The following is a 52,733-nucleotide window of genomic DNA, read 5'->3' on the forward strand; positions in this document are numbered from 1 at the left end:
CAGTAATACCAAGACCAAATTCCAATATATAAAAGTGACAGCAGCTTCGTAAACCCGGTTGTAAACTAAGGGTAGTGAGGATTATTAATCAAACCTGACAAAAAGGAACATTCGCCTTGACACGGGAATTTGAGAACAATCATTTTGCTGACTCTTTTTAGCAACTGATCCGCACTACTCATTATCTTTATCTTTTCCGCTTCAGGAAATAGGCCGTTCCCAAAGCTGTCACTGCAATTCCAAGCCCCGGACCAGGGGCCTCTTTTTCTGAAGTTGAAGTATCTACGTTGGTAGCATTTTCACCTGCCTGTTCCGTTGTTCCTTCGGTTTCGTTTCCCATAATTTCCACGCCAGTTGCATTCTCCTTGCCTGCAAGGTCCTGTTCATAAGAGCTGGTATTCAGCTTACTTTCAAGGGTTTTAATTGCGGTTGGGACTTTCGGAAAAAGTGGAGACTTATCGGTTCCTCCTCCTGTTATGTTGTATGAAGAGTCACAAACTCCATTGCTGTTTTCGTCAGCGCATGTTTCGCTGTAACCCTTACCTTCAGGATCTGCCCAAAAGTTCCCCGCAATGTAAGGGCCCCGGACAATATTCTGTCTTGTTACAAGGGGACTCTGCCAGATATTTTCCGGGTTTACGACTTTTTCTTCGACATTTTCGGCATTTTTGAAGTAATTGTTGAAGACAATATTCCTGCTGCTCTCTTCAAGGGAGATTCCCTGACCGTAGTTATAGGCAACTATATTATCCTCCATGGTGTTCGAGTCTGAGCTTTCGAGCCTGATTCCTTTTTTATTAAGGGTAATGATATTGTTGCTTATGGTGTTGCTTTCGGAATTATTGAGAAGAATACCGTATTCTGCTCCCTGGGCCCTGTTGTTGTTGATATAGCAGCTTTTAACCCCGATGAGTAATATACCTGCTTTTTCCGAGCCTTCAATGCCAAACCCGCTGAATGATACTCTGTCTACTCTGATTTCAACGGTACTTTTCTTTGGGTCGGCTGCCCTGATGACTGTATTTTCAGGGTTTCTCGAGTCAGACCAGATACTTATTTCCCTGTCTATTTTTAGGTTTTCAACATACATTCCAGGGCTTACAAAAATAGTGTCTCCGGCTTTTGCAGCATCTACTGCGGCCTGTATGGAAATATAACTCCCTTCTATTGCAGAACTTACCCTTAAGTTTGCGGCAGAAACGGCAGAACATGTACAGATAACTGTCAGAACAATTGCAAATATTATAATCTTAAAAGCTCTTAAATTCTTTCCTTTTACTCTTCCCATATTTAGTTCTCCCTTTACCTTTTTAATCTCCCATGTCTTTTAATTAGGCTTCAGTTTTTTAAAAAATTTAATGCTCTCTTTTTTGAATTTTTATCTGCTTCTCATAAATAATTCTCTCAACACTTCTCCAAGAAAGCGATTTTATCGTGAAATTGATATCTCTTTGGGATTAGGAGTTCTGAATAATTATCCTTAAATAATAGTTTAATATCCTCTACGATAGAGAATATTAACTTTTAATTATTCCTTATATTAATCCGCAACTATTATTTTGCAGCTTGTCTAACTTTCATAGTCACATTATCTGGATATGATTCTCGGAACAAAGAATATGACCTATAATTTATTGTAAAAGGCTGCGTTTGTGAATCTGAAATAAAACCTTAAATACCGTAAAACCTGATATACTGCAAAAATTTAATTGTTTTGTTATTGTCTCGAATGGAGGCTTCAAAAATGGATGAGAAAATTACGCCCCACCTTGAAGAGTTAACCAGGGCGTTTGGAGACCTTGAAAAGACTGGCATCCGGGCAGAGTTTGAAAAACTTCTTGCTTTTCGTGTGCCGCCTGATGTTGCAAAAGAGAGTATCCTCCGCAAGTTTGGAGGAAAAAGGAAAGTCCTGAAGGTAAAAGACTTATCTAATAACCTGAAGAATTTCGAGATTACAGGCAGGATCCTGGACCTTGGGGAAAAATCAATTCGTCCTCAGGAAGGACCTTCTACGCTTTATACCGGGGTTCTTGCGGATGAAACAGGTTCAGTGATGTTTTCTTCCTGGAAGGAGCTACCTGGTTCGGTCGGGGATGTAATCAATATCAAAAATGCCTATACTCGCATCTGGCAGAACAGGATCAGGCTTTCTATCGGGGAACAATCTCTTGTGTCGAAAATTCTTGACTCTGTGCTTCCTCCTCTATCCGAACTTTCCGGTAGCCAGACAAAAAAGCTAATTGACATAGGAGCTGCGGATTTTTCAGTCGGGACCGTAGCGTGTGTGCTTCAGCTTTCTCACAGGGAAGTCCTTGTAAGGGGACGCCAGTCCAGAATAGTTTCCGGCGTACTTGCGGATGAAACCGGCAGGCTGTCTTTTACGGCATGGATTGAACTGGCTGGCATTGATATAGGAAGCATAATCCGGATCGAAGGGGCCCAGGTCAGAATGTTCAGGGGGATGCCTTCAGTCAATATTTTGAGCGGCACAAAAGTTTCTTCAGTCGAGCCGGAAGAGGCCGGAAAACTTGCATTTACCTTCGAATCTGCAGGAAAAGACCCGGTTCCCCTTAAAATAGAAAAAATCGATTCCAGAGACAGCATGTTCGATGTGGCTGCAGCGGGCAACGTGGTTTCAGTCAGGCCTGGTTCAGGCATTATATCTCGCTGCCCTGAATGCGGCCGTGTAGTCCAAAAAGCGAACTGCAGGGTGCACGGCAAGGTGGAAAGCGTAAGGGATATGCGGATCAAAGCCGTACTGGATGACGGGACAGGGTCCATGTCAGTGATGTTTCCAAGGGAACTTGCAGAAATAATCTATGGAAAAACCCTTGAAGAGGCTGAACAGTTAATGTTTTCTGATATCTTTAAAGATGCAGTCTACGAGGATTTAAGGCGTTTTCTCACAGGCCGCTACCTTGCTGTACGCGGAAACTCTTCAAAAGGTGAGTATGGAATTTCTTTTGTAGCTGAAAATGCCTGGGTACCTGAAGATGACCTTGCGGTCAGGGTAGTGGAACTGCTTCGCAGGCTCGGGCCTGATGAAGAAGGGTATGGACAGGACAGGGATTCCCAGGTTTCGAGTGGAGGAGTCGGTCTTGCTTAAGCGAGAAGTTGCAAAAAGGGTTTTCGCAAAGGAATTTGAGGTCTGTAGAGAGCTTGAAAAATCAGCAAGGCCTGATTCTGATACCGCGGACTTGAAAACTCCCAATCTGCTTATCAGCCCGCTTGGGCTTGTTCTCAACCGCATTTTTGTGGTGGGAGTAATCACGGAACTTGACAGCATAGGGACACAGAGCGAGATGTGGAAAGCGAGAATAGTTGATCCAACAGGCGCTTTTACGGTATACGCAGGGCAGTACCAGCCTGAAGCGTCTATTTTCTTCTCAGCGGTCCAGATTCCTGCTTTCATTGCCGTTGCAGGAAAAGCCCGGATCTACGAACCTGAACCAGGATCGGTTTTCGTCTCTATCCGGGCTGAAGAGGCAAATGTAGTGGACGGGGAAATCCGTAACAGGTGGGTTGTGGATACCGCAGAACAGACAGTTGAGAGGCTTGAAGCCTTCTCGGATGCGCTGGCTAGCGGGTATCGTGGAGAAAAGCTTCGGGAATATCTTCAGGAGAAAGGCTTTTCTTTTGAGCTTGCGGAAGGGATTTCTATTGCGCTTGAACGAGAACGCTCTCCCGGGGAGTTTGCAAAACTGCTTCGGGCTTCCGTCAGAGAAGGACTAAAAACTCTGGATTTTGATTCCGGAGATAGTAGAGGGTCCAAAGCTGACCAGAAGGAATTTGTGCTCGAATTGCTTAGGGAAATGGGTGGAAGCAGGGGAGTTGATTATGCCGCTTTTATGGATGTTGCAATTTCGAGAGGCATTCCTGAGGAGGTTGTGGAAGAAGTTATCCGATCCCTCTTTGCAGACGGGCAGTGTTACGAACCGAAGATCGGGATAATCAGGCTGGTTGGTTAATCGTGTAGTGAAGAACAACCTCCATAAATATCAGGATGGGCAATATTTGCTTTTAAATTCTTGTGATAATGCTTAAGTGTGATTAAGTTGATTGGTATTCTCTGTAAAAATTTAATGTCTCATGCTTATCATATTTATCTGGAGAAATTGACATGAAAGTATTGGTCAGCGACTCACTCTCCAACGAAGGTTTGGAGATTCTAAAAGAACACTTTACTGTTGACGTGTCCACCGGGCTGTCCGAGGACGAACTGGTGAAAATGATAAAGGATTACGATGCTCTTGTAATACGCAGCGGCACCCAGGTCACTCAGAAAATTATCGAAGCTGCCGACAACCTGAAAGTTATAGGGAGAGCAGGAGTCGGAGTTGACAATGTTGATGTGGATGCAGCTACCAGGAAAGGGATTATCGTAACTAACGCTCCCGAAGGCAACATGATTTCGGCAGCAGAGCACACCATTGCCATGATGATGGCAATGTCCCGGAATATCCCCCAGGCAAATGCTTCCCTGAAAGCCAGAGAATGGAAACGCAATAAATTCACGGGCGTTGAAGTCAAAGGCAAGACTCTGGGAATCGTAGGTCTCGGGAGAATCGGTTCCGAGGTTGCAAAAAGGGCTTCAGGGCTTGAAATGAACCTTATGGGGTATGACCCGTTCATTTCCGAAAAGCGGGCTGTTGAACTCGGAGTCAAGCTGTGTACAGTCAACGAGATCGCAAAAGGAGCTGACTACATTACAGTGCACACTCCCCTTATCAAGGAAACCAAAAATATTCTTGATGAGGAACAGTTTACACTGATGAAACCTGGCGTCAAGATTCTTAACTGTGCTCGTGGCGGCATCATTAACGAAGAAGCCCTGGCAAAAGCTCTGGCAAGCGGAAAAGTGGGCGGCGCAGCATTAGACGTTTTCGTCGAGGAGCCTCCCTTTAAAAGCCCTCTTCTGGATTTTGACAATGTCATAGTAACTCCTCATCTCGGGGCCTCCACTCAGGAAGCTCAGGTTAATGTGGCAATAGACATTGCCAAAGAAGTTGTATCCGTCCTTACTGGCGGGCTTGCAAGGAATGCAATCAATATCCCATCTGTAAAGCCGGAAGCTATGGCAGTCCTTGCTCCTTATATCAGGCTCTCTGAGATCATGGGCAAAATTGCAGGGCAGCTCGTAGACAGTAATTACGAAAAGGTAGAAATCGGGTACACTGGGGAAATTTCCGGAAAAGACACCAGGCCCCTTACAGTCTCTGCTCTCAAAGGGCTTCTTGAAATGGCTCTTGGTTCCGGAGTAAACTATGTTAACGCCCCTACCCTTGCAAAATCCAGACAGATCGCAGTTGTAGAAAGCAAATCCGAATCTTCCGAGGAATATTCTTCAACTGTCAGTATCAGGGTTATTAGCGGAGACCTGACAAAGATAGTTGCCGGAACTGTTGTCGGGGATGAGCCAAAGATTATTGCGGTTGATGAGGACAGGGTGGATATCTTCCCTGCAGGACGCATGATTTTTGCCAAACACGTCAACAAGCCTAATGTTATAGGTCCATGCTGCCTGGTTCTTGGCAAAAACAATATTAACATCTCAGGTATGCAGGTTGGCAGGGCCGAGATCGGAGGCGTGACCTTGATGGTTCTTAACGTAGACTCCCAAGTCTCTAACCCAATACTCGAAGAAGTCAGGCAGGTGCCGGGAATACTTAGTGCCAAACTCGTGACACTTTGAATTTTCCCAAGCTTCGGCATCAATTCAGAATATGAATTCCATGCCGAAGCCTTTTAACCTTTTTCTGAAACCGCATCCTTGAGGCCTATTCAGCTTTTTAAGAGGGTAATGAATGGAAGAACTTAAACATGTAGTTTCAATTCCTTTTAAAAAAAATCTTGCCGTTTCTCTTTCGGAAAAGGATTTTGAGTTTTCCCTGGCTTTTGACCTGAAGTGGTTTTCCCCGAAAACTGCCTCAAAGGTAAAGGAACGAGCCCTTGAAGTCGGCCTGCTCTCCCTTAAAGATGGTGCTCTTATACCTGGCTTTGATGTTGACAGTGTCAGGCTTCCCCATGCTTTTAAACCATTTGAGAATTTTCTCGAAAGCCAGGAAAATTCAGGAAAAAAATCCTCATCTCTCAAGGAAGAGATTTCGTTTGAGCAAATCCTGGAGTTCATTTCCGCAGACACCGGGGTAAACAGACAAAGGCTCGTTTCCGAAATCAATTCCATGCAGGACAGGCTTTCCTATCTTGTGGATATTCGGATAGTGGCACTTGTTGTGGCAAGGAAGTTCGGGTGCGATATCGAAGCAATTTTTAGCAAGGTTGCCAGGTCTGTGCTTGGCCCCTTCTTTTGATGGAGTTCCGTAGCTATTCAAATCTTTCACAAATTGTTATGAATCACCTTCATAATCGGGGGTACCGACATCTCTGGCGTAACTATCTCTACATATGCGCCTGTTTTAGTATTATCCAGCTCTGCCATGATCTTATCCAGGTCGCCACAGGTGATGGCCTTCCTTGTCATCCAGCCATCGCAGCCAAATACTTCTGGCAATTTATGATATTGCCATTGTGGAAGGTCGTTGTAATAGTAATCTAACCTTTGAGATAGCATTCTTTCTATCAGGTAGCCATGATTATTCAGCACGAAAATAATAGGCTTTAGACCATAGCGGTAAAACTGGCCAATTTCCTGGGCTGTCATCTGGTGTGATCCTTCGCCTGTTATAAGAATCACTCGCCGGTCCGGCGAAGCAAGTGCGGCGCCAAAAGAAGCCGGAGTAGCCCAACCTATCGCTCCCCAGAGCGTTTGGTTATGGAACGTAGCTCCTTTAGGTAAAAATATTGGCAGTAAACCATAAAAGGATGTACCTGAATCCACTATGATGATATCGTCGGGTTTGAAAAATTTCGCGTAGCTCGCGTATAGATAATCAGCTGTTATCGGGTCGCCAGCGTTTACCTCTGGAGCTGTGGGACTTTTAGCCACAGGTCCCATAACATCAGTACGCTTATGAAGTCTTTTGGCGAGTTCCTCCAGTACATCTGACATTTTTATATTGGTGTAATCAGCATGCCCTATATGGACATCGTAAGGCATTACATTGATGATTTGGGATTCATCCAGTTTTGCCGTGAATCTACCCATATTAGTATCAGACAGAATGGTGCCTATGGCAAGTATACAGTCGCAGGATTCGACGAACTCGCTGATTTCAGGATTCACAAGCCGTCCGCTGTATAACCCCCTATAGGAGGGATTCGTCTCGTCGAGGACTGCCTTATCCATAGCCATGGTCACATAAGGTAAGCCCGAAGCATTAACAACAGCCGTGGTCAAATCCTTAAACCCAAAGCGATCGACAAAGATGCCTGGCATAATACAGGCTTTCTTTGCCTCTAATAGCTTGTTTATAATGGCCGAGACCACTTCTTCTAGCGCCTCAGGATCGCTTTTTACAGGCACATACGCCGGTGCCTGGGAAGATGAGACATTTTCATTAACATAGTTGCCAGGTATTGCAATATAAACGGGACGGTGATTTTCCAGAGCTGCCGCAATGACGCGCTCTATTTCATGAATGCAGTTTTCCGGGGTAAGCATTGTCTTCGCGCATACGACCGGTGTAGCCATTTCCATGAATAAGCCGAATTCTCCGTTACCCAACGTGTGATGTATTATGGCATGTCTTTCCTGTACCGGCATATTCGGCATCCCAACAATATGAAATACCAGATTGTGCTCCCCGTAAGAACCTGCTATGCCACATAGCGCAGACAGTTCACCTACCCCAAAAGTAGTAGACAGCGCTGACATTCCCTTGATACGAGCATAACCGTCTGCAGCATAAGCGGCGTCCAACTCATTGCAGCAACCAATCCAACGTAGCTCATCATCATCACAGATGGCGTCGTTGATGGGAAACGCATAGTCCCCAGGCACGCCGAAAATATCCCTGATGCCCAGCTGTTTTAATCGATTCAGAAGGTATTGTATAACTGTCTCAGGCATAATATTACCACCAAGTTCATGTTTACTTGTTTCATCATTTTGGGTCAGGTCCGGTATTCGACACTTAACCAAAATATGACTTCAAGGGCCATACAAGCGGAATACCAGGACGGACGCGACTCGGGCCAATCGTGCAGCCTTCTTCGCCTTGAGGCTCTACCAATCCACTTCACATTAGTTACTTCACATTAATTTAGACATCTCAACGAAATCCAATGTTTATTCGGTGCCTGCTCGCAGATCGGACTTAACTTGATAAGATATTGAGCACTCTTCAGATATGGATGGTTCCTCAGGTGATATAGTCTCTTCAGTATTATAAATAGGACTTACGCGGTTGAACTCAGAAAGCAATAGCATTAAACCCTTAACTGTATAAAACACTAAACCAGTCACAACGTCGAATATTCTTGGTTTTGTGCTTCAAGTGCGTAAGTCCTAATAAAAATAGAACTTCGCTTGCTCAAGAGGACTAAATTCCAAAGTTACATGTTTCCCGTCTCGAATTGTGTCTTGAAAGCTTTCTAAGATAATGTCTTTACCTAAAAAAGAGAATACTAAGGTTTTCTAGACTTCTGTTTCTCTGGTTATATGAGGTTTTTCCCATTTGATCAGGACTGTGGAATCCCCTTTGAGGGCTTATGTTAATCGTTCTTCTGTTGCTGCAGGTGGTTGATGTATGATATTATTGTGGCGAGCGGTATTCCTATAGCTGCTGCGATTGTTGTTCTTGTGTTTATTTCCCATTTTGGGTATTCTAGTGCGAGGATGAGCAGGATTAGACTAAATGTGAAGAGCAGGCTTATGCTAAATGTCGTGAACTATGCTGGTACTATTGTGTTTGTTTTTACCATGTTAGGCTGTTAGCCGAATAACTTATTAATAATTATTTTATAGTTGGGGTTTTTCGGTTTGCCCTCAAGCAGGCTTCCTGCGTCGTCAAGTGTATTCCGAAGGAATAATGCTGCAAGTATGCCGTCAATCTGGCACTCCACATGTCGTCCTGATCCTGGAATACTCGAGTTAAACTTTCGTTTGGAGCACCGTAACATCTATGTGTAGCAAGAGAAGAACTAAACTGTTTTTTCTATTGGAATTATAGCAAATCAAAACTATTGATGCACATAATCTTTATGTACTAGAAATGTTATTCAGATCATACCAATTCCGACTAATCGCTTGATCTTTAATTTGCAATTTCCGGGCTTAATGTTCCGGATAGGCAATTATAGCGATGTTCGAACGCGATCGGGAATTTTTTTTCCGCGTGAGTGAGATTTATACTAATCTTGCGGAGGAACATACATTGGGTAAAAAATCACTAGTAAAACTGATACGAAAAACAAATCCAAGAATCGTTTCCCTGATTCTTACCCTGAAAGAAAGGGCCAACGGAGATGCCGCCCCAATCTGGAAGGATATAGCGAAACGTCTTGAGATGCCGGCCAGAAACTATGCGGCTGTGAACATAAGTAAGATCAACAGGCACACCGCAGAAAATGATGTCCTGCTTATTCCGGGAAAAGTTCTGGGCGCAGGGCTCCTTGATCATCCTGTAACTGTTGCGGCTGTAACCTTCAGTGGATCTGCAGTTGAAAAGATCACTGAAGCCGGTGGCAAGTGCCTGAGTCTCGAAGAGATAATGGAAGCAAATCCTAAAGGGTCCGGTATCCGGATTTTCCGCTGAGGTGTCGAAGATGACGGTTATCGATGCAAATGGGCTTATTCTGGGGCGTCTTGCAAGTAAAGTTGCAAAACAGTTGCTTTCAGGAGACGAAAAGATCTTTATCGTAAATGCCGAAAAAGCCATAATTTCTGGTTCAAAGGCAGCCACCCTCAGAGAATACCGGGAAACCCGGGAAAGGGGTGCTACGGAATTCGGACCTTATTTCCCGAAACGTCCGGACCGTATCCTGAAGAGGACTATCCGTGGCATGCTGCCTTATAAGAAATCAAGAGGCAAGGACGCAATGTCCAGGCTCAAAGTCTATGTAGGTGTCCCCTACGAACTCAAGGGCGCTGAAGTGATCACCATCGCAGATGCCGATATGAGGCTTCTGAGCTCCAATAAGTACATTGAGCTTGGTGAAGTGAGCCAGAAAATGGGTTCAAAGTTCTAAAGGGTGAGTCCTCATGGTCAAAGTAGTTAATTCATCTGGTAAGCATAAGACTGCAACTGCACGTGCAACAGTCACAAAAGGAACCGGTAAGGTCAGGATCAACAAAATTCCGCTCGAGATATACTCTCCAGAGCTTGCAATGATGAAGATCTCCGAACCTCTGCTAATCGCAGGAAATGAAGTGGTCTCCGGGCTTGACATCAATGTCGATGTTCGGGGCGGCGGGATTGTCGGACAGGCTAATGCGGTAAGAACCGCTGTTGCCCGTGGTATTGTGGAATGGACCAATGACACAATCCTCAGAGACAACTTAGCAAGCTATGACCGCAGTTTACTTGTAAGCGATTCCAGGCAGAAAGAATCAAAGAACTTTGGTGGACCTGGAGCAAGGGCTAAATACCAGAAATCTTACAGGTAAGACTATGATCCCAGTCCGATGTTTCTCATGTGGAAAAGTAATCTCAAACTATTGGGATGAGTACAAAAGACGCGTTAATGATGGCGAAGACGGTGCCGCAGTGCTGGATGATCTTGGGATCACCCGCTACTGCTGTCGCAGAATGATTCTAAGCCATGTTGAACTCGTTGATGTGCTTTCGCCTTACCAGTAAGGGACCGTAGGGTAGCTTGGTCCATCCTTCGGCGTTCGGGACGCCGGAACCTGAGTTCGAATCTCAGCGGTCCCATTACCCTATTTCCAGGGTGCTGGTTTTCAGGCATGTATTGTACTAAATATTAAATTTATCATGATTCTCAATTTATCGGAATTCATCGGAGCGTTTTTAAGTTTCAGGGTGATCAGTTGGTCAAGGAAAAGTATACCCGGTTCGAACGTGCACGGATTATAGGTGCAAGATCATTGCAAATTGCAATGGGAGCTCCTGTCCTTGTTGAAGATGACGGGCGGCTGGATCCTCTCGATGTTGCTATTGAAGAGTTGAAGGCCGGAGTTATTCCTATCACGGTCAAACGTAAAATCAATTGAAAACGTAGCGGGATACAGTTTAAGATATTGAATGTGTTTTATTGTTGATTCTATATTATGAGGTGACTTTATGGATAATATTGAGCAGACCGGGCAGGAGGAAACCGAAGCACAGCCTTTGCCTGAAGAAAATGTCGTGGCTGAAGCAAAATCTGCACCTGAAAAGGAAGCTGCAGCAAAAACCAGATCTGTGCCTGTAGAAACAGAGGATGAAGCAGCCTCTCCTAAAGAAGGTTCCACATCCCTTGTTTCTATTGACGAATACCTGGCAGCAGGCGTTCACATAGGTACCCAGCAGAAGACCCAGGATATGATGCGTTTCGTATATAGGGTTAGAACTGACGGACTATATGTGCTTGACATCCAGTCAACAGACGAAAGAATAAGAGTTGCATCAAAATTACTGTCTCACTATGATCCTGCAAGGATCCTTGTGGTTTCTTCAAGGCAGTATGGACAGCACCCTGCAAGGATGTTTTCCAGATCACTTGGCACAAGAGCAATGCTCGGAAGGTTCATTCCAGGCTCTCTTACAAACCCTCAAATCTACGGTTTCTTTGAGCCTGATGTTGTAATTGTAACCGACCCTGCAGGCGATGCCCAGGTTCTGAAGGAAACTTCAAGCATCGGAGTACCTGTTATAGCACTCTGTGATACCAACAACCTGATTTCAAATGTGGACCTTGTAATTCCCACAAACAACAAAGGTAGAAAAGCTCTTTCCCTCGTCTACTGGTTACTTGCAAGGGAAGTTTCACGGCTTAATGGTACTCCATTCAATTACGAATTGACTGAATTCGAAACACCTCTTTGATCCCGAAAGACAGTCCTGCATACTGCAAAGATATATAAAAATTACCCCTATCTTAGTTATATGGGTGATCATAAATGAGGCAGCCAGCAGTTGCAGGGCAGTTCTATCCCCTGCATCCTGAATATCTGGAGAAAGAACTTAAGCGATGTTTTGAAGGTATGGAGATCCGGGAACGAAATATCCTCGGGGCTGTTTGCCCGCATGCAGGATATGTTTATTCCGGGAAAGTTGCTGCAAATGTCTATGCAGCTCTCCCCAAAGCCGATACCTATGTCCTTTTCGGCCCCAACCATACGGGATACGGCTCACCTATATCAGTATCCAGAGACACATGGAAGACTCCCCTGGGAACTGTAGATGTTGATCTCGAACTTGCCGATGGATTTTTAGGAAGCATCGTTGATGAGGACGAGCTTGGACACAGGTACGAACATTCAATCGAAGTTCAGCTCCCTTTCCTTCAATACCGTTTTGATCAGGATTTCCGGATACTTCCTATCTGTATGGGTATGCAGGATGAGGAAACCGCGATTGATGTAGGAGAGCTTGTTGCCAACCTCGTTTCCAAAAGCGGGAAAAAAGCAGTCTTCATCGCATCCAGTGATTTTACACATTATCAGCCTGCAGAGCTTGCAGGGGAAATGGACAATGAAATCATAGAGGCTATCCTTAACCTGGATGTTTCGGAGATATATGAACGGCTCTACAGAAGAAATGCATCCGTGTGCGGATACGGACCTATCGCTGCGATGCTAACAGCCTCAAAAAAGCTCGGCGCAAACCGGGCTGAACTGCTTAACTATTCAAACAGCGGGGATGTTTCCGGAGATATGAATGCAGTTGTGGGATATGCGGCGATTATCGTAGAGTAAGAGGAATTCTGCGGAAAAAATGGAGCATACTCATTTTTGATTAAAGGATACGGGATAGTAACTTACACCCGAATAAATTTTTTACGAATTTTCACCATTATCTACTTATCATAGTTTATAACACAGGTTAAACATCCAAAAATAAGTATTTTAGCATTAGGGAACAAATTGACAGTGCATTCATAAATAAATTAACTGCGCACTCAAAAACAAATTAGCGTTTATCTTCAAATATAAATTCATTGCCTACCTACTTCAATCAAATTTGTAACTTTCAGAGGAGTAATATGATTTCGTGTTCTGCCCCCGGGAAAATTTATCTTTTCGGAGAACATGCGGTTGTCTACGGAGAACCCGCAATAGGATGTGCAATTGAATTAAGGACCCGTGTGCGGGCGGAGTTAAGTGACTCTATAATAATTCAGTCGGAGATCGGCCGAACAGGGATTGATTTTGAAAAACATCCTTATATTTCCGCAACCATTGAGAAAATGAGGGAAATAGTACCAATAGATGGTGTTCATCTGAAAGTTGATTCTGAGATTCCTGTGGGCTCGGGACTCAGTTCATCTGCCGCTGTTACGATTGCAAGTATAGGTGCGCTCAATAAAATGTTTTGCTGTGGCCTCTCTCTCGAAGAAATCGCTAAAATAGGGCATGAAATCGAAATTCAGGTGCAAGGGGCCGCAAGTCCTACTGACACTTATGTTTCTACATTCGGAGGGGTTGTGACCATTCCCGATAGGGGGAAGCTGAAGACGCCTGATTGCGGGATTGTTATCGGGGATACAGGAGTTTTCGCTTCTACAAAAGAGCTTGTAACAAGTGTGAGAAAACTCCGCGAAAGTTATCCACATCTTATAGGGCCTCTAATGGTTGTTATTGGAAGAATTTCCAAGACCGCAGAACCCTTTTTCCAGACAGGAGATTACTCTTCAATTGGCAAACTTATGAATGTGAACCAGGGCCTTCTGGACGCACTTGGAGTAAATACTTTTGAACTCTCTAAATTAATATACTCCTCTAGGGGAGCTGGAGCTTTCGGAGCAAAGAGTACAGGAGGTGGAGGTGGGGGGTGTATGGTTGCCCTTACAGCACCTGACAAATGTATACAGGTTGCTGAAGCTATTGCAGGTGCAGGGGGTAAAGCAATCATAACAAAACCCACGGAACAGGGCTTAAGGTTAGATTGAGCAACTCAAACCCTTATCTCGTTTAGCTTTGTTTCATTATTTCGCGGTTGTCCATAAAGGAAGCTGGAAGTTATTTATTAAGGTATCAAGTGATATGGTATGATCTCAACTGAACCTGTTATCCTGAAACTTGGAGGCAGCGTCATTACTGACAAAGGCGCAGATGAAGGGATTGTAAGAGAGGCTGATCTCCTGAGGATTGCGAAGGAAGTTTCCGAATTCCGGGGAAAAATGATTATTGTGCACGGTGCAGGATCCTTTGGGCATACCCACGCCAAAAATTACGGGCTTGACAGGAAGTTTGATCCGGAAGGGGTAATTATAACTCACGAATCCGTCAAGAAGCTTGCTTCCACGGTGGTAGGTGCCCTGAATCATTTCGGAGTCCGGGCTGTGGCTGTACATCCGATATGCTGTACGGTTTGCAGAAATGGGCGGATAGAGAGCATGTATCTTGACAACATAAAGCTCATGCTCGAGAAAGGCTTTGTCCCTGTGTTGCATGGAGATGTTGTTATGGATCTCGAACTCGGAGCGTGTGTTCTCTCAGGAGACCAGATAGTCCCCTACCTTGCAAAAGAACTAGGGATAACCAGACTCGGACTGGGATCGGCCGAGGATGGAGTGCTTGATAAAGATGGAAAATCCGTACCTGAAATTACCCCTGAAAAATTTGAAAATTTCAAGCATTATATAAGAGGTTCAGGAAGTACCGATGTTACGGGCGGCATGCTTGGGAAGGTACAGGAACTTCTTGAACTTAGCAAAACGTCTTCTATTACTTCATATATATTCAATGCGGGAAAAGAGGATAATGTGTATCGGTTCTTAAATGGAGAATCCATAGGGACTAGGATTAGTCCGGATAAAAGGGTATGAAGTATGATCAACACTACCTCAAGGCGAAAGATCGAACACCTGAAACTGTGTGCTGAAAGCCCGGTTGAATCCCGAAACGTCAGTGCGGGCTTTGAGGATGTGACTCTGATCCACAGGGCGCTTCCTGAACTCAATATGGATAAACTTGATCTGTCTGTGGATCTTCTAGGAAAGCGCCTGAAAGCTCCTTTTTTGATCGCCTCGATTACAGGAGGGCATCCTGATACTATTTCGGTAAACTCTGCCCTTGCCGCTGCGGCTGAAGAGCTGGGGGTGGGAATAGGCGTTGGCAGCCAGAGGGCTGCAATTGATGACCCTGCCCAGGAGGAATCTTTCAAGGTTGTCAGGGAAAAAGCTCCGAATGCCTTTGTTTATGGAAATGTGGGCGCTGCTCAGATCCGCGAGTACGGGATTGATGGAGTTGAAAAACTTGTCGAAATGATCGACGCCGATGCCCTTGCCATCCACCTGAACTTTTTACAGGAAGCCATCCAGCCAGAAGGAGATAGGGATGCTACTGGCTGTCTTGACATGATTAGAGAAATCTGCTCCGTGCTGGGCACACCAGTAATCATTAAAGAAACAGGAGCTGGCATCTCAAGGGAAGATGCCATCCTCCTTCAGAAGGCAGGAGTGTCTGCAATTGATGTAGGAGGTGCGGGAGGCACGAGCTGGGCAGGAGTTGAGGTCTACAGGGCCAGGGAAAGTGGAGATTCTGCCTCTGAAAACCTTGGGGAACTTTTCTGGGACTTTGGAATTCCTACAGTTGCCAGCATTATAGAATCAAGGGTTTCCCTCCCGATTATCGCAACAGGTGGGGTAAGGACAGGGCTTGATATAGCTAAGTCCATTGCTCTCGGAGCCAATGCGGCAAGTGCAGCTCTTCCTTTCGTGGGTCCTGCCCTTGAAGGAAAAAAATCGGTTGTTAGTGTCCTTTCCAGCATGCTGGATGAGTTCAGAGTTGCGATGTTTCTATGTGGCTGTGCAAACATACACGACCTGCGCAATGCGCCCTTGGTCGTTACCGGCTGGACTCTTGAATACCTGCGGCAACGAGGCTTTAACTTAAAGGACTATGCCGTCTCAGGAGACACTTTTTAAGGTACGTCATCCATATTTGACTACTTTTGCTTGTAATCTGTATTAAAATTTATATTATACCGGTAAGGTCTAATAACAGGTGCGTTCAATAAAAGGTTCGTTCCATAACAATATTTATACATAATATGAAAGTAATGTTCGAGAAGAAATCATTAATATATGAATAATGGTTTATGTTCCCAGATAAGGGAATAATCTACTAAGCATAATATTCATGTTCCGGGATTAAGGGAAAACCTACTCGGATAAGAAATCAATATCCTCAAATCAGGGAAAATCCAATGTGAGCATTTTAATTTCCTGAATCAAGGAAAAATTAATTAGCTTATTATCTTTTAGGATACTTGGCGAGTAGAAAAGAATTAGTTGTCAGAACATTCGGATAATAACTAAGTCCGATCTGAATTATCTGGAAGGCAGGTACTCAATTGAATTGGGATCTGCTTCAATATAACCACAATTTTCAGGGTCATCATTTATTTGAAGTCGGTTAAATTGAGGAATTAATCTCACCGTTACTCAGGCTAAAATAATTTAATACAGAGTTATTTCATTATTGGAGCAAGAATAATTTACAAAAGCCATTAAATCAGGAACCACCTGCTGAGAGTCATCATGGCAAGGGTAATTTAAGTAAGATGGGCCAAGAATCAACAGGGATAAAAAATCAATAAAAATAAAGAATCAATTACAAAGAGTAGGTTACTAAGCAAATTCACGAAGAATCGGCTTGAATAGAAGACGATGCGTTTTCAAAACACTTTAAGGGCAGAAATCTTACCTTATATAATAGGTTGATAATCAGGTCCGTAGGGCTTGTTATGAAATAACTTAGGTAACACATAATTATTTTGGAACAAAATCGATGGAGCTGCTTATGAAAATAATTAAGTACAGTATCAAAATGTGCCTAAGTTATTTAGCTGTGGGTTCTTAAGAATTAATATTCAGCAAGGGTATGCAAAAGTTTCCTGTTAATAGAATTCGCAGCCAGAATTTATCTGATCCGACAGGGAAAATCCTTTGAAAGAACGCATCGAAAGAAACCACTACTTGAGATAGCCTCCTGAGTTGCTAGCAGGCATCATAATATTTGTATACTGAAACAAATATATATCTAAAGTGGTATTCTTCTGCACGAGACTGTAGCCTGATTCATTTCATCCGGGAGTGAATTTCTTCCTAAGAGAATGATTTGAATAGTGACTGCTCTAAGGCTGATTCTTTATTAGATTCTATGTTATGCGCTTATACTGTTCACATCAAGGTTATTACTTTAGATTATTACCTACCTGATCCTTTTTCAGAGGATTCGGTTTCACAAGGACAAAAAAATAAAATAAGAGGTTAAAAATATGACTGAAATAGGAATTGTTGCAGTTGGCGGCTATAATGAAATGGGCCGCAATATGACTGCGGTTATCATAGGTGAAGATATTGTTATTCTGGACATGGGGCTTCGGCTCGATCGGGTTCAGATCCATGAAGATGTTGAAATTGACAAAATGCATTCTCTCGAACTTATCGAGATGGGGGCAATTCCCGATGATACTATTATGAAAGAAATCAACGGGACTGTAAGGGCAATTGTCTGTACTCACGGCCACCTTGACCATGTAGGTGCGATTCCGAAACTTGCACACAGGTACAATGCGCCGATCCTTGCTACCCCATATACGGCAGCTATCATCAAACAGCAAATAGAATCCGAGCGTAAGTTCGAGGTCTGTAACAGGCTGATCCCTCTCAATGCAGGCGGCACTTACCAGGTTACAGAAGACATTTCCATCGAATTTATTCGAGTCCAACACAGCATCATTGACTGCGTTGTCGCAGCTGTTCACACTCCGATTGGAGCGGTCCTTTATGCCTGCGATTTTAAGTTGGATCGGACTCCCACAATGGGGGAAGCGCCTGACTTCGAACGTCTCAAAGCCCTCGGAAAGGAAGGGGTTATTGCAATGATTACAGAGAGCACGAATGCCGGACGCTCGGGAAAGACTCCTTCGGAACAGATTGCAAAAGATATGGTGAGGGATGTACTGCTCGGAACTGAAGAGGCCGATGTAGGGATGATTATCACTACCTTTGCTTCTCACATTGCGAGGCTTAAAGCAATTATCGAAGCTGCTGAAGAAATGGGCAGAATTCCGGTGCTGATGGGTCGTTCCATGGAACGCTACGTGAGGGCCGCCAAGGATGTAGGTTACCTTGATCTACCTTCCAATGTCGAGATTTACGGTGTCAGGAAAGATATTGACCGTGCTTTCAAACGCATCATGCAGGAAGGCAAGAACAAGTACCTTCCAATCGTTACCGGGCACCAGGGGGAACCAGGTTCCATCCTTGTGCGCGTTGCGAATGGGGAAACTCCCTACACAGTTGAGCCCGGGGACAGGGTCATTTTCTCTGCAAACGTAATTCCAAGCCCCCTTACACAGGCCAACCGCTATGCCCTTGAGACCAAACTCAGAATGAGGGGCGCCAGGATCTATGACGATGTGCACGTGTCAGGGCACGCATATAGGGAAGACCACTGGGAACTCCTGCGCATGGTGAATCCCGAACATGTAATTCCTGCCCACGGGAATCTGGAAATGCACGGGCACTACATCGAGATGGCGGAAGATGCCGGGTACGTACTCGGAGATACCGTTCACCTTCTCAGAAACGGTGAAGTGTTATATATAGAGGAATAATTTATAGAAAACATATTCCGTATCTCGTGATTTTTATGATGCTGATTGATGAGATCAAAAAAAGAAGTGTCCATGTTGATGCCGCAATTGATGAGCTACTTCCTATAACCAGTCCCGAGGAGCTTTACAAAGCTTCTCGCTACTTGGTGGATGCCGGAGGAAAACGCCTCCGTCCGGCAGTCCTAATTCTGGTGGCTGAAGCTGTCGGCTCAGATCTCAAATCCGTTTTGCCTGCAGCAGTGGCCGTGGAACTTGTACATAATTTCACTTTGATCCATGATGATATTATGGACAAAGATGATATCCGCAGGGGAAGGCCTGCAGTGCATATGATATGGGGTGAAGCCGGAGCGATTCTTGCAGGTGACACTCTTTATTCCAAAGCTTTTGAGATCCTTTCAAAAGTCGAAAATGAGCCTGTAAGGATTTTAAAATGTATGGATGTCCTCTCAAAAACCTGTACCGAGATCTGTGAAGGCCAGTGGCTCGATATGGATTTTGAAACAAGGGATAAGGTTACCGAATCCGAATACATCGAAATGGTGGAAAAAAAGACCTCAGTCCTTTACGCAGCCGCAGCCAGGATCGGAGCCCTTCTTGGAGGAGCTTCTGACGAGACCGCATACGCTCTATTTGAGTACGGGCGCCTCATCGGGATTGGCTTTCAGATGTATGATGACGTTCTGGACATGGTCACCCCACAGGAAGTGCTCGGAAAAGTAAGAGGTAGCGACCTTATGGAAGGGAAGCATACCCTTATTGTAATTGACGCTTTCGGAAAAGGTGTGAAACCGGCTATTTTCGGTAAAGGAGAAGCTACTCCGAAGGAAACCGACGAAGCCGTCCGGATTCTGACAGAATGCGGATCAATTGATTATGTAAAGAACCTTGCAATTTCATATATCAATGAAGGCAAAGCAAAGCTGGACGTCCTGCCTGACGGTCCGGAAAAGGAACTTCTCCTTCAGATTGCCGATTATATGATTTCAAGGGAATACTGAAATCGGTTTTATAGTTTAAATTTAAGTGCAGTTGCTGGAATTGCGCAAGCCGATAAATTCTTCGGCATACGGAAAAATTTATAATTTTTCCTTTTAGTTGCCATACTCACAACAGTGCGCAGTTCTTTCATCGCGCTCAAGACGGCCTCTTTTAGAGCTAAAATTATTTTCGGATTTTATTCTGGGCTAGCTGGATTTGGATACTGGTTTATCCGCCAAGCTCCACATAATGGCCTTCAAAAAAGAGCAGGCAGGATATTGTCCTGCCAAAATTTTAAATTTAAGGATTTTATTTTGCTTTTCTGGATTCAATTGTGCTCTGTGCAGCTACGAGCCTTGCTATCGGAACTCTGTAAGGAGAGCAGCTCACATAGTTGAGACCTATTTCATGGGCGAAGTGGATGGACTTCGGCTCTCCTCCGTGTTCTCCGCAGATTCCCATCTTGAGGTCGGGTTTGACGGAGCGGCCTTTTTCAATTCCGATCTTCATCAGCTCGCCAACACCTTCCTGGTCAAGGACTGCAAAGGGGTCGTGTTCAAGGATGCCTGCCTTCTGGTATATAGGCACGAATTTGGACACGTCATCACGGCTGAATCCGAAGGTCGTCTGGGTCAGGTCGTTTGTCCCGAAGGAAAAAAAGTCAGCTTCCTTTGCGATCTTGTCTGCAATGATTGCAGCTCTTGGAAGTTCGATCATTGTTCCGACGTGGTAATCGATCTTTATAGCTTTCTCGGCCATGACCGTATCTGCCATCTTGCAGACCTCTTCCCTGGTAAGGGAAAGTTCTTTTACAAGGCCCACGAGCGGAATCATGATTTCAGGAACAATCTGCATTCCCTCAGCTGAAAGTTCACAGGCTGCCTCCATGATTGCACGTACCTGCATGTTATAGATTTCAGGGTAGGTGATTCCAAGCCTGCATCCTCTGTGCCCGAGCATAGGATTCAGTTCTTTAAGGGAAACAACACGCCGGATAATCTTCTTGACTTCGTCAATCTTCCCGCAATCTCCTGAGGCTTCAAGTTCCCTGAGCTTTGCGTCCAGTTCTTCTTTGTCCGGAAGGAACTCGTGGAGAGGTGGATCAAGCAGTCTGATAGTTACTGGCAGACCTTCCATGCTGCGGAAGATACCAAGGAAGTCTTTTTTCTGCATAGGGAGCAATTTCTTGAGGGCTTTTTTCCTGGACTTTTCATCTTCGGCCATGATCATTTCCCTTACTGCGGGAATCCTGTCTTCTCCGAAGAACATATGTTCAGTTCTGCAAAGTCCGATCCCTTCTGCACCAAGGTCTCGGGCCAGGGCTGCATCTGCCGGGTTATCAGCATTTGTTCTTACTCCGAGAGTTCTGATTTCATCAGCCCACACGAGAAGACGCTTCAGATCGTTATTTATTTCGGCATCAATCAGCTCTACTCTCCCAATTATGACACTGCCTGCGCTTCCGTCAATGGTAATATATTCATGTTCTTTGATAGTATGGCCGTTTACCATGAAAAGGCCGCTCTTCATGTCGATTGAGATTTCTCCGCAGCCCACTACGCAGGGTTTGCCCATGCCTCTTCCAACGACTGCTGCGTGAGAAGTCATCCCTCCGCGCACGGTAAGGACACCCTGAGCAGCTGCCATTCCTCCTATGTCTTCAGGAGATGTTTCGGTCCGGACGAGAATAGTTTTTTCTCCTCTTTCGGCCATTTCCTCGGCTGCTTCGGCAGTAAATACGACTTTTCCTACAGCGGCTCCGGGAGATGCAGGTAGTCCCTTTGCGATTACCTCAAGTTTTGCTTTGGGGTCAATCCTCGGGTGCAGGAGAAGGTCGATGTGTTCGGCTTTAACTCTGGTGACTGCTGTTTCCTTATCTATCAACCCTTCTGCTACCATGTCAGTTGCGACCTTCACGGCTGCGGCAGCTGTGCGTTTCCCTGTCCTGGTCTGCAGCATGTAGAGCCTTCCTTCCTGGATAGTAAACTCTATATCCTGCATGTCCTTGAAGTGAGCTTCAAGTTTCTGACAGATATAAACAAGCTGTTTATAGGCTTCAGGAATTTTGCTCCCAAGAGTATCAATAAAGTCCGGAGTCCGGATGCCGGCAACCACATCTTCGCCCTGGGCGTTGATAAGATATTCTCCAAAGAATTTCTTCTCTCCTGTGGATGGGTTTCTTGTGAAAGCAACCCCTGTTCCGGAGGTGTTTCCTCGGTTCCCGTAGACCATTGTCTGTACGTTGACGGCTGTGCCCCAGCTGTCATCAATTTCGTTAAGCTTTCTGTATGTGATGGCTCTAGGATTATTCCAAGAATCAAAAACAGCATCAATTGCCATCTGAAGCTGAACCTTCGGATCCTGAGGGAACTCAAACCCTTTTTCAAGTTTGATTACTTCCTTGAACCTTTCAGCCAGCTCTTTTAATGTTTTTTCCTCGAGGTCGGTATCGGACTTGACTCCCAGTTTCTTCTTCTCATCCTCGATCAAGGAATCGAAGTTTCTAAAGTCAATTCCCAGCACCACGTTCCCAAACATGGCGATAAATCGTCGGTAGCAATCGTAAGCGAATCTTCCATCATTGACCTTATTTGCGAGACCCAATACGGATTTGTCCGTAAGCCCGAGGTTAAGGACAGTATCCATCATTCCCGGCATGGACACCCTGGCCCCGGACCTTACAGAAACAAGCAGTGGGTCATCTGGATCTCCCAGTTTTTTGTTGTTTAAGGCCTCGAGCTTATCGATTGCTTCATCTACCTGTTTGAGTACTTCTTCAGAATATTTTTTACCCTTTAAGTAAAGTACGCAAACTTCGGTTGTTATTGTAAAGCCAGGTGGTACGGGGACTCCGAGATTTGCCATCTCGGCAAGGTTTGCACCCTTACCTCCAAGCAGGTCTTTCATACTACTTTTGCCATCAGTTGCATCCTTTCCAAAAAAATATACGAACTTGGACAATGAGTCTCCTCCCTGGAACGAGATCATTAATCGGAGTTAGTGATCAAATATGACCAGATATGCGGTCTGTTAATCGGAGTTAGTGACTGAATATGACCATATATATGGTCTGATTGTTGCCAACAATGTCCATTTAATATATAAGCTTGTGGTTGCCCTCTCCTGTATCTTATACTTTACTATCTTAATTTAGTTAAGACTACCGTATAATATAGGTCTTGCGATATCTTTATATATAATAAACATAGACTACATATGCTTTTCAGTCTACAATATATATTCTTATTTAAGGCTGACAGAATAACATGCTCAAAGCCAGGATATTTTCGCCCTGAGCTGGAGAAATAGCTATTAATTATTTGTGGCTGATATGAAACGACTCGGTACAGTGCTGCACAGATCAGGTGTTAAAAACCTGATAATTATAGGGGATGAGGTAAAACCCGATGACGTCTCAGGTAGTCTTCCTAAATTGAATTCGGTTGTTGTGGATAAGGCTCTGAACCGGATTGGCACAATTGTCAGCGTTTTCGGACCTGTAAACCATCCCTATTTTTTAGTGAGGGGCTTTAAGCAAACTCCTGATTCGGAATTTCGGGCTCTCGTCAATGAAAGAGTCTATATTCGGTGAGATTTCTGACATTGGATGCGCGTTTGAATTATTTATTCTGGTTTAACTTTAACTGGTTTATATGTTTTTTGCTAGTTATAGCTATGAGCTTTCTTATCTCTCCTTTTATATATATTCTGTTATTTCAATTGTGCAGCTAAGGTTACAGGGAATCATAAACATATGGTCATTTTAATTTGTAAGGTGATATGATATGGTAGAAGTCGAAAGAGTTCGCTATTCGGACACTCTTGAAAGGGAAAAAATACGTGCCATGATCAAAGCTCGCAAAGAGAAGCAAAAGGAGCAAAGTTTTGAGAACGAAAAGGCCGTGTGTCCAGAATGCGGCAGCAGGAACCTCGTTCACGACTATGAGCGAGCCGAGCTCGTGTGTGGGGACTGCGGACTTGTCATTGATGCCGACTTTGTGGATGAAGGGCCGGAATGGCGAGCTTTCGATCACGATCAGCGTATGAAGCGTTCCCGTGTGGGTGCGCCCATGACATACACAATCCACGACAAAGGGCTTTCCACAATGATTGACTGGAGGAACCGTGATTCCTACGGAAAATCAATCTCCTCCAAAAACCGTGCTCAACTTTATCGTTTAAGAAAATGGCAACGTAGAATTCGTGTAAGTAACGCAACTGAAAGAAACCTCGCGTTTGCACTATCCGAACTTGACAGGATGGCTTCTGCTCTGGGTCTCCCGAGAACAGTCCGGGAAACAGCAGCTGTTGTCTATAGGAAAGCTGTGGACAAGAACCTTATACGTGGAAGAAGCATTGAAGGTGTCGCCGCAGCCGCTCTTTATGCTGCGTGCCGCCAGTGCAGTGTTCCAAGGACTCTTGATGAAATAGAAGAGGTGTCCAGGGTCAGCCGGAAAGAAATCGGAAGAACCTACCGCTTTATTTCCAGAGAACTTGCATTAAAGCTCATGCCCACTTCCCCTATCGACTACGTCCCAAGGTTCTGTTCTGGGCTCAATCTGAAAGGAGAAGTCCAGTCCAAAAGCGTTGAGATCCTGAGGCAGGCTTCCGAAAAGGAACTTACAAGCGGAAGGGGTCCCACAGGAGTTGCTGCGGCTGCAATCTATATTGCGTCCATTCTCTGTGGTGAACGAAGAACTCAGCGGGAAGTAGCGGATGTTGCCGGAGTTACGGAAGTTACAATCAGGAACAGGTATAAGGAGCTTGCAGAAGAATTGGATATCGAGATTATCCTCTAATTCTTCCTCATTTTTCTTTCTCCAATTGGGGTTCAGCTCTGTTCATATATTTGCAGAGAAATGCCCCATTTTTTGCATTTTCTTTATTTATCCAGCTCTTTACAACTGCGTGCAGGAGTTATTTTTAAAAAGAAGCCTTTAAAAGTTTTGATCTATAATGCTGGCAATTGAAATTTTGAAAGCTCTTCTTTTAGGATTTTCTGTAGGACTTACAGGCGCACTTATTCCGGGCCCTATGCTCTTTGCAACTATAGAGATTTCTCTGAAAAAAGGTTGGCTTGCAGGTCCGCAAGTCGTATTCGGACATATGGTCATCGAGCTTGTGCTCTATATACTCATTCTCTTTGGAGCAGCTTCGCTTGTCGGCAACGGCGTGATTTCTGCAATTTTCCTTATAGGAGGGCTTTCACTTGTAGTCTTCGGCGTTCTTACCTTAAAGGATGCAAGGACCGCCGCTTCTTCAACAAGGATTTCTCAGGATTCATCAGGTTTGAAGCTAACTTCCAGTCCTGCCCTGATAGGTCTGATTACTTCGGTTTCAAACCCCTATTTCTGGATCTGGTGGCTGACTGCGGGCGGTGCTCTTGTCCTCAGGGAATATGAACTGGGAATAATCATTTCAGTGGCTTACATCCTCGGACACTGGATCGCAGACTTCAGCTGGTTTACTGCAATATCCGGGTCTTTCAGCTGCGGAAAAGCCCTATTCTCTCAAAAGATGCACAGTTATATCCTCTATATATGCGGGACATTTCTGATCTTTTTCGGGATGTATTTCATGCTTAATTACAACCATTCGATTCAGCTACCCTGAAAGTTCAGCTGTCCTGAAAACCCAACAGTCTTCGGGCTAATCACTTCTCCGAAATCCTTTTTTTTCTTTCCTCTAGGCGGAGCTTTTTATTTTATGAACCTTCAAAAAGTTTAAAAATAAGGCAAAAAAGGAGGTAAATCTCTATCATCCAATCAACTTATCAGCAAATCTATAGTTTATAATTCTTTTTTAATCGATTGTTTTTTACAGATACTTCTCGCTTGTGAAGCCATGAAAACAGGTAGACTCCTCCGCTGAAAGTCGACAGGAACAAAACCACAAGAATCTCATATTTTTGACAGTTTTCCAGCTCCACCTGTTAGCTATGAATAAGGAACTAAGAAACCGAATTATAAGGTCAGAAAGGATCGTGAAGATACAAAACTGCAGGAGCCGCTCTATCAGTTATGAGCCTTAATCCGAAGTATGACAGATACGATAAAGATGAAGCTCCCAGGGTATATCCTAAAGTGTTTATCTTCCCATATCGCGGAATTCCTGCTTTTTTTGAACCGCTTAACTTCAATGCAGTAAATCCGATCCTGTAAGTTAATAGAGTTGAAACCTGCAATCCAGGCGAGATTTCCCTGATCCGATTAATGGCACATTCCCATTACCAATTTTAGCACCCCTCAAAATCAAGTTATTTTTGGTCTTATTCTAAAATAGTGCCCGGGATTAAAGATCCCCCGGAGGCAAAGTCTCTGAGACATTTTCTGTTACTGAAAAACCTGCTTCGATTTTCCAAATACTTAATAACCATATAAGTAACCGAATAAATAGCCGGATAAATTTTGAGACAGCTTATTAATAGAAGGATAACCTTAGGGTTCCCAAAGGTCGATTTTCTATGAAACGGCATTGCATAAAAGTTCCTAAAAATAAAGGAGAACCTGTAAGAAGAATGCTCCTTGAGCTTGAAATCCTTGATAATTCCGTAAAAATAGGTACAGATGGGAAATTTCTTTATCTGCCCCTGACCAGAGAGCCTGCTCCTGACGAGCTGAAGGTTTTTCCTGACAAAATTGAACTTACCGAGTCCGATTTTGAGCTCCATGAGAAAAAACCTGTTCCTGAAGATCTACTTGGTTTCAGTCCGACATATGAAATCATAGGGGATATTGCCCTTCTGGAGGATTCGGACCTGGATTCTCAAAAGGCTTCGAAAATTGCCAATGTCCTTCTCCGAACTCAGCCAAATATAAAAACCGTACTCAAACCTCTTACTCCTGTAATAGGGGAATTCAGGGTCAGGGAATTTGAAGTCGTTGCAGGCGAGCCCAGGACCGAAACAGTTCACAGAGAATACAGCTGCCGCTATAAAGTTGACCTTGCAAGGGCTTATTTCACTCCACGCCTTTCTACCGAACGTTCGCGTATCCTCTCCTGGGTTATGGAAGGGGATACCGTCGTTGATATGTTTGCAGGTGTGGGCCCTTACAGTATTCTGATCGCAAAGAGTAATAAGCCTTCAAAGGTTGTAGCAATTGACAAAAATCCTGATGCTGTACGTTATCTGAGGGAAAATATAATTCTCAATTCGGCGAAAAATATAGAAGCAATCGAAGGCGATGCCAGGGAAGAAGCAAAAAAGTTTGCAGTCACTGCTGACCATGTGATTATGAATCTCCCTCATAATGCCCACGAGTTTCTTGATCCGGCTGTTCTTCTTACAAAGCCTGGTGGAATTATCCATTATTACGGAATGGCCCATGAAGACGATCTCTTCGAAAGTTTTATTAGACTTATACGGGCAGCTGCGGAAAGAGCAGGAAGACAGGTAGAGGTTCTGGAGAAAAGAGTAGTACGTTCTTATGCTCCTCACCAGTATAATGTATGCATCGAGGCCAGAATTCTTTAATGCCTTGAAAAACAGAAAGATTCTTCACAAGCGAAATGATTAAATTCTTGATCGTTATTTTAAGTCTGCTTATTCTTTTATTCACGTGCCGTCGTGGCTTAGCGGTATAGCGGCTGATTCGTAATCAGCAGGTCGAGGGTTCAAGTCCCTCCGGCGGCTCTTTAAGATTTTTTGTTCAGTTCCGTATCTCTTGTATTTATTTTGATTAATAAAATCATTTGGTAATATATAAGCATTTCTTTTATTCTGTTCCTTAATATCTTTTTTGTAACTATTATTTATAGTTATTATTGAAATCGCTACCAACAAGGCCTGTTATATCTCCGAATTTTTAAAGAAGGACTAGTGCACCGATTCCAAAACGAATCCATTAATGAAGAAAAAAATTCATTGATCAATGGACAGATTTAAAGGTGCAGGTTCGTGAGTGTATTTTGGAATCGAAGCACTAGCTATCCGGTGTATCACAAGGCCAATGTTTCGCACTCGGAAGGATTTTTACTCGTCTCTTCCTGATACCCCTGTACCGGCTTCCTTTCTTCCTGATAAATAAGGAACTATAACGCTTATCTGCTCAGCTAGTAGCTGGATTAATATGCTCCAAATCAAAAATTCCACCATGAATTTAGAGGCATGTGAAGGTCTGAATCTAATAGAACAGTTTCACCAATCTTTGGGGCAACTATATTTACTTCTCTTTTTTTTGCCTCTTTTAATGCTCGTTCTATTGGTTCTTTCCAACTATGATTAGCTAATGTAAATGCTCCCCAATGCATTAACATCATAGTCTTACCATTTACATCTAAATTGGCTTGGACAGATTGCTCTGGTGTCATATGAATATCCGCCCATCTCCGGTCATATTGGCCTCCTTCAATTAAGGTGATATCAAAAGGTCCGTATTTCTTTCCTACTTCCTTAAAATGGGTGTCATATCCGCCGTCCCCGCTAGTAAATAGACGCTTGTTTTTCCCCAGAATGGCCCATCCACCCCATAGTGTAGTATCGATGTTAAATGGTTCTCTTCCAGAGAAATGTCTGGCTGGTGTCAAGGCAACGGTTAAGCCCTGATACTTCGTTTCTTCCCACCAATTGAGTTCTGTTATATTTTCTTTTGGAATACCCCATCGAATCAAATGAGCACTAACCCCGAGAGGAACAAAGAAATGTGATACTTTACTCTTTAGCTTTACAATAGACTGATAATCTAGGTGGTCATAATGGTCATGCGTAATAAAAACTGCGTCAATAGGCGGCATTTCATCAATAAGATGCAACATAATATCTTTACTATAATTATATCTCCTAACTCCCGCAAATGAAACCGGTGAGGCTATAGGGCTCAACATAGGATCTATCAATAACTTTTTATTATCAATGCTAAGCAGAAATGCAGAGTGTCCAAACCAGGTCAAGCTATCATTTTCACTTTTAATTTTATTCCAGTCAATGACAGAAACAGGAATTGGGCCAGCCGGATTGCGATCTTTAGCCTCTGAAGTAGAATCCTTATTCGTTGATGAAGCATCTGAGGAATTCATGACGTCGGTTGGAACCTCATTAACAAATTTTCCGTTAACATAATTACTTAAATTTTGATAAGTTTCTTTTTGTTCTTTCGTTGGATTTCCACCGAAAGCTGGGTCTAAGTTTATAAACAATGTAATACTAACACCCAATAGAAGTAAAAAACTGAATAGGTACAACATCATCTTTTTAAGCTTTCTCATGTTTCCACTTCTGTAATTCCGATTTTACGCAACCCCTACGTCATATATGGTAATAATTTCGCAGCCCATTTCTGAGGCAATAATGCGAGCCTCTTCCACAGCCGGCATATCTGCTGTACCTGCTGAGAGTATCCCAACAACTCCACCAGTCTTCTGGACAGGACATGAAGATAAATAGTGGAAAATGGAAATATTGTTTAATCTTTCAATAAGGTTAGCTTAAACAATATCTTCATTTTGTCTTTTCTGCACTTCGAATTTCTCGCTTTTAAGTCCGCTTGAATACCTGTTTTGCTATGGCAACTCTCTCCTCCAGATCAGATCCTTCAAGTTCTTCTACAACAGATTCGAGAATCGTTGGTATATCAAGGTGCTGGGGACATTTTTCAAGGCACTTTTCACATTGTACGCACTGTGATGCAAATTCGGGCCCTCCGACGGATAGGATGCCACCCAACCTTGCAGCATAGAGGAACTTTGTCTCATCTACATTGTTGGACATGTACAGGTTGTTGTACGTTTCGAAACATAATGGAATATTCACCCCTGCTGGACAGGGCATGCAGTACTGACAGCCTGTGCAGCCTACTTTCATCAGTTCACGGTACTTCCTCTCTACTTTTTTTACTAGCTGCAGTTCAGCTTCAGTCAGAGAATTTGGGTATGCTTTGTCTGCTACTGTAAGATTCTCTTCAATATGAGTTTCCTCATTCATCCCGGAGAGGACAACCGTAACCTTTGGATGGTTCCACACCCAGCGAAGAGCCCATTCTGCAGCGGTCCTCTTTGTTGGAGCCTCATCCCAGATCTCTTTCACAGCAGGAGGCACGGGGCTTGCGAGGTACCCTCCACGGAGGGGCTCCATAATGATTACTCCAAGGTCTTTTGAAGCTGCATAATCCAAACCCACGGTACCTGCCTGGTTCTTTTCGTCCAGGAAGTTGTACTGGATCTGACAAAAGTCCCAGTCATAGGCATCTACTATCCGATTGAAATCTTCTCCCGAGCCGTGGAAGGAAAAACCTGCGTTAATTATGCGGCCGGCAGCTTTGGCTTTATCAAGGAAATCAGCTACATCCAGCTTTTCAATATTGTCCCACAGTTCACCAACGAGAGCATGGATAAGGTAATAGTCGATGTGGTCTGTTTTGAGTTTCTCCAGCTGAGCATTCAAGAACTTATCCATATCCTTTCGGTTCTCTATAAGCCAGGAAGGGAGTTTTGTTGCGAGTTTTACTTTCTCGCGATATCCGTCAGCAAGAGCACGACCTAAAAAAGGCTCACTCTGTTCCATGTGATAAGGCCAGGCCGTATCAACATAGTTTACTCCGTGGTCGATTGCATAGCGTACCTGCTGAGTGGCTCTTTCTTCATCTATAGTACCATCTTCTTTCATGGGAAGACGCATACATCCAAATCCAAGTATAGAAAGTTCATCTTCATTCGCAGGAATTTTTCTGTACAACATTTTCAATTCACCTGGTTTCTTCAAACTCTTTTTATGTCTCTCGGGTTGATTTTCTGATTGACTGGATATTTTGAGGTAAGTTAGTCCATTAATTTCCATATATGAGTGACTGGTCACTCATAAGTGGGATGAAAAGAAATTAATTCTTAGCTAAACCTTTCCAGATAATCTGAAATCCGTCTTCGATAAACTTATTTTTATCTTGTGATGAATCTGAACCAAGGATCAGATTCACTACCGTCCTGCTAGCCTGATAAAACATTGCAATGGTCAGCTCCGCGGAAAAGTCTCTGATCACTCCTGTTTTTATTCCTTCATTCACAAGATCATGGAGAAAGACATATTCTTTCATTACTTCTTCACGCGTAAATTTTGTTATATAAGGAGAAGAGCAAAACTGCCCGACAAAAAGAAATTCTTCCCGATTGTCTACTCCCCATTTGATTAAATTTAACCATATTTTTCTTAATTTATCCTGAAAGGTGCTCTGTGTTTCAATTTCTTTCCCCATACTTTGACTTAATTGCCCTTTTACTTCGAAATACAGGCTGTTTATAAGGTCTTCCTTTGTGGGAAAGTAGTTGAAAAGGGTGCCTGTGGCTACACCTGCTTCTTTCGAAATCTGAGCAGTGGATGTACCGTGGAAGCCTCTTTCAGTGAAAAGCTTCAGGGCCGATTCCATAATGGCTGTTTTTTTGTCTTTGATCTGTTCTTTCATATATTCTCTCTAATTGACTGATTAGTCAGTTTACTGAATACTTTCCTTGTTAGATAAATATTTTATGGTGCTTTTTTTCTTGCCATTCCTCGAGAACATTTAGAACAGATAGAGCACTCGTAATGGGGGTAAACACTTGTAAAAAAGGTAAACACAGGAGGGGGGTTATAAAATATTTTAAAGTACATTTCAATCCTAAAAATGATTTCGATTCAATTCAAAATTGATTTTGATAAGGTTGAGAAAAGAGATCTGTTTGTTTTTCAGATCCAAATTAGAGCAATCAAATAAAAGTGACAGGTTAAAACATGACTCTAAAGTAGGGATAAAAATCTGTTTTGCTACCATGATTGGGACAGAAAGAAAATGTTTCCGTAATTTAGAGGAATTTGAAAACTTTTAAAGAGAATGTAATAGCTTCTCCTGCTATCCATTGCAATGACATGGAGATGAAAGTTGAGGGGAAAAACATTGGCGTTGAATGACAAATATACTTGTTACTTCTCTCATCCAAAAAAGAGGATCCGAAGTAATTTATGCTATGGGAATTTTTTACCAACCCTTTCTATATTTCTTCGGAAGTTTTTGTTCTTTAATTTTAGCCTTTCTTTCTCTCATTGATCTTTCGGCTTCTTTTGTTTCAGGAGTTTCAAATTTCGGAGTATTCGAACTTCCTAATTGTTGACTCGATTCTAGGTTTTTTTCGTTTTGAGATGTTTCAAACGAAGACGGCTTCTTATTCTCTTCTTCCTCTTTTGTTATGAACTTTCTCACGTTATCAAATATTTTCTTTAATTGATTACATCTTTTTTTAGGATTATTATGCACACTACCTGGGTTATTATCAACCATAAAACCACATCCCTATTTTATCTTCTTATATTCGTATACGAGATTAACGAATTAGTGGGTAAAATAATACCATTAATAAAAATTCATTAAAGATGACTTTTCTAATCAAGAACAAAGTTAAACTCTTGAATTTCACACTATTTAAATAGAGAGCTGATCCCAAAACTCAACGATAACTAATAGTATGCGCCGACAGAAATGACCTATTTATACAAAATGAAAGTGTCTATGTGGTATAGATAGATTTTTTAAAGTTCTTAATATTTTTGACCTTTGGAAGTATTTCAATAATTGTTTTAGATTTTGCTTAATATTGGTTGAATCGATAACAGAAACAATCTCAGTATAAACATTATTTAATATATCTTTTAATACCGGATATATAGAGGGATGTCCACAGCTAAGTTGAGATCAGTAACAGGGATTCTCCGAAGCTCTTTGCATAGGATATCGGATAGCTGAGAAAGCAAGGAATTAATTAAAAAGACTGTAAGTAAAACAGCGTGTATTATTTTAAGAAAGAGTATTGAATCGTCTCGTCGTCCTAAATTTTGATGGGGGGATGTGGCTACTGTATTACAATAACGGGGGAAGAAAACGGCTTGAAATTACACCCCCTATTTTTTCAGAAAAAGACCCCCTGAATTCAAATTTAGTTATATAAAGTAGAAGATTCATCCGTGAATTCGACTTAATTAAAAATAGAAATTTAAACGAACCAGGTAGCTTTGGATAGGCTCTCAAGTTCGTCTTTTTTTAATAGATTCTTTACTTCTTTAAGCCCAAGCCTTGAGCTACAGCTGCACTCAAGTTTTTGTCTGCCTGCTGCAGATTATCTACTGCTCGCTTCTGAATCTCAGGTTTGGTTACATGGCTGAGATCGAACACCAGGTTGGAAACCAAGTGCTCCTTTTCAGTCTGGTTCAGGGAGCGGTATCTATCTCCTGCCTGAGTAAAGTCATCAGTCTTGTAGATCTGCTCTCGGGTCATGTTTCCTTCGAGGTAAGGCTCATATGCCTCTCCTTCCTGGGAAACAGGTTCAGATCCTCCCTGGCTGCTGGGATAGTAGTTAACTGAGCCATTGAACACCTGGTACTGCATGGCCCCATCGCGCTGGTTATTGTCTACTCCTGCCAGCGGTCTGTTGGTGGGTAACTCATTGAAGTTAGCCCCCAGGCGGTAGCGCTGTGTATCGGCGTAGGAGAATGTCCTGCCTTGAAGCATTTTGTCAGCAGAGAACTCAATGCCTGGAACCAGATTAGCTGGGCAGAAGGCTGCTTCCTCGACCTGAGTAAAGAAATTTTCTGGGTTACGGTTAAGCACCATCTTACCTACTGGTATCAGGGGGAACTTGTCCTCCGGCCAGATTTTGGTGTCATCCAGCGGGTCAAAGGTCTGATTCATTTCCTCGGAGATATTCATTGTTTGCACATAGAGCTCGTACTCTGGGTAATCTCCCTTTTGAATGGCATTCCACAGATCTCTGGTTAGATAGTCCGGGTCTTCACCAGCTATCTTGGTAGCATTCTGGCGATCGAAATTATGCACTCCCAGCTTTGGCTTCCAGTGATATTTAACGTATATGGGTTTGCCATCCTTGTTTACCCACACATAGGTATTAACTCCGAATCCCTCCATCATCCTGTAGCTAGCTGGAGTCCCTCTATCTGAGAAGACCCAGGTAATCATATGAGTCGACTCCGGAGTAAGGGATATGAAATCCCAGAAGTTATTGTGTCCCGAAGACGAAGATGGAGTATTGTTGTTAGGTTCAGCTTTTAGGGCATGAATAAAATCTGGGAACTTTAAGGCATCTCTGATAAAGAAGACGGGTATATCGTTGCCTACCAGATCATAGTTACCATCTTCAGTGTAGAACTTAACCGCAAATCCCCGAACATCTCTCACCGTGTCCGCGGAACCCTTACTTCCTGCAACTGTGGAGAACCGCACAAAGACGGGAGTCTTATTATTAGAATCTTGCAGGAATTTAGCTTTGGTGTAATTGTCCATTGGTTCATAAACCTGGAAATAACCAAAGGCTCCAGCACCTTTTGCGTGCACTACTCTCTCAGGAATGCGCTCCCGATCGAAGTGAGATATCTTCTCAACGAACTGGAAGTCTTGCAAAAGAGTTTGGCCGCGATTGCCTACGGTAAGAGAATTATTGTCGTTGTTAATTGGATAACCCTGACTAGTGGTCATATTTTTGCTTATAGTTGTCCCATTTCCTTCTGATGGCTTAGCGATAGATAAACCTGGTAGAAGAATCGCAAGAGTCATCAAAAGTACTAAAATATGTTTCAAATCTCTACGGGAAATATACAATGAAACTACCCCCCAATTATGGTTATATTATGATTCAAATATTCAATTATATAATTTTCGTTATTATATAACTGTTTAAATATATATCTTTTTTATAACAGCTGGTCATATTAGCATTGGAGTCAGTCCTTAATAGCAGTTTCATGTCGAATTATAACTTTTATAAGCTCAGTTTATCGGCTATCTAATGAGTACGGTGATATTTTAGCTCCAAAATAAATCCAAGCGTTCCAACTTCTTTTTTATTCCTTGCGCTAGAGTATGTTATCAAATGTACACAAAAGCAGAAAATATTTTAGAGCTGAATTTAAGTTAAAGTTGCCCTTTACCCAATTGCAGAAATGGTTTGAATTTTAAGATAGGCTCTTAGAGATGGGGGCATTTCCTGTTCGGAATACAGATACAGGAAAATAGAGCTTATAATCCTATTTTTATATCACCAGCCTAAATAGTAACTTATGCCATCAGAAAGCAAGAATCCCGATCCCTTCAAGGAACTTAAATGGAGTGATCTCCAGGATTGGGCTGGAGGGAAGGCCACTGCAAAGGGGATCAAGTACCAGGAAGAGGAACGGGTAAAAGAGATTAAACGCACCTCTGAAGGCAGCCTGGTCGCCCTGGTAGAGGGGACAACAGAGTATTTCACAGAAGTTTCCCTGGAAAACGGAAAACTGAGTTCGATCTGCACCTGCCCTGTTGGGCATAACTGCAAACATGGAGTTGCAGCTGTACTTGAATATCTCGAACGCATAGAGCAGGGGGAAGAAATTCCGGTTATTGCCGAGGAAAACCCGCTTATTGCAAGAGCCAGACGAGGATATGCAGGAGCTGAAATTTTCGGTGTCTATGAGGCTGAGGAATCTTCACGGACTCTCCGCGAGTATCTGGAACAAATTGAAAAATCGGAATTAATCGAGATATTGATGACATTTGCAAAAAAAGATACTATGCTTGGCAGATACCTGAGAGCCCGGCAGAACCTTGCATCAGAAAACCCGGAAGAAATTGTTGTGGGCATCTATTCCGAACTGGACGAGCTTTGGAGGGAAACAGGGGGCTATGACTTCTGGAGTTCTGAAGGCGAGGATGTGCCTAATTTTTCAGATGTGCAGGTCAGGCTGGAAAGCCTGCTTGATTCAGGTCACCCTGACGAACTGCTTGATATCGGAAAAGAGCTCATGGATAGGTATGATGGAATTGTGGAATATGACGACGAAGGGGACATAGGAACAAAAATATCCAGCTGCATGGACGTGGTGTTCAGAGCTTTATCTCAATCTTCTCTTCCTGCACATGAGAAAATGCTTTATGCTCTTGAAATTGAGCTAAAAGATAATTACAACATTCTTAATGAACATCTTTTCTGGAAAGAAGATTTTACTCCGGAAGAGTGGATGCTATTTGCAGAAGCTCTCAAATTCCGGTTAAAGGATACTGAAAAGATAAACAATCTCCTGTACGACTCATCCTGGGAGCGGGATTATGTTGTTGAAAGGCTTATTGACGCCCTGAAAAAAGCCGGGCTTTCTGAAGAGGTTATTCCGATCTGTGAACTCGAAGCCGAAAGAACAGGCAATTATCTAAGGCTTGTCAGAGAACTGCTCGATTCCGGACAGACAGAGAAAGCAGAAAAATGGATTTACAGGGGAATCAAGGAAAGCAGAGAAGATAAGCCTGGTCCTGCCTACGAGCTCCTGCAGATTCTTCTTGAAATTAAAGAAAACGACGGAAACTGGCTTTTTGTAGCTGCCCTCGAAACAGAAAATTTTTTTAAGTTTCCCCATCTGACCAGCTATATTGGAATGCGGAAAGCAGCCAGAAAAATCGGGAGATGGCAGGAGATCCGGGAAGCTGCCCTCCAGTACCTGAGAAACGGAGAACTTCCAGCCAGTAAGGCCAAAATTACGGAAGAAACTTCAATCTTTCCTGGTATTCTTCCGAAAACGGGGCTGCTGAAAGTTGACTCACTAAGGGAAATTAAACCTCCTGCTCTTGATTTGTTAATACAAATAGCTATTCAAGAAAATGATGCTGAAGAGGTAGTCCGCTGGTATGAAGAGCTTAAAAAAAGCAAAGGTGAAGCCGAAAGATATTGGAATTCCGTCTCAGAAAACGAAATTGCAAATGCAGTAAAGAGCAAATATCCTGAAATTGCGATTGAGATCTGGAAAAAGCTTGCAGAAGACCTGATCTCCGAAACAAAAGTAAGCTCATATGAAGCCGCATCAGTATCTATCCGAAAAGTAAAGCAGACGCTGGAAGCAATTGAAAAAAAAGAAGAGTGGGAAGCTTATCTCAGGGAGCTAAGGGAAGTCAACAGGCGCAAAAGGAAGCTGCTTCAAATCCTGGATATGCTGAGAGAAGACCGGATAATCAGCGAATAGAGAGGACAAAAGGAAGTGTAGCAGGTAAAGCGGGGTTGTGAGATGGGTAAGAACATATTTATATATAATATCTCCTAAATAAAAATAGATTAAGATTAACTCGGATCCTAAATCCTGGATATGCTTCAAAAATACTTCTCTAAATAAGTATAGGAAAGTATAGAAAAAAAATAAGGAAAAACGAAATAAAGGAGCTATAAAATATGCCAGCAAAAGTCAACAAAGAAGAATGTACAGCCTGTGGAACCTGTGTGGAAGAATGTCCTGTAGAAGCAATCATTATTGATGAGGACAAAGGTTGTGCAGTTGTAGATGAAGAAGAATGTGTGGACTGTGGAGCCTGTGAAGAAGCTTGCCCCATACAGGCTATAAAGGTTGAATAACCTGAAAGAACCGGAATTGTATATCCAAAGTTCATTTTGTGAACAAAACTCGAAATATTCAGAAGAATGGGGAAAAGGTTGATCGGGTCAAGAAGAGTCTTTCAGCGTTTGAAAGCAGCTTTCCATTCCGATTTTCTATTTTTTCCAAATCGTCTGTTTGCTCCGCTTGAAGATGGAATAACTCTTGTTTCATACCCCATTTCCTTTAGAATCGGTTCGTATTTCCCTGATTTTTTACCATTAAAAATAACCAGTTTCAGATTCGGGGCTATCTCTTTCAATATTGAAAATTGATTTACCTCTTCGTCTTTTATCTTTGTATCCTCGCTTCCTTTTCTTTTTCCGGCTTTAAAGGCATCCCAGAGCCCTATTCCATTCTGCTTCAGGGTCTCAAGCCTGTTTTCATAACTCATGCTCTGAATATCTTCTCTTATGACACTGCCTAGCAGCCTCCAGAAGTCGTTGCCTGGGTGCCCGTAGTACTGATGTTTCCTGATAGAGACATCACCCGGAAGGGATCCTAGGATCAGGATCTCTGTGTTTTCATCGACGACTGCTGGGAAACCTTGCTTTTTCATTCTTTAAGGAAGCTGAAACTTAAGGTTATTTAAGCTTTGGGAACAAAAAAGGTTAAATCAGAGTTACCTGTTCCGACATATCTCTGTAATAGTTGAAAAGTTCCTGTCCCCAGGAAAGGGCAGTTTTCTCAAAGCTCACCATTTCATGGTTATAATATCTTCCTTCTTTTGAAATCATGGATAAGGAAATGAAACGATCGGTAACAATGCTGGAAGCAAGCTCTATTTTATGATCACAGACAAAGAGGCGTGTGTTCTTCATATTTATGAACTCTTCTACCTCTTTTCTGTAATCGGAAATCAGCTTTTCATATATTGGCTTTTCCAGAACAAGAGATACTTCGATCCCTCTTTTTGCAAGGTCCAGATAAAGGCCAGGATACCCTGGGCGGAAAAATGAAGAAACTTCCATAACTGTCCCGGACCTGTAAAGCGGGTCCATAATTTCAGGAGGGTAATCGAAGATATGGGTCCTGTCAGGCACAAGCTCCTTACAGCTGCCAAGCTCTCCGATACGGTCCAGCAGGTGAGGAGGAAGAGTCCGCAAATTCTGCCTTGCCCAGTAATCGTGGTTCTCATTAAAGATCTGAAATGTAGATAAAAGAAGCTCCATTTTGGGGACAATAAGCTTTCCTTTTACCGAAAGTTCATAACTATCTCCATTTTGCACCAGCAGTCCGTCCTTGAACAGGATGCGGATCTGGGCCATAATAGGACTGGAGCTGACTTCAAGTCCTGTTTTAATTTCCTCAATTGTTTTTGGCCCATCCTTCAGGAGTAGAAGCAAATTTTTCCTTTTGTCCGAAAAAAAAATTGTATCTATTAACTGCAGTTCCATACTCATTCGATTTAACCTCCGGAAAGGGATTCTGGAGTTATATCTGGAATTTGGTTGGGTATCTCATTCGAAAACTCAAATTTTCATAAAGCGTGCCTTATATCTCAGTGCAGGCTGAGCAACAGTGATTCTGAAAAAGCTCCGTTTTCGGTTGTACAGACAAGATTATCAATACATTTTTCGCTTTCTATCTGCCAGGATCTTGATTTATAATACTCGAAAAGCTCCCTTGCCCAGTTTATAGCCTCAGGTTCGGAACAGGATATATAGTCGTGATAGAACCTTCCATTACTGTCAAAGAGAGAGATTATCATTCCACGGTCTGATACGATAAGTTCAGCCAACTTGACCCCGTCATTGCAGATAAAAAGTTCGGTATTCTGCAACTTGGTAATTTTCCTTATTTTCCTTTCATAGTTATGAAGGATCTTTTCGAGTACCGATTCAGTGAAAATAAGGGTAACGTCTGATTCCAGCCTTCCGAGTTTTGAATAAAGGGGAAGAAATTCAGGCCTGTAGAAGGATGAGAATACCATAAGATAACGTGATGAAGAGAAAAAATTTAAAAGTTCCATACTTGGTTCAAAAATCTGGCTTGGGTCGGCTTTAACCAGCTTGCAGTCCTTCAGATCCCCGATTCTGTCAAGAAGACACTGGGGAATTCCACTGAGGTCGTGTTCGATCCAGTAATTATCTCGTTCGAGCAAAGTCAGAACGTTGACAAGGGATTGAGCTTTTTTAAATACCTGATCTCCCATATCTGTCAATTCGTAGTTTCCATTTTTTTGAATGACCAGGTCACTGTCTGTAAGCCTTTTGATCTGTGGCAAGATAGCCGTGGGAGAAACATCAAGGAGGGTCTTAATTTCTTCCATTGTTCTTGGTTCCTCTCCCAACAGTAAAAGGAGGTCTCTTCTTTTCTGGGAACGAAATACTATATCTGTTAACTCAGGTTGCGTTCAAATCACTCCTATCGCGTTTTTCTGTAAATATAGGATATCTGAATCATTGACACTAAAAGTCCGCATAAAGGCGAATGAAAATTTGAGTTCCGGTCTGGTCCTGTACGGCCCGAATAGGAGGAAAAGTTTGTGCCATATGTTGGAGATAATCGATATGCTCATTTATATAAAAGAATTTGGATGAATAATTTCAAACGTAAGGGAATCTAGACAACAGAATATTAAGAGTTTGGAAAAAATATCGTATTTCAATAAAAACGATATCATTGGCCAGAGTTTAGAGTTGCCGGCACTTTTGTTATGTAAATAAATAGGATAAGTAAAATTGAAAGAGTACAGTACGAACATTGAAATTTTTGACAGGCTTTATCATAATAACATCACTGTTCAAAAAGAAGTTCGATGTTTCAAAGATACGCATTTTAAAAAGAGTTGATACATTTTTATCTAATTTGTCTCAAAAATTTAAAGTTTATTTATCTGGGAAATGAGAGTAAAAAATTTCCGGGCAGAAAATCGCGTAACCGACTCAAAATTTCAGACCCCTTATTGCTATGTTAAAACCAGAAAAAAATTCCCGTCGGTTATGGTATATGTGATGATTTCCCCTAATTATGCTGTGTAAGCGTATCAGTTTTAGATACGCAAATCAATAAAAAAGGAAAAGTTCCGGTGAACAGGAGAGATTTTTTCGCGGGTATATACCAAGGAAAATCCGGAGATCGAATCCGATAAATACGGATGCTCTGCGGTCTTTCCACGGCTGAATTCCGCCGAAAGAAAAAGCTTCACGGAGGTAAAGCCGGAACCTCACGATGCCGAAGATGTCCGGAACTGCAGATCCGGAACGGTGACGGCCTTTTTGCCAAAAACTAAAACGGAGGTTTATAAATATGTTGGACTTTACAGAGGCAAGTCTGAAAAAAGTATTAACCAGGTACAATGTGGCTCTGGAAAAGGCGATGACGCCTGAAGATGCCGCAGAAGAGATCTATCCTAAAGACGAATTAATTTACCCGATTGCAAAAGCTATCTTTGAAGGAGAAGAAGATGACGTAATCGAGGGTCTCCAGGCAGCAATGGATGCAGGCAAGGACCCGATTAGCCTTATCGACGATGCCCTCATGGTCGGTATGGGTGTTGTCACAAAACTCTACGACGAAGGTGTCATTTTCCTGCCGAACGTCATGATGTCTGCTGATGCTATGCTGAACGGTATCGAGTTCTGTAAGGAAAACTCTGAAACTGCCCATGAAACCAAAGGAACCGTTGTCTGTCACGTTGCAGAAGGCGACGTCCATGACATTGGAAAGAACATCGTTACAGCTCTTCTCAGGGCAAACGGTTACGATGTAGTTGACCTTGGAAGGGACGTCCCTGTAGACGAAGTTATTGCAGCAGTTATTGCAAACAAGCCTCTCATGGTCACAGGTACTGCACTCATGACCACCACCATGTATGCATTCAAGGAAGTTAACGACAAACTTCTCGAAAAGGGAATAAAGATTCCATTCGCATGCGGTGGCGGCGCAGTTAACCAGGACTTCGTATCTCAGTATGCACTCGGTGTGTATGGTGAAGAAGCCGCTGATGCCCCCAAGATTGCTGACGCAATCATTGCAGGTACCACAGATATCGTAGCATTAAGAGAGAAATTCCACAAGCACTGAGGTGAATGAAATGGCAGCAAAAAGATACACTTCAATGGCATACGCAAGCGCAGATGAGATGACTTTCGGCGTATCCAAATATCCAGTAAAAGCAGGCCTTGACCTCGAAATCGGTGCAGGCTATACAATTCCTGAAGTTAACTATGCCCCAAGACCTGAAGCCGGTGCGTCCAAGGAAAAACTCGTAAAGGAATACGAGAGAATTACCACCGACATCATGGCAAGGATGGTCCAGGTCGGCTTCCCGGCAGTAATTCTCGAAACTGAGCACGTTCAGCAGATGTCCAACAACCCCTCCTGGGGAGCAGAAGTTGCACACGCCCAGAAAACCATCATGGAAGAATACCACGATGAATACGGCATAAAGTGCGCACTCCGCCACACAATCGGTGACATCCGTGAGAACAGGGACTTCCTCCAGCTCAGAGGAGACAAATACTCCGTCTTCCTCGAAGCCTTCGAAGAATGTGCAAAGGCCGGCGCTGACCTGCTTTCAGTAGAGAGCATGGGTGGTAAGGAAGTTTTCGACTATGCAGTTCTGAGAAACGACATAGCTGGTATGCTCTACGCAATCGGCTGCCTCGGCTCCATTGACATGGAAATGATCTGGTCCGACATTGCAGCAATTGCAAAGAAGACTGGCACTGTTGCAGCTGGTGACACTGACTGTGCTCAGGCAAACACCGCAATGTTCATCGGCGGCGGGCTGCTCGACAAGAACCTCGCCCACACCCTCGCAATTCTCGCAAGGGCAATTTCCGCCCCAAGGTCCCTTGTTGCATACGAAGCCGGTGCAAAAGGCCCGGGTAAGGACTGCGGATATGAAAACATCATCGTCAAAGCCATTACAGGTATGCCGATGACCCAGGAAGGTAAGACTTCCACCTGCGCCCACTCTGATGTAATGGGTAACCTTATTATGCAGTGTTGTGACTGCTGGTCCAACGAATCTGTTGAGTACCACGGTGAATTCGGCGGCACAACTGTTCAGTGCTGGTCTGAAACTCTGGCATACGACTGCGCCCTCATGAACACCGCTCTTGAAACCAAGAACGACAAAGTTCTCAGGGACCTTCTCATGCTCTCCGACAGGTACAGAGACCCCCAGTCCTACGTGCTTGCCTACGACAACGCATACAGGGTCGGTCAGGCAATTGTTAAGGACGGAGACAACATCTACCTCAGGGCAAAGAACGCTGCAGTCGAATGTTGCAACATCGTCAGCGAAGGTGCAGCTGGCAAGCTCGCACTCTCCAGGTTCGAAACCAAGGCCCTGGCAGATGCAAAGGCAACCCTTGATGCTCTTCCATCTGACATGGACAAATTCATGGATGACTGCCTCACAAAATATAAGAGTGAAGTTAAAGTCTTCCTGCCGGAGAACTACGGCTTCTAAGCCGAACCCTCCGGTTCTTTTTTCTTTTTTAAATTCATTTTGAATTCTGCACATTTTTAGCCGTTTTTGACTCTTAATTTTGCACTTTTTTTGCTGTTGCCCTATACTTCATTTCTGCTTTTGTACTTCTCAACATAGTTTTGCACGTAAGTATTTGCACTTCAATTCACTCAAGACTCTATAACCATACGGGCATGGAAAAATTTACTCTAGATTCTGTAATCATGGAACACACCTGCAGCCGAAGGAACTTGCCTGCATTATCCACATCCTGAGTTTTCCGACTATCGACAGTTCATGATATGTTTTAATTGAGAAACCGGTAAATTCACTCAGTTAACAGATAGATCGACAAAGGAAGGAATATAAAGAATATGAATATATAAATCGGGCAGAAAAAGGGAGGAATAAAATATGGACAATAATATATATTTTCAGAGCATAGAACAATACTTAATGAAGCAATTACATAGAAAAAAGAAAAATATATATACTGGGGGAGGTATCGATAAATAGTAGCGTGGGACCAAAAAATATACGAACAGACCAAAAATCGTGCCATCAACAAGGAGTTTATATAACTCTCCCATGTTACTTCTTTTACAGTGAGACACACATTAGCTCTCTTCTTTTATTTTCTGGTGGTACATTAGTTAATAAGTTAGGTTAATAAGTTAGCATTTTTCAGAGAGATACATACTTGCGTTATATGTACTTTTGATTTTTCTTGCAGGTAAGTTTGGAAGTGAGGGAGCTATATAAGCTCATGAGATAAATATCTCAGTGTTACAACTTGATTAAAATTGATGCGCCAGAATCCGATTGTATGTGCTGGATATGCAAGTTTATATAATCTTACATTTGGCAGATCGACATTAAAAATTTAGAGATTTTTTGATGCCGTTTTTGAACACTCACTAACTGTATGTTAGGTTTAAAGCTGGTTAACGGGTGGCTCAATTCCCCGTAGTATTCTCGACCTGCCGAATATAGGATAATTTGCTTTGTAGAAAACCTATCTAAATCAGCTCCCAGAGACTGAAAATAAACAAGCAAAAATGCATCAGGCAATTCATTTTAAGTTAATGGAATTCATTATTTCGAAGGATTTTCTACAGAGCAGGATAATGATTTCTAAATAAGTAAAAATTTCTAAATGAGTAAAAGAGAGGGTTGTTTATAATATGGTCCCATTGCAAAAAAATGTTTCTGCAATTTGACACTATAATTTTCACTATTATGTGTCATTTTCTCCCAAAAAATGATTAACTTTCTGAATTGTGATGGTTTTTACTGATTTTGTGAAAAAGCCAGATTTTTTGCAACGGAACCGTTTTATTAATGACAAATGGTTGATTGGGAAAGAGTTTGCAAAAACTGGAAAATAGTGATAAAGTTAATAAACGACTTCAAACTAAACATTTGAGTTATTTATACAATTAAATAACTCATGCTATCTGATTAAAGATTTTTTCTATCCTTGAAACCAGAGGCTTTTCAGTCCTCATGTACATATAAGCAGGAAGTCCTGATCTGGAGAAATTCTGGAAAAACTTCATTGCTAGGCTATTAATTCTAGGAAACTCTTTAATTCTGCCATTTGCAAAAAGACTTATTACTCTGTCAAAACTCCAAACATTCGTAGTGAAGTTTATATCTTCTCGCAACTGTTTATCCATGGAAAAAATAAGCTCAATCCAGGAATTCAATTCTCTTGTAAGATGTCTCCTGGTCCCTCCTTCAACTACAATATATGACCTTCCTTTTTTAACATTTTCGAAATATTCTCTAAATGTTTCCCCTTTTGCAAGGGTGTATACAGCTCCCATACCTCCTGTATGACTATCTGTAGTAGCAGCAAGCCCTACTCCATACTTTCTGGCGAGCGCTGCAGTCATCAGATTTTTTTCAGTTAAGTTCTGCATATTATATTCAACAACTGGGAATTTTTTTATAAGTTCGGGTACAGCCCACAGATTAGGGCAATCTCCGATAGCAAACCAAAAGGGATGGTTATAGATATGGGGAAGGTCGTGAGTTCTTAGATAGCGGATAAAGTTTTTGAAATCGCATTCCTGATTTGCGATCAACTCAAGTTCTTTAAATTCTTCCAAATCAAGTTCAAAAACATTAACGTGAACAGTATGTCCTATATTTTCAGGATCTCTAATTGAAATCTCAACTCCTGGAACCAGTCCTTCCCTATCCCAACCAAGCAGGTCATAAGCTTTGACAGTATCATGGTCGGTAAAAGTCACAAAATCAAGCCCTTGCGAGCTTGATTTTTCAAAAAGAACCGCCGGATGCATTGATTTAGTAGGAAGGACATCATAGGAACAGGAAGAGTGTACATGCAGATCCACCTTCTTCCATCCTTCCTGAAGAAGAGTTTCTGCAACCTCAGCGCTTACGGTTGTTTTAGCATCTTTTCTGGTTTTTCCTTGCATAAACAAACACGACCACTTTATCCAGAATTTCTTTTCAGTATAAAAGTTAAGGAATTCTTATTCAATAAAAAGAATACATAAATTACATATAGACATTTCGCTAAAAAACATATTATTTCTAAGTAATATATATCTATCTGCAACAAGTAACTTGATTGTTTAGAAAAATCTTTGTGCTATATATTATCTAAATGACCTATGGGTATCTAATGGAAAAAGTTAAAGTAAAAGAAAAGGAGCACGAGTAGACTATTTATTTGTCATAGTATCTTGACAACTTCAAGTTAATGTTTAAGAATAAAATAGCTTGTGGAATGAACTCTAAATATAAGTTTTCCATTGATTCGGGTTTTGCTTCTAAAACGAATTCTTGGCCACCTTATTATCAGGAAATCTCTGATTATTTACTGGCAAAATACTTAAATATCTTTATGCCATTGTATATAGAAATCAAATATAAATCATAGATGTTCTCACAAATATTTATATTAGTTATAACTATTATGAATATTGACCGTGGAGCAAAAACCCGGATGCTACTGACCTATAAAATCAAGCACAATCGGAATTTTTCGGAGGAACTCATAAAGGCTCGAAAGGTTGCTGAGTTGTGCATCAAAAATCCGACTCAAAACCGAGACCTTAACCCGCCTCCCATACAAAAACCTGTTTTTTCTCTTCCATCTTCGCCTTCATCCTCATTCTCTACTTCTTCTGAGTTTTCTCATGACTTTTCAATTGCTTCTTCTGCTCCTCCATCTTTTGACTCTCTATCTGCATCTGATCCATTTCCGGTGTCGGGATCTCTTTCTCCTAGGGATGTTAAACATATAGGCTTGAAGTCAATTATTTCCGGCCAGATTATCAAGAAATATTCCCGAAACCAGGATATCAGATCTGTAAAGCATGTGAAATTGATCATTCCTTCGCGGGCAGTCAGTGTCGACAGGAAGGAGCGAATCCTTATGATCCCCTGCCTGAAGCTTCTGCTGAACTATCGTTTTTCCAGCAACTTCAAAAAAATTTCCCAGATTGAAATTGATAGTATCTATGCTTATATAGCAGTTGTCTTCCCGGGCGACGAACCCAAAAGTTCCGGGCACTATATAGGAGTTGACCGCAATACTAAAGGACACATTGCAGTTGTAGCGGACCCTGGGTCCGGTAAAATCTGGAAGTTAGGAAAAATGCGCTACCATACGCATAAAAAATACGAAAATATAAAAAAACGGCTCTGTAATATGCGCAAAAGTAAACATTTAAAAGCTGTAGAAATTAGGGAAAAGAATATTGTAAAGGACTTGAATCATAAAATTAGCCGAAAGATTGTGGACGTCGCCCTATATAACGGGTGCGGAATCAAACTAGAAAATCTTAAAGGAATCCGGAAACTCAACAGCAAGATTGGAGATACAGGAAAAGGCGAGAAAAATAAAAATAAAAACAAAAAAAGGGAACAAAATAGAGACAAAAGCAGAAGTAAAGAAATTAACAAAAGCTCTCTCAAAAATAAAAGCAAACCCGAAAAACAACCACGGTCTTATGAATACTCCCTGAACAGCTGGTCATTTCAGCAGCTTCAGCAGTTTATTGAATACAAAGCCAGGCTGCGAGGAGTAGAGGTAGTTTATATCGATCCCCACGCGACTAGCAAGAAGTGCAGCCGCTGCGGACATACAGGCAACCGACACAGTAAGCAATTTGAGTGTCCACATTGCGGGCACGTTGATCATGCCGATGTCAATGCCGCCTTTAATATAGCGTTGACGCCAAAAGGCAGCGGTCAATTCTCTGCAGAAAGAGATGCAGGGAAAGGGAGCACTGACACCCCTCGACGGGTCCTGGATCGTACCATCTTCAGTAAACGTACAGCCAGAGAAAAAACTTCTCCACAGTTTGCGTGGGAAGTATGTCAGTTTTTAGACTAAGACCTATTCCGGGACTTCCCTTAATGCATATCTAGAGAGATTTGTTCAACAACTCGCGGACAGACCAAAAACAAGAAAAGGGAAGTAATCCCTTTCAGTTAACTCACATTTTCAGGCAGCTGCTGCTCTTTGAATTCCGTTAATTTTTGTTCCGTTTACAAGTGAAAGTGCTCCAACGGGAATATAGACCTTACCAGTTGCTGGAGCGTAGACAACTATTCCTTCTAGCTCGTGAGCTACGCCATTCTTGATAAGAATATTCGTACTCACTGGCAGTTCGGCATCTCCAATTTCCAGCACAGGATTTGAGGAATCTGTCACATTCAGCAAATACTCGTTTTTATCCAGTTGCCCATCCCCGTTGTCTGTGGAGAAAACCTCACCCACTTCAATAAAAAGATGCGAATTAGTCTTGTTAAGATCAAATCCAAGTTCTTTGGCTATATATCCCGCAATTTCGGTATTATCTATATGGCCTGTCGGGTAGTCAGGACCATAAGCCCACAATGGGACATCATCTCCAGAATGCCCGTGAGTAGTCCATCCAATTACTGTGTGGTTTCGGCTGATTACCTCGCTGATGGCATAGTCGAGGGAGAGATTTTCTCCATTTGTATGGAGCTCAAGAATTTCAGCTACATCATCATCAGTTGCATCAATGTCCCACCAGGTTTTCAGCTGCTTTTTAATGTTTTCGGACGAAAGGTCTGTTCCCATTTTCGCTGCAACACCTGCAGAACTGAGCTTCATACCTTTGAGAGGCGCAATGACATCTTCCACGGTTGTGGATGTGTAATTGGAGTCAGAGTTGCTGCCAATAGTCATGCCGCCTGTATTATGATCCGGGAAAACTAGAACTAGAGTATGCCCGTCTTTTTTAGCAAAATCAACTGCAACTTTAACAGCTTCGTCAAAAGCCAGGAAATCGGTTACAGCATAGTTAGGATCATTGGCGTGGTCTGCCCAGTCAACCTGGCTGCCTTCGACCATTAGGAAGAAGCCATTTTTGTCCTGGGATAACAGTTCAATGGACTTCCCGGTCATCTCTGAAAGAGAAGGTTGTTCAGGTGCAAGTAAAGAACGATCGATGTCCGGCATCATATGGCTACTGGCAAAAAGGCCCCAGGCCCTGCCAGTGGACAGGTTCATCATTTTATCTCTGCTGTCAACATACTGATAGCCTCTGTCAAGAAGTACTTTAGTCAGGTTTTCTTCGTCAGTCCTTTTTCCCCCCTCAGCTACAGGTGTGAGATAACTGGAACCGCCACCAAAGACCACATCAATGTTCTCATAAACCATCTGTTTCATGATTTCGGTTTCATTATCTCTGTTATCAACGTGAGCAGCAAAAGCTGCAGGTGTGGCATGGGTAACACGCGAAGTTGCTATAAGTCCTGTAGCCTTGCCTTCGAGCTTTGAACCTTCAAGTACTGTTGCAAGCGGTCTGTACTGCAGTTCTTCAGGTGGAATTTCCAGTGTACTTAACACAGAACTATTGCTCGGCCCGACGCTTACAAAACCGTTAGTAGTTTTATATCCCGCAGCAAATGCGGTTGCTGCTGAAGAAGAGTCGGTAATGATTGAGTCCGTGCTATAGGTAGACACTGTTCCAGTCACCATATTGTCAAGCTCAAGAGGCTTTCCGCTATACCAGCGAGCTAAAGTTTCCACACTTTGGGAACAACCATCAGGAATCAAGACAATCACGTTCTTAATTTCAGCTTCCGATCCTGCACGAGATTTGCAGTCTACGGAATCAGTGAAATCAGTATTGTTACTCGAATTACCATCCGCAGCTACTGCGGAAGTAACATTTCCAAGCAGTAGAAGCCCTATAATAGAAATAATCCACAAAGTATCTGTTTCCTTAATCTCCATAGAATTACCTCAACCTTGGGAATAATTTTTAAGTTTATGGGTTTAAAACCTTCTAAAAAATACAAATCCCATTTTTAAAAAAGAAGCCAGTTGTATTTGAATCTTTCACATATAGACTATATGTAACATCATATTCAATATTTGAAAAAGGCAGCTATGTAAGCCTATTTTGTGGTATCAGCTATTTATTAAAATATTTAGAATATATACTCATTTATACATTTGTTAGTTTTCCATAAACCGTATACAAAAGAATAATGCTGCAGCCTAACAAAGCTTCAGTCCGGAATTGAAAACTCAGAATAGACAATACAATTTTTTAACGTGAGACGAAATTAACCATAACTCATATCCTGTTTTTGTGGTGAATGAAAAAGGATAATGAGTAAATTATATTTACAGGACTTTTAGCAAGTTGACAAATGGTTCGATTAATAGTTTTATTGAATTAAGAATTACCACAGAAAAACTAAAAGTCTCATGCTCAACAAATAACAAAGAATGAAATCAATAAATGTAGAACAATATGTTAATAGAGAAACTATAGTGAATAATGAGAAAAACTCTATATAATCCAAGAATTATGGGTAGCATGGTTAATATTAGGAGAGAAACCATGGATAGTATAAAGTTGTTTAAAAAAACAACAGACATAATAAGTACGATTTTTCTTTATGTATTGCTGCTTGCATTAGTTGTAGGGATGGCAAAAACTTTTCTGGATATTCGTTTTATTTTGTTTGAGTCTCTAGAAAGTGGATTCAATCACATGGTTACAAGTGTACTGACGGTTTTTATTGTCATTGACCTTTTCAAAGCATTTGTGGATTACCACGAGAATGATAGGATTAAGCTTACGGATATAACAGATGCCACAATTCTAATAGTCCTGCGTGAAATTGCTGTTGGACTTTATGCGCAAAAATTAGGGTATGAATTTGTTTTAAGTCTGGCGACTTTATTGCTTGTACTTGGTATAATGAGAGTGCTTGCTGTTAAATATTCCCCGGTAAAAACTCAGGAATCTTATATTTCTGTGCCGAGGGAAGAGCAGCCTTCAAAAATCAGCCTTAGTGCTGTTTTTGATAAGTACGGTCTCACTCATGAAAACAATTAACTTCCTACTGTATGTAATTCAGCGTTTCTTCCTACCACAAATATGGCTTCAGCTGGCAGTCTTCAACCGGTTTCGTAAATCCGATAGAACAGTTCCTGAAAAATAGCTTAAATTCCATACATAGTCCTGCTCACTACACTATTTTTAAACCAGGAACAGAGCTTGAGATTATATGTATGGGCTACCTCTGAGAACCTTAGACGATATTTAATGAGAATTTTTACTCCGAAAATAAGGTTCTGATAAATAAATATGCATTTTAGATGAGATAATTATATTTAATTTGATAATTACATAGAACAAAAGAAAAGTATATATATAATGGATGAATATCATTATTTAGTAGCGTGGGACCTGAGCATACAGACAGACCAGAAAATCTCCGAATAGACTCGAAAACATGCCAACATCCATTAAACCCAAATTTCCCATGTTACTTCTTTTTAAATTGGATTATGCCTCTAAATCTCTTCATTTTATTTTTGAATAATATACAGTTGCTTCGTGCAGAATAAATTCTTTTTACACAAATTGCTTTTGAAAGTATTAAGTCCATAGATTGCGGTTTAGAGTAATGGAAGAAAGGTAGATACCGGGATTGAAATCAGATGGAAATCTTACTTTTTATGTGCGGAGAAGGGCTTGGCCACACAAGTCGCTGCCTTGCTTTGGGAAAAGAGTTTCTGGCTGGCGGACACAAGATATACTTTGGGGCATATGGAAACTCAAAAAAGCTTGTAGAAAAAACAGGATATCAGGCATATGAAATCCCCCGTGAAATAAAGCTAGCTGGAAAGTCCGGAATCTTTGATATCAGAAAATCCATTAAAGAAACTCTCAAGAATATTTCCCCTTCAGAGTTCAGAAAGCTTCAGAGACTGATTGAAAAACTCAAACCTGATGTTGTACTTTCGGATGGCTACTATATAGGTATCCTTGCTGCACAAGCTAAGAAAACTCCTGTTTATTTTATTGGCCACCAGTTCAATATGGTAGAATTTTTTCAGAAACAGGATTTTCTGGTGACCGTAGCAGGAAAACTAGTCAAGAGTTTTTATGATCACATCTTCAGAAGTGTAGATGGCATCATTGTGCCTGATTATCCGCTTCCGTATTCTGTAAACCGAAAAAACTTCACACTTACAAAAAGTATCAATAATACCATTCTTTTTAGCGGCCCACTTATCAGGTGCAAATATAGTGAAATCGAATCGAAAACATTCCAGCACCCAAACGTCCTTTCAACGATTGGCGCTTTCGGATACAGAGCAGCCATATTCTGGAGATTACTTGAGGCTGCAAAACTGAATCAGAGTATTCATTATACATTTATTTCAGGGCCCGAAATAGATTCCGAACAGTTTTCAAAAATACCGGAGAATGTTGAGTTTACAGGCTTTACGGAAAATCCTTTTCCTTATTACAAAGGTTCTGACCTGGTAATCACTGCAGGAGGACATGGAACAATCCTTGAAAGCCTTTCTTTCGGACTCCCTGTACTTTCTTTTCCGGACGAAAAACACATAGAACAGGAAAATAACGCAACTGTACTTGAAGAAGAGGGATATGGGAAGAGAATGAGCTACCTTGCAAGACCGGAATTTATTCTTGCCAGCATTAGAGAAATTTTGGAAGGAGAAGAATACTACAAAAAGACCCGAAAATTAAGAGAGCTTGCAGAGGAACTTGACGGACCTGCAACTGTAAGAAAGTTTCTTGAAGAAAAGATTTAATAAAGATTTAATGAAAAGAAGACCGAAGGCAGAAAAATAAAAAATCCGAGCGAAAAACGAATAGGGATAAACGCGTTCTAAAAAAGGGATAAAAATGAAAATAATTATTTTGATCTGCGGAGAAGGACTTGGTCATACTAGCCGATGTCTTGCGCTGGGGAAAGAATTCCTGGCTGGCGGGCACGAAGTCCATTTCGGAGCTTATGGATACTCAAAGGAGCTGGTCGAAAAAACCGGATATTCAGCACATGAAATCCCCTCAGAAATAAAGCTGATCGGAAAGGCTGGAACCCTGGATTTCACAGGCTCAATTGAGGCGACCCTCAAAAGTGCTGACCTTTTAGGAGGTCCAAAACTCCTGAAACTGATAAAAGATATAGGTCCTGATGTCGTTATTTCGGACAGCTACTATCTGGGGATGCTTACTGGTTTTACACTTCGAATTCCGGTATATCTTATCCTGAACCAATCAAATATGGAAGAGTTTTTTAAAAATCGAGGAGTATCCCTGAGACTTCTTGGGGAAGTCACTCGAATGTTCTATAACCAGATTTTTGAAAAAGTAGATAAAATAATCATTCCTGATTATCCGCTTCCTTATACCATTTGTAAGAAAAACCTGAATTTTCGGGGTAAAATTCAGGAGAAACTGTTCTACAGCAGTCCCCTTATAAAAGAAAAATACGAAGAGGTAGAGCTGATTCCCCTTAAGAAACCACATGTTGTCTCCCTCATAGGGGGTTTTGGATACAGGGAACCTATTTTCAGAAAGGTGCTCGAAACAGCAAAGCTTGATCCGTCCATAAATTATACTCTAATTTCAGGTCCTTCCCTTGATCCCTCAAAGCTGGTTGACCTGCCGGAAAATGTACAGATTCTTAAGTTCATAAAAGATACGTACCCATACTTGAAAAGTTCTGATGCAGTAATAGCTCCCGGCGGGCATGGTACAATAATGGAAGCCCTGAGCTTCGGAATTCCTATTCTTTCTTTTCCTGACAGGGGGCACAGCGAACAGGAGAATAATGCTGAAGTGGTTGAGGAAGAAGGCTATGGAAGGATGCTCAGCTATTCCACACCTCCTGAGGTCGTTCTCGAATGTATCCGAAAAGTTCTCGAAGACGAGAAGTACAGAAATAAAACCGAAAGGCTGCGAAGGCTTGCCAGAGAATTGGACGGACCTCGTGCTGTAAGGGAGTTGCTTGAAAAAGAATTTAGAGAAAAAAGTTTTAAATA

At 42.2% G+C, this 52,733-nt stretch carries 43 protein-coding genes and 2 tRNA genes; 31 read left to right on the top strand and 14 right to left on the bottom strand.

What is annotated here, in order from left to right; translation table 11 throughout:
- Positions 1-187: 187 nt before the first annotated feature.
- Positions 188-1,288 (bottom strand): right-handed parallel beta-helix repeat-containing protein, encoded by a 1,101-nt coding sequence (locus RG963_RS07440; protein ID WP_310575639.1) that lies wholly within the window; start codon positions 1,286-1,288, stop codon positions 188-190.
- A gap of 456 nt (positions 1,289-1,744) precedes the next feature.
- Here RG963_RS07440 and RG963_RS07445 point away from each other — a divergent pair, with 456 nt between their 5' ends.
- The 4 genes from RG963_RS07445 (at position 1,745) to RG963_RS07460 (ending at position 6,311) form a co-directional block, all read left to right on the top strand.
- Positions 1,745-3,106, top strand: a complete 1,362-nt coding sequence (locus RG963_RS07445; RefSeq protein WP_310575640.1) for a Single-stranded DNA binding protein — start codon at positions 1,745-1,747, stop codon at positions 3,104-3,106.
- Complete coding sequence (locus RG963_RS07450) at positions 3,099-3,968, top strand: RPA family protein (RefSeq protein ID WP_310575641.1); 870 nt, start codon at positions 3,099-3,101, stop codon at positions 3,966-3,968. The genes RG963_RS07445 and RG963_RS07450 overlap by 8 nt, the downstream gene beginning before the upstream one ends.
- Positions 3,969-4,120: 152 nt before the next feature.
- Positions 4,121-5,692 (top strand): phosphoglycerate dehydrogenase, encoded by a 1,572-nt coding sequence (gene serA / locus RG963_RS07455; protein ID WP_310575642.1) that lies wholly within the window; start codon positions 4,121-4,123, stop codon positions 5,690-5,692.
- 112 nt (positions 5,693-5,804) lie between these two features.
- A complete protein-coding gene (locus tag RG963_RS07460; RefSeq protein WP_310575643.1) occupies positions 5,805-6,311 on the top strand; it encodes a DUF2240 family protein in 507 nt (168 codons plus the stop codon).
- Positions 6,312-6,337: 26 nt separating this feature from the next.
- Here RG963_RS07460 and RG963_RS07465 read toward each other — a convergent pair whose 3' ends face one another.
- Positions 6,338-7,969 carry an alpha-keto acid decarboxylase family protein gene (locus RG963_RS07465; RefSeq protein WP_310575644.1) on the bottom strand — a complete coding sequence of 544 codons (1,632 nt, stop codon included), beginning with the start codon at positions 7,967-7,969 and terminating at the stop codon, positions 6,338-6,340.
- An 863-nt stretch (positions 7,970-8,832) separates the two neighbouring features.
- Entirely contained in the window at positions 8,833-8,964 is a 132-nt protein-coding gene (locus RG963_RS07470; protein WP_310575645.1) for a hypothetical protein, read from the bottom strand.
- A gap of 311 nt (positions 8,965-9,275) precedes the next feature.
- Here RG963_RS07470 and RG963_RS07475 point away from each other — a divergent pair, with 311 nt between their 5' ends.
- The 13 genes from RG963_RS07475 to RG963_RS07535 all read left to right on the top strand — a co-directional run bounded on the left by RG963_RS07475 (position 9,276) and on the right by RG963_RS07535 (position 19,633).
- A complete protein-coding gene (locus RG963_RS07475) occupies positions 9,276-9,656 on the top strand; it encodes a 50S ribosomal protein L18e (RefSeq protein ID WP_310575646.1) in 381 nt (126 codons plus the stop codon).
- Positions 9,657-9,666: 10 nt separating this feature from the next.
- Entirely contained in the window at positions 9,667-10,089 is a 423-nt protein-coding gene (locus RG963_RS07480; RefSeq protein ID WP_310575679.1) for a 50S ribosomal protein L13, read from the top strand.
- 13 nt (positions 10,090-10,102) lie between these two features.
- On the top strand, positions 10,103-10,507 hold the full coding sequence (locus tag RG963_RS07485) for a 30S ribosomal protein S9 (protein ID WP_310575647.1): 405 nt from the start codon (positions 10,103-10,105) through the stop codon (positions 10,505-10,507).
- Between the two features lie 4 nt (positions 10,508-10,511).
- Positions 10,512-10,700, top strand: a complete 189-nt coding sequence (locus RG963_RS07490; RefSeq protein WP_310575648.1) for a DNA-directed RNA polymerase subunit N — start codon at positions 10,512-10,514, stop codon at positions 10,698-10,700.
- Positions 10,701-10,775, top strand: a tRNA-Pro gene (locus RG963_RS07495).
- 116 nt (positions 10,776-10,891) lie between these two features.
- Positions 10,892-11,074, top strand: coding sequence for a DNA-directed RNA polymerase subunit K (locus RG963_RS07500; protein WP_310575649.1), 183 nt, complete (start codon positions 10,892-10,894; stop codon positions 11,072-11,074).
- 70 nt (positions 11,075-11,144) lie between these two features.
- Positions 11,145-11,888 carry a 30S ribosomal protein S2 gene (rpsB, locus tag RG963_RS07505; RefSeq protein WP_310575650.1) on the top strand — a complete coding sequence of 248 codons (744 nt, stop codon included), beginning with the start codon at positions 11,145-11,147 and terminating at the stop codon, positions 11,886-11,888.
- A gap of 74 nt (positions 11,889-11,962) precedes the next feature.
- Positions 11,963-12,760 carry an MEMO1 family protein gene (locus tag RG963_RS07510; RefSeq protein ID WP_310575651.1) on the top strand — a complete coding sequence of 266 codons (798 nt, stop codon included), beginning with the start codon at positions 11,963-11,965 and terminating at the stop codon, positions 12,758-12,760.
- 287 nt (positions 12,761-13,047) lie between these two features.
- Complete coding sequence (locus RG963_RS07515; RefSeq protein WP_310575652.1) at positions 13,048-13,953, top strand: mevalonate kinase; 906 nt, start codon at positions 13,048-13,050, stop codon at positions 13,951-13,953.
- Positions 13,954-14,052: 99 nt separating this feature from the next.
- Positions 14,053-14,832 carry an isopentenyl phosphate kinase gene (locus RG963_RS07520; protein WP_310575653.1) on the top strand — a complete coding sequence of 260 codons (780 nt, stop codon included), beginning with the start codon at positions 14,053-14,055 and terminating at the stop codon, positions 14,830-14,832.
- A 3-nt stretch (positions 14,833-14,835) separates the two neighbouring features.
- The gene (gene fni, locus RG963_RS07525) at positions 14,836-15,933 is read left to right on the top strand and encodes a type 2 isopentenyl-diphosphate Delta-isomerase (protein WP_310575654.1); all 1,098 of its coding nucleotides are present in this window, start codon (positions 14,836-14,838) and stop codon (positions 15,931-15,933) included.
- 1,355 nt (positions 15,934-17,288) lie between these two features.
- Positions 17,289-18,632: an RNase J family beta-CASP ribonuclease gene (locus RG963_RS07530; RefSeq protein WP_310575655.1), complete on the top strand. Its 1,344-nt coding sequence runs from the start codon at positions 17,289-17,291 to the stop codon at positions 18,630-18,632.
- Between the two features lie 35 nt (positions 18,633-18,667).
- Positions 18,668-19,633, top strand: coding sequence for a polyprenyl synthetase family protein (locus RG963_RS07535; protein WP_310575656.1), 966 nt, complete (start codon positions 18,668-18,670; stop codon positions 19,631-19,633).
- Positions 19,634-19,922: 289 nt separating this feature from the next.
- Here RG963_RS07535 and ppdK read toward each other — a convergent pair whose 3' ends face one another.
- Complete coding sequence (gene ppdK, locus RG963_RS07540; RefSeq protein WP_310575657.1) at positions 19,923-22,574, bottom strand: pyruvate, phosphate dikinase; 2,652 nt, start codon at positions 22,572-22,574, stop codon at positions 19,923-19,925.
- 370 nt (positions 22,575-22,944) lie between these two features.
- Between ppdK and RG963_RS07545 the strand changes: the two genes are divergently transcribed.
- From RG963_RS07545 to RG963_RS07570, 6 genes are all read left to right on the top strand, one after another.
- Complete coding sequence (locus RG963_RS07545) at positions 22,945-23,205, top strand: Gar1/Naf1 family protein (protein WP_310575658.1); 261 nt, start codon at positions 22,945-22,947, stop codon at positions 23,203-23,205.
- A 193-nt stretch (positions 23,206-23,398) separates the two neighbouring features.
- Positions 23,399-24,412, top strand: coding sequence for a transcription initiation factor IIB (locus RG963_RS07550; RefSeq protein WP_011020659.1), 1,014 nt, complete (start codon positions 23,399-23,401; stop codon positions 24,410-24,412).
- A 157-nt stretch (positions 24,413-24,569) separates the two neighbouring features.
- Entirely contained in the window at positions 24,570-25,226 is a 657-nt protein-coding gene (locus RG963_RS07555; RefSeq protein ID WP_310575659.1) for a LysE family transporter, read from the top strand.
- 407 nt (positions 25,227-25,633) lie between these two features.
- On the top strand, positions 25,634-25,774 hold the full coding sequence (locus RG963_RS07560) for a hypothetical protein (protein WP_310575660.1): 141 nt from the start codon (positions 25,634-25,636) through the stop codon (positions 25,772-25,774).
- Between the two features lie 302 nt (positions 25,775-26,076).
- Entirely contained in the window at positions 26,077-27,087 is a 1,011-nt protein-coding gene (locus RG963_RS07565; protein WP_310575661.1) for a class I SAM-dependent methyltransferase, read from the top strand.
- Between the two features lie 87 nt (positions 27,088-27,174).
- A tRNA-Thr gene (locus tag RG963_RS07570) sits at positions 27,175-27,246 on the top strand.
- Positions 27,247-27,692: 446 nt separating this feature from the next.
- On the opposite strand, the gene RG963_RS07575 is transcribed toward RG963_RS07570, so the two are convergent.
- The 5 genes from RG963_RS07575 to RG963_RS07605 form a co-directional block, all read right to left on the bottom strand.
- Entirely contained in the window at positions 27,693-28,817 is a 1,125-nt protein-coding gene (locus tag RG963_RS07575; RefSeq protein WP_310575662.1) for an MBL fold metallo-hydrolase, read from the bottom strand.
- Positions 28,818-29,085: 268 nt separating this feature from the next.
- Positions 29,086-30,285, bottom strand: a complete 1,200-nt coding sequence (locus RG963_RS07585) for an aldo/keto reductase (RefSeq protein WP_310575663.1) — start codon at positions 30,283-30,285, stop codon at positions 29,086-29,088.
- Between the two features lie 139 nt (positions 30,286-30,424).
- The gene (locus RG963_RS07590) at positions 30,425-31,003 is read right to left on the bottom strand and encodes a TetR/AcrR family transcriptional regulator (protein ID WP_310575664.1); all 579 of its coding nucleotides are present in this window, start codon (positions 31,001-31,003) and stop codon (positions 30,425-30,427) included.
- A gap of 552 nt (positions 31,004-31,555) precedes the next feature.
- Complete coding sequence (locus RG963_RS07600) at positions 31,556-31,855, bottom strand: hypothetical protein (RefSeq protein ID WP_310575665.1); 300 nt, start codon at positions 31,853-31,855, stop codon at positions 31,556-31,558.
- A 768-nt stretch (positions 31,856-32,623) separates the two neighbouring features.
- Positions 32,624-34,183 carry a catalase gene (locus tag RG963_RS07605; protein ID WP_310575666.1) on the bottom strand — a complete coding sequence of 520 codons (1,560 nt, stop codon included), beginning with the start codon at positions 34,181-34,183 and terminating at the stop codon, positions 32,624-32,626.
- A 458-nt stretch (positions 34,184-34,641) separates the two neighbouring features.
- On the opposite strand from RG963_RS07605, the gene RG963_RS07610 reads away from it, so the two are divergent.
- Complete coding sequence (locus tag RG963_RS07610) at positions 34,642-36,567, top strand: SWIM zinc finger domain-containing protein (protein ID WP_310575667.1); 1,926 nt, start codon at positions 34,642-34,644, stop codon at positions 36,565-36,567.
- Positions 36,568-36,770: 203 nt separating this feature from the next.
- The gene (locus RG963_RS07615; RefSeq protein ID WP_310575668.1) at positions 36,771-36,950 is read left to right on the top strand and encodes a 4Fe-4S binding protein; all 180 of its coding nucleotides are present in this window, start codon (positions 36,771-36,773) and stop codon (positions 36,948-36,950) included.
- A gap of 101 nt (positions 36,951-37,051) precedes the next feature.
- Here RG963_RS07615 and RG963_RS07620 read toward each other — a convergent pair whose 3' ends face one another.
- The 3 genes from RG963_RS07620 to RG963_RS07630 form a co-directional block, all read right to left on the bottom strand.
- Complete coding sequence (locus RG963_RS07620; protein ID WP_310575669.1) at positions 37,052-37,528, bottom strand: DNA-deoxyinosine glycosylase; 477 nt, start codon at positions 37,526-37,528, stop codon at positions 37,052-37,054.
- A 52-nt stretch (positions 37,529-37,580) separates the two neighbouring features.
- Positions 37,581-38,372 carry a helix-turn-helix transcriptional regulator gene (locus tag RG963_RS07625; protein ID WP_310575670.1) on the bottom strand — a complete coding sequence of 264 codons (792 nt, stop codon included), beginning with the start codon at positions 38,370-38,372 and terminating at the stop codon, positions 37,581-37,583.
- A gap of 98 nt (positions 38,373-38,470) precedes the next feature.
- Positions 38,471-39,304 (bottom strand): helix-turn-helix transcriptional regulator, encoded by an 834-nt coding sequence (locus tag RG963_RS07630; protein ID WP_449566835.1) that lies wholly within the window; start codon positions 39,302-39,304, stop codon positions 38,471-38,473.
- Positions 39,305-40,221: 917 nt separating this feature from the next.
- On the opposite strand from RG963_RS07630, the gene mtaC reads away from it, so the two are divergent.
- Positions 40,222-40,998, top strand: a complete 777-nt coding sequence (gene mtaC / locus RG963_RS07635) for a methanol--corrinoid protein MtaC (protein ID WP_310575672.1) — start codon at positions 40,222-40,224, stop codon at positions 40,996-40,998.
- A 10-nt stretch (positions 40,999-41,008) separates the two neighbouring features.
- On the top strand, positions 41,009-42,394 hold the full coding sequence (gene mtaB, locus RG963_RS07640; protein WP_310575680.1) for a methanol--corrinoid protein co-methyltransferase MtaB: 1,386 nt from the start codon (positions 41,009-41,011) through the stop codon (positions 42,392-42,394).
- A 1,448-nt stretch (positions 42,395-43,842) separates the two neighbouring features.
- On the opposite strand, the gene RG963_RS07645 is transcribed toward mtaB, so the two are convergent.
- Positions 43,843-44,841, bottom strand: coding sequence for a PHP domain-containing protein (locus tag RG963_RS07645; RefSeq protein WP_310575673.1), 999 nt, complete (start codon positions 44,839-44,841; stop codon positions 43,843-43,845).
- 503 nt (positions 44,842-45,344) lie between these two features.
- Between RG963_RS07645 and RG963_RS07650 the strand changes: the two genes are divergently transcribed.
- Positions 45,345-46,769, top strand: coding sequence for an RNA-guided endonuclease InsQ/TnpB family protein (locus RG963_RS07650; RefSeq protein WP_310575674.1), 1,425 nt, complete (start codon positions 45,345-45,347; stop codon positions 46,767-46,769).
- Between the two features lie 111 nt (positions 46,770-46,880).
- On the opposite strand, the gene RG963_RS07655 is transcribed toward RG963_RS07650, so the two are convergent.
- Positions 46,881-48,647 (bottom strand): alkaline phosphatase, encoded by a 1,767-nt coding sequence (locus RG963_RS07655; RefSeq protein WP_310575675.1) that lies wholly within the window; start codon positions 48,645-48,647, stop codon positions 46,881-46,883.
- 616 nt (positions 48,648-49,263) lie between these two features.
- Between RG963_RS07655 and RG963_RS07660 the strand changes: the two genes are divergently transcribed.
- From RG963_RS07660 to RG963_RS07670, 3 genes are all read left to right on the top strand, one after another.
- A complete protein-coding gene (locus RG963_RS07660; protein ID WP_310575676.1) occupies positions 49,264-49,764 on the top strand; it encodes a phosphate-starvation-inducible PsiE family protein in 501 nt (166 codons plus the stop codon).
- Between the two features lie 608 nt (positions 49,765-50,372).
- The gene (locus RG963_RS07665; protein ID WP_310575677.1) at positions 50,373-51,497 is read left to right on the top strand and encodes a UDP-N-acetylglucosamine--N-acetylmuramyl-(pentapeptide) pyrophosphoryl-undecaprenol N-acetylglucosamine transferase; all 1,125 of its coding nucleotides are present in this window, start codon (positions 50,373-50,375) and stop codon (positions 51,495-51,497) included.
- A 94-nt stretch (positions 51,498-51,591) separates the two neighbouring features.
- A partial coding sequence (locus RG963_RS07670) for a UDP-N-acetylglucosamine--N-acetylmuramyl-(pentapeptide) pyrophosphoryl-undecaprenol N-acetylglucosamine transferase (protein WP_310575678.1) occupies positions 51,592-52,733 on the top strand: 1,142 nt, incomplete at its 3' end.

The organism is Methanosarcina baikalica, from assembly GCF_031461075.1.
Lineage (GTDB): Archaea > Halobacteriota > Methanosarcinia > Methanosarcinales > Methanosarcinaceae > Methanosarcina > Methanosarcina baikalica.

Coding starts and splice junctions, on each gene's coding strand:
- RG963_RS07555 (WP_310575659.1), top strand. CDS start 24,570: ATGCTGGCAATTGAAATTTTGAAAGCTCTTCTTTTAGGATTTTCTGTA.
- RG963_RS07465 (WP_310575644.1), bottom strand. CDS start 7,969: ATGCCTGAGACAGTTATACAATACCTTCTGAATCGATTAAAACAGCTG.
- RG963_RS07530 (WP_310575655.1), top strand. CDS start 17,289: ATGACTGAAATAGGAATTGTTGCAGTTGGCGGCTATAATGAAATGGGC.
- RG963_RS07490 (WP_310575648.1), top strand. CDS start 10,512: ATGATCCCAGTCCGATGTTTCTCATGTGGAAAAGTAATCTCAAACTAT.
- RG963_RS07440 (WP_310575639.1), bottom strand. CDS start 1,288: ATGGGAAGAGTAAAAGGAAAGAATTTAAGAGCTTTTAAGATTATAATA.
- RG963_RS07655 (WP_310575675.1), bottom strand. CDS start 48,647: ATGGAGATTAAGGAAACAGATACTTTGTGGATTATTTCTATTATAGGG.
- RG963_RS07650 (WP_310575674.1), top strand. CDS start 45,345: ATGAATATTGACCGTGGAGCAAAAACCCGGATGCTACTGACCTATAAA.
- rpsB (WP_310575650.1), top strand. CDS start 11,145: ATGGATAATATTGAGCAGACCGGGCAGGAGGAAACCGAAGCACAGCCT.
- fni (WP_310575654.1), top strand. CDS start 14,836: ATGATCAACACTACCTCAAGGCGAAAGATCGAACACCTGAAACTGTGT.
- RG963_RS07485 (WP_310575647.1), top strand. CDS start 10,103: ATGGTCAAAGTAGTTAATTCATCTGGTAAGCATAAGACTGCAACTGCA.
- RG963_RS07550 (WP_011020659.1), top strand. CDS start 23,399: ATGGTAGAAGTCGAAAGAGTTCGCTATTCGGACACTCTTGAAAGGGAA.
- RG963_RS07510 (WP_310575651.1), top strand. CDS start 11,963: ATGAGGCAGCCAGCAGTTGCAGGGCAGTTCTATCCCCTGCATCCTGAA.
- RG963_RS07615 (WP_310575668.1), top strand. CDS start 36,771: ATGCCAGCAAAAGTCAACAAAGAAGAATGTACAGCCTGTGGAACCTGT.
- RG963_RS07645 (WP_310575673.1), bottom strand. CDS start 44,841: ATGCAAGGAAAAACCAGAAAAGATGCTAAAACAACCGTAAGCGCTGAG.
- mtaC (WP_310575672.1), top strand. CDS start 40,222: ATGTTGGACTTTACAGAGGCAAGTCTGAAAAAAGTATTAACCAGGTAC.
- RG963_RS07515 (WP_310575652.1), top strand. CDS start 13,048: ATGATTTCGTGTTCTGCCCCCGGGAAAATTTATCTTTTCGGAGAACAT.
- RG963_RS07620 (WP_310575669.1), bottom strand. CDS start 37,528: ATGAAAAAGCAAGGTTTCCCAGCAGTCGTCGATGAAAACACAGAGATC.
- RG963_RS07660 (WP_310575676.1), top strand. CDS start 49,264: ATGGATAGTATAAAGTTGTTTAAAAAAACAACAGACATAATAAGTACG.
- RG963_RS07445 (WP_310575640.1), top strand. CDS start 1,745: ATGGATGAGAAAATTACGCCCCACCTTGAAGAGTTAACCAGGGCGTTT.
- RG963_RS07545 (WP_310575658.1), top strand. CDS start 22,945: ATGAAACGACTCGGTACAGTGCTGCACAGATCAGGTGTTAAAAACCTG.
- RG963_RS07460 (WP_310575643.1), top strand. CDS start 5,805: ATGGAAGAACTTAAACATGTAGTTTCAATTCCTTTTAAAAAAAATCTT.
- RG963_RS07665 (WP_310575677.1), top strand. CDS start 50,373: ATGGAAATCTTACTTTTTATGTGCGGAGAAGGGCTTGGCCACACAAGT.
- RG963_RS07560 (WP_310575660.1), top strand. CDS start 25,634: ATGAGCCTTAATCCGAAGTATGACAGATACGATAAAGATGAAGCTCCC.
- RG963_RS07585 (WP_310575663.1), bottom strand. CDS start 30,285: ATGTTGTACAGAAAAATTCCTGCGAATGAAGATGAACTTTCTATACTT.
- RG963_RS07590 (WP_310575664.1), bottom strand. CDS start 31,003: ATGAAAGAACAGATCAAAGACAAAAAAACAGCCATTATGGAATCGGCC.
- RG963_RS07520 (WP_310575653.1), top strand. CDS start 14,053: ATGATCTCAACTGAACCTGTTATCCTGAAACTTGGAGGCAGCGTCATT.
- RG963_RS07600 (WP_310575665.1), bottom strand. CDS start 31,855: ATGGTTGATAATAACCCAGGTAGTGTGCATAATAATCCTAAAAAAAGA.
- RG963_RS07535 (WP_310575656.1), top strand. CDS start 18,668: ATGATGCTGATTGATGAGATCAAAAAAAGAAGTGTCCATGTTGATGCC.
- RG963_RS07565 (WP_310575661.1), top strand. CDS start 26,077: ATGAAACGGCATTGCATAAAAGTTCCTAAAAATAAAGGAGAACCTGTA.
- RG963_RS07575 (WP_310575662.1), bottom strand. CDS start 28,817: ATGAGAAAGCTTAAAAAGATGATGTTGTACCTATTCAGTTTTTTACTT.
- RG963_RS07625 (WP_310575670.1), bottom strand. CDS start 38,372: ATGAGTATGGAACTGCAGTTAATAGATACAATTTTTTTTTCGGACAAA.
- RG963_RS07480 (WP_310575679.1), top strand. CDS start 9,667: ATGACGGTTATCGATGCAAATGGGCTTATTCTGGGGCGTCTTGCAAGT.
- mtaB (WP_310575680.1), top strand. CDS start 41,009: ATGGCAGCAAAAAGATACACTTCAATGGCATACGCAAGCGCAGATGAG.
- serA (WP_310575642.1), top strand. CDS start 4,121: ATGAAAGTATTGGTCAGCGACTCACTCTCCAACGAAGGTTTGGAGATT.
- RG963_RS07610 (WP_310575667.1), top strand. CDS start 34,642: ATGCCATCAGAAAGCAAGAATCCCGATCCCTTCAAGGAACTTAAATGG.